Source organism: Acinetobacter kookii (assembly GCF_900096895.1).
Taxonomy (GTDB): Bacteria; Pseudomonadota; Gammaproteobacteria; order Pseudomonadales; family Moraxellaceae; genus Acinetobacter; species Acinetobacter kookii.
The window spans coordinates 634,384-692,054 of the sequence record NZ_FMYO01000001.1; the positions used below are offsets into that span (position 1 = coordinate 634,384).

The window sequence follows — 57,671 nt, forward strand, 5'->3', positions numbered from 1 at the left end:
TCTCTAAAATTCCCGCAATCATTGATTCGCCTGTCATTTTCCTTTCCAATATTTAACCGACCAGCAGTGCAAACATAAATCATTCCTATCACTATATATGATTCATGCAATTCACTGTATGGTTAGAGGTGATTCTTATACCTTATAAATTGACTTTTTATTATCCGACAATAGTTCAAAATGTCATCTTTATGGACTGATATTTTTGCATATGCTCATTTAACTTTAATGAACTCCTTGGACTGCCACTAAAGAATTATGCAAAGTCTAAGCCAGCTTGGTTCAAATTTTAACATTGTTACGACTTTTTAAGTTACGACTTTTTAACCTGCGCTCGCGGATGCGCCTGATCATACACCTGAGCCAAATGATCAAAATCGACATGGGTATAAATTTGCGTGGTGGTCAAATTGCTATGTCCCAGCATTTCCTGTACTGCACGCAAATCCCGACTGTTGGACAGCATATGACTGGCAAAGCAATGCCGCAACAAATGTGGGTGCAAATCGACATTTACCCCGGCACGCAGGGCTTGCAGTTTCACCCGGTTTTCAATTTGCCGTGCACCCAGCGGACTGCCCTTCTGGGTAATAAATACATTCGCATCCGGGACAAAATCACCGTGCCATAAGGGATAGACTTGCAGCCACTTCATCACCGCATCTCGAGCCTTGCTACCAAAAGGCACCACCCGGGTTTTATTGCCCTTACCGGTAATACGTAACAGCTGACGGTTAAAATCGATATCTTTAATCCGCAAACCTTGCACTTCAGCCAAACGCAAGCCACTGGAATACAACAATTCTAAAATAGCTTTATCCCGTAGCCACATTTGCTGTTCAATGGGTTTTTCAGGGGCGGGCTGATCCAGAATCTGGTTCACGGTTTCAATGTCAACCATCCCCGGAAGTGGTCTGGGAATACGTTTTAACTGAAAATCGTCCGCAGGGTTAAACGCCAGATACTGCCCCTGCTCGGCCCATTTCATAAATTGGCGTATGGACGAAAGCATGCGCTGCAAACTGCTGGAGCTGAGCTGCTGCTGTTCCACTTTATAGGCCAAATATTCACGCAGATCTGTAGTTTCGATATTGGCCAGATCCAGTTTTTTGGTTTCACAAAAGTTTAAAAAATCCGAAACATCACGCTCATAGGCGTGCAAGGTATGTCTGGACTGATTTTGAATTTCCCGTTCTTTTAGCCAGATGGATAATAATTGCGTTGCATCCATTAATATAAACCTTCCTACACCAATCCACCTTTCTCAATATTACATCTATCTATATTTTATATCTAAAAAATCAATCATTTAAAATTCATTTTATAAGATAAATTCTGATCAGCTTTTGCTAATATCAAATCACTTACCAAAAAAACATGACATAAAAACGATTTCATAGCGAGTATAAAATGCATTCATTTGAAAAAATTGCAGCATCTTTTAATTTGAACAGCCTACAGGCCGAAGAACTCACCAATGAATTAAAGGAGTTACAAAAGCGCTTTAATCCAGATAATATCCAAGCCTTTTATCCTGAATTTGAAAAAATTGCCTCAAGCTTTGGCATTCATGATGATCAAATGGAAGCATTTGTAGAACTACTATACGCTGATCCAAAATTTAGTAATCTTGTGACTTTTATTATCCCAAGTTTTTATAGCATTGGTGGTGACCGTATGCAATTTGAAGCAACCTATGAACAAATGATGTGTGATTTACATGAAGAATTAGATCAGTAGAAAAAATGAAAGCCTATCTCTTGGATAGGCTTTCATTCCTCTTTAAAACTTTAATATTTATCCTTGGTAATAACTCAAATCAATACGCCCCTGATAGACGTTTGCAGTTGGACCCGTCATCCACACCACATCGCCTTCGCGCCATTCAATTTGCAGTTTGCCACCAGCCAACTCGATTTCAACATTATTAGCCAATAAACCACGGCGCATACCTGAAACCGCAGCGGCACAGGCACCCGTACCACAGGCTAAAGTTTCACCGACACCACGTTCAAACACACGCAAACGTGCATGTTTTTCATCAATAATTTGCATAAAGCCGGCATTGACACGTTGCGGGAAACGCTCATGCGATTCCACTTGCGGTCCTAGACGTGCCACATCTGCGGTAATCACATCGGGAACGATGGTCACTGCATGCGGATTACCCATGTTCACCACATCAATCGTCAACTTTTCATTGTCAGCCAGTTCAATGTCATACAGGCTTTCCGGCTCATCTGCCAAAAACGGAATTTCATTGGGCAGGAATTTAGGATAACCCATGTTCACCCGCACCCAGCCATTTGCACCGAGTTCAGGCTCGACAATACCGGCTTTGGTCTGCACCTTGATTTTAGTTTTGGTGGTGAGCTGACGTTCATGCACAAAGCGGGCAAAACAGCGCACACCATTACCGCATTGTTCCACTTCCGAACCGTCGGCATTGAAAATGCGGTATTTAAAATCGACATTGGGTAAGTCTGGTGGCTCAACAATCAGCAACTGGTCGAAACCGATGCCAAAGTGGCGGTCTGCCAAACGCTGAATGGTGACAGTATCCAGGTAGGCACGCTGGCTGATCAGGTCAACCACCATGAAGTCATTGCCCAGACCATGCATTTTGGTAAATTCTAAAAACATCTCAGATATCTCCATTATGGCAATAAGCGTTCACGTTCCCACAAAGACTCAATGCTTTCACGCTCACGAATCAAATGTGCCTGATCACCATCCACCATCACTTCAGCAGCACGACCACGGCTGTTGTAGTTCGAGCTCATCACGAAACCGTAAGCACCCGCACCCAATACGGCCAGTACATCATTTTCCTTGAGTGCCAGCTTGCGCTCTTTACCCAGAAAATCGCCGGTTTCGCAAATTGCACCCACCACATCCCACTCTTTCGCTTCCACGTCAGTACGCGGAGTCACTTCCTGAATATCCATCCAGGCTTCGTATAAAGCAGGGCGAATCAGATCATTCATCGCCGCATCAATAATCGCAAAGTTACGGTGATTGGTCGGTTTGAGCAAATCGACTTTGGTCAGCAACACGCCGGCATTGGCAGAGATACTGCGGCCCGGTTCCATATACACTTTTAGACCGAGTTTTTCTAAACCTGGACGCAAGGCATTGGCATATTCTTCTACAGATGGAGGCGTTTCATCTTTATAGGTCACGCCCAAACCGCCACCAATGTCGATGTGTTTCAGATTGATGCCCATCTCTTTTAGCTTGTCGATCATCACAATGACACGATCCAAGGCATCCACAAAAGGCTGGGTTTCAGTCAGCTGCGAACCGATGTGGCAGTCAATCCCTACAACGTCCAGGTTTGGTAATGACGCCGCATATTGATAGGTTTCAAATACGGCATCGGAAGGAATACCGAATTTGTTTTCTTTTAAACCGGTGGAAATGTAGGGATGAGTTTTGGCATCGACATCCGGGTTTACACGCAAGGAAATCGGGGCTTTTTTACCTAAGCTTGCCGCCACTTTCTGAATGCGGTCCAGCTCGGCATAAGACTCGACATTAAAACAGGCAATACCGACTTCTAACGCTTTTTGGATATCCGCTTCAGATTTGCCCAAGCCCGAGAACACAATTTTAGAAGCATCACCACCGGCTTTCAGCACACGGGCAAGCTCACCACCGGTGACAATATCAAAGCCCGCGCCACGCTTGGCCAGTACATTCAACACCGCAAGGTTAGAGTTAGACTTTACCGCAAAACAAATTTGATGGTCGATAAAGCTAAAAGCACGATCCATATCTAAATAATGCTTTTCAAAAGTTGCTTTTGAATAAACATAAAGTGGCGTGCCAAATTGCTGCGCAAGCTGTTGTAGAGAACATTGCTCGGCATGCAAAACCCCATTGATGCGGGTAAAACTCATGAATGTATCCTTTCGATGACGCGTTTAGATATTGAAAATTAATTCGTTACAGCAGATGAAGCGGGAAGCTCTGGTGCTACTGGAGCGGCTTCTTGCTTGTTTGAGGATTGCTGGTTTGAATCTACATTGGGATATAACAAATATTTTGCACGTTTGTCGTAATTCGGATCACTCGGCAGCTGCAAAGCTCCGGACTGACCACAACCGACTAAAGCAAAACCTGTCGCCAATACACTGATGCAGCAAATGACAAGACGCATCTGACCACCTATTTCATATTTTCGAAGAAGTATAACCTGATCATGGGACATGACCAAAGCACTAAACGCTAGAGATTATAGTGAGATAAAAAAAAACGCCAGTTTCAAACTGGCGTTTTCATTTTTTAGCCTGATTATTTATGTTTCGGTTTGTAGAAACCCAAATAGCCAATAATCAGGATAATGAACCAGATCGGGCTAACCATCAGCGCTTTCATGGTGTCCGCTTCCAAAGACAACACATAAATCATGCCAATAAAGAAGATGATCACCACCCAGCAGGTAAACAATCCACCAGGAAGTTTAAATGTTGATTTGGCATGCAATTCTGGACGTGTTTTGTAGTACACGATGTAGCTCCAGATAATCATTAACCAGACACAGATAAACAGGATGGTTGAAAGCGTGGTTGCTAAAGTGAACGCTTCAACCGTATTCGGTACAAAGTACTGAAGTGCAGCGCCGAGGAGCAAACACACCGCAGAGAAATACAGCGCATTGGCAGGCACAGCACGTTTATTCAAATGACCGAAGGCTTTAGGGCCCTGCTCTTCACGTGACAGACCAAACAGCATACGGCTGGTCGAGAACACCCCGCTGTTCATAGAGGACATGACTGAAGACAACACCACCAGGTTCATGATAATCGCTGCAGCAGCAATACCGGCCTGGCTAAACAGGTTGACGAATGGACTGATGTTCGGATCGATCTTGTTCCATGGCGTAACGGACATGACAATGACCAGTGCCAGCACATAGAAAATGATGATACGAATCGGAATCGAGTTGACCGCTTTAGGCAGGTTGCGTTCAGGATCTTTGGTTTCTGCCGCAGTTGTACCGACCAGTTCCACACCAACGAAGGCAAAGATGGCAATCTGGAAACCAGCCAGGAAGCCGGTCACGCCTGTCGGGAATAAACCGCCATGTGACCAGAGATGAGTAAAGGAAGCAACTTGACCTGTGGTAGAAGTGAATCCGGTAAAGATCATCCACAAACCAACAGCAATCAGCACCACAATGGCAATAATCTTGATTAGAGCAAACCAGAACTCTAATTCACCAAACAATTTAACGGTAACCAGATTCAGCCCCATAATAAAGACAATGGCGGCAATACTGATCATGACCCCTTCGCCAGGCGTAAACGGCAGCCCTCCGTTAAAGAATTGCAGGTAATAAATAATGGCCGACAAGTCAGCAATACCAATGGTGATCCAGCACAGCCAATAGGTCCAGCCGACAAAATAGCCCGCCCAAGGACCGATCAGGTCCGTGGAAAAATCAATAAAAGACTTGTATTTCAGGTTAGACAGTAGCAATTCGCCAAGCGCACGCATGACCAGAAAAACCATAAAACCGATAATCATATAAATGATCAGAATGGATGGTCCGGCCAGGCTGATGGTTTTACCCGAACCCATGAACAAACCTGTACCAATTGCCCCGCCAATCGCAATAAGCTGCAAATGCCGATTCGACAAACTCCGCTGCAGTTCACCACCTTCATTTGGTGAACTATGATTCTCGTTTGACATTGTTATTTTCGTCTCTTAATTTCGTGTGATAAAAGTAGCTCAAATTAAAAAAAATAAATAAAGTTTTTTGAGCGTTTGTTAAATATTTTTCAAGCTTGACTGTGTTTTTGTCGCTTTTTCACGCAATTTCGGTCCATTTTGTATTCCTTTTCTGTATTTTCCTTCAAGTTAGCAGTTTACGTGCCAAGATAAAGTTTGGCGAGAATTTATGCAAAAAATTGTATTTCCATACGGCTATTGCTACATTCTTCACCCATCCTCTGATTTATATAGATACCACTCAAATGAGCAAAGTCAAAACTGTTTACCGTTGCGAACAATGTGGAACTGACCATCCGAAATGGGCGGGACAATGTTCAGAATGTGGTGAATGGAACAGCCTGCTCGAAGTCACTCTTGCACCCGCAACAACACACCGGGCACAGCCGAAAATGGGCGGCGGCTATGCAGGCCAGGCAGCAACAATTACCACCCTGAATAAAGTTTCTGTTTCACATGAAACACGCTTGGCGACAGGAATAGGTGAGTTTGACCGTGTTTTAGGCGGTGGTCTAGTCACCGGTTCAGTGGTTCTGATTGGGGGTGATCCCGGAATTGGAAAATCCACCATCCTCTTACAAACAGCGACGCATATGGCAGCTGCCCAGAGTTCTGCACTCTATGTGACCGGTGAGGAATCACTGTCGCAAGTCGCTTTGCGCGCCCATCGCCTGGAGCTGCCAACTGAACATCTTAAAGTCATGGCAGAAACCTGTGTGGAACGCATCTGTGAAGTGCTTGCACAAGAACGCCCTGCCGTGGCCATTCTGGATTCGATTCAAACCTTATATACCGAAACCTTGCAGTCTGCACCGGGTGGCGTTTCGCAAATTCGTGAATCGGCTGCCTTACTGACCCGTTTTGCCAAAAATAGTGGCACGGCGCTGTTCATTGTGGGTCATGTGACCAAAGAAGGCGCATTGGCAGGGCCGCGTGTACTGGAACACATGGTCGATTGCGTATTGTATTTTGAAGGACAATCCGACTCACGTTACCGGATGATCCGTGCCGTGAAAAACCGTTTCGGGGCAGTCAATGAACTGGGGGTGTTTGGCATGACCGATAAAGGCCTGCGTGAAGTGGCTAACCCGTCCGCCATCTTCTTGAGCCGTTATGATGAAGCCATTCCCGGTTCGATTGTGATGATCAGCCGCGAAGGCACCCGTCCACTGTTGGTCGAAGTACAGGCACTGGTGGATGATGCGCATGGACAACCGCGTCGTGTGGCGCTTGGTCTGGAACAGAACCGCCTGAACATGCTGCTGGCTGTCATGCACCGTCACGGCGGGGTGCAAACCTCGGGGCAGGATGTCTATGTCAACGTTGTTGGCGGTTTAAAGATTACCGAAACCGGTTCGGATTTGGCCGTTTTACTGGCCTGTGCATCCAGCTTACGAGGTAAAGCTCTGCCACAACAACTGGCGGTATTTGGCGAAGTAGGCTTATCGGGCGAAATCCGTCCGGTGCCAAATGGTCAGGAACGCTTAAAAGAAGCCATTAAGCATGGTTTTAAATACATTATTTTGCCGCGTGGCAATGCGCCACAAAAACCAGTCCCGAATGTACAGATCATTTCAGTGGCACGTTTGCATGAAGCCTTGACGGAAGCGATGAACTTGAGTGAAGAGCTGGCTTAAGCGTAAACACATGAAAGGTTATGTAAAAAAATCACCAATTTGATATTGAAATTCGGTACAAATGCCTGCATAACTATAAGGCTCTAATTTACTTTTTTTTATTTAGGAAAAAATCGATGGAAGTTCGACAGCGTGGTTTGATGGCCGGTATTTTAATGGCAGCTATGGTGGTTGCACCAATGGCCGAAGCAAAACGTGCAGGTGGCGGTAAAAGCCATGGCATGAGCCGTTCTGCTGCCCCAACCCAGTCTTACCAACAACCGCGTCAAGCTACTCCTGTTCAACAACCTGTTGCCCCTACCCAGCAAAAATCGGGTTCAGGTGTAGGTAAAATGGTTGCTGCTGGTGTTGCTGGTGCTGCAGTTGGTGCGGTAGCGGCAAATGCTTTAGCAGATGACAAAGCTGCAAGTGAAGCACAAACGCAGCAAGAGGAAGAAAAAGGCGGCATTCCGGGCTGGATCTGGATTCTTCTGGCAGCAGCAGTCGCTTTCTTCTTGTTCCGTAAATTCGGAGCAAAAAAAAAATTAGCCAATAACCCTTATGCACCAAACAATGCGGGTAACACAGCACCGTTTGGTCAGCAAACTGCAGCACCACGTACTTCAAATGACAGCACCAACATTTTTGGTCAGTCTGTAGGTGGTTCTGCAGGTGCAGCAACTCAAGCGCCTTTTGGTGCTGCTTCAACACAAAGCGGCAACCAGCTGCCAGACGGCACTGAACCTGCTGCTTTCCTGCGCGTAGCCCGTCAGCGCTTCAACCATATTCAGTCTATGAATACAGCAAGCAATATTGCTGAAATTCAGCGTTATTTAACGCCGGACCTGTATCAGTCCATGTATAACGACATTATGGCCAATCAAGACCAGGACGTTGCCGAGTTCTCTAACCTGAATGCTATGGTGGTCGATTCTGCAACTGAAAATGGTCAGTACATTGTCAGCGTACGTTTCACGGGTACAGTAAGCGAAGACTTAAACAGCTTGCCACAACCATTTACTGAAATCTGGCACTTTGTAAAACCTGCCGGTTCTAATCAGGACTGGTTAGTTGCTGGTATTCAGCAAGAAAGCTAAGTGCTGGTGAACACCCTCTGTGCTAAATGCACTGACATGAGTGGATGTTTTTAGTCACGATACTGTAAAAGCCAATCTTCGGATTGGCTTTTTTATTTCATTCCTTTTAGGCTATAACAAAAGTTTTTGGATATAGGTATGTCTAACCGAATTTCTCCTCCTGCCTCGCTGATGAATTTAGCCATTACAGGAAATGCAAAAGCGCAATTTGAACTGGCTGAGCTGTATATGCAAAGCGAGCATGATGATGACATTATTCTTGCCGAAGAATGGGCGCTAAAAGCTGCAGAAAATGGCAATGTTGAAGCCATGTACTGGCTGGGTGAAGGTTATACGGTTTATGCCAAAGATCTGGCTGAAGAAGACCCGGAAGAATCTAAAGCCCATTTTGAACTTGGCTATTACTGGCTGAGCAAAGCCAATATGCAAAAGCACCCTGCTGCGACCTTAGAATTGGCGAGTTATTTCCGCCGTGGTGATGTGATTGAAAAAGATGTGGCCAAGTCCGTATCTTTGGTCAAACAGGCTGCTGAATGGGGTGAAGTTCAAGCCATGCGTGATTTGGCCTTTATCTATGAAAATGGTCTAGGCATAGAAATAGATGAAGAAAAAGCGGATTTCTGGACTGAAAAAGCACAAGCAGCTGAAAAATAAATTGAAAAAGCCCATTATTTTATGGGCTTTTGTTTTATACATTTTTTAAATATTAACGCTCGATATCATCATTGATATCGGCCACAATCACTTGTTGGCAAATCCCTTCTGCTTTTCGTTGTTGTTCAAATATAGCCGCAGGCATCGCATCAAAACTGTCAAAGAAACAGATTTCATCTTCATTGACATCATAAACAAGGGAATGATTACCCACACCTTCCAAAGTATCGTAATAGACAATCACAAATTTATTTTGCTCAAAGGCTTGCTGGATTTGCTGATAATTTAACGCAGGAAGAATGGGTAAATTCAGCTGTTCAGCTTCCTGGTAACTGAGTTTTTCACTCTGCTGAAGATCAGGGTCAGGATCGCTATAAAACTGGACATGAAAACCAAACTTTTTTAGCCCAACAGCCAAGCCAATGGTGGTCGTACCATTTTGTGCATCATATCCACAGACCTCTACCAGCTGTTGAATATCCGCATCTATTCCTAAATGTTGCAGCAGCATCCATACCGCAAAAATTCCGCCATTTGCTTCCAGACTGGCTAATTCTTCAGGCATTTCCAAAGACATAATAAAAACTCAAAAATATGATTGTGCTGATAATAATCAATTTCAGATTGGAACAAAATCAATTTCCAAGTACAATACTTCGCTAGTCGAGGGATGCTGCGACGTTTTACAGGTACCAAATGTAAAAGCGCCAGGCTCGACGATCGGTCTATCTTTTTCTAGACAGACCAACAACGGCATCCGCGAACTGAATGATCAATTTTTGTTTTTATAAGGAGATCGTGATGAACGCGGTTAATGCTTCATTTACAGATTATAAAGTTGCCGATATTTCCCTAGCTGACTACGGCCGTAAAGAAATCAAGCTTGCTGAAGCAGAAATGCCAGCGCTGATCGGCTTACGTAAACGCTACTCAGCAGCAAAACCACTTGCAGGCGCGAAAATTCTCGGCTGTATCCACATGACCATTCAAACTGCAGTTTTAATTGAAACTTTAGTTGAATTGGGCGCTGAAGTCCGTTGGACGTCTTGCAACATCTTCTCTACTCAAGACCACGCTGCTGCTGCAATTGCTGCACGCGGTATTCCTGTTTTTGCCTGGAAAGGTGAAACTGAAGAAGAATACATGTGGTGTCTTGAACAGCAAATTAATGTCAATGGCAAACCTTGGGATGCCAACATGATTCTGGATGATGGCGGTGACTTGACTGCTCTTGTTCACGAAAAATATCCTGAACTGATTGCTAAAATCCACGGTGTAACTGAAGAAACCACCACAGGTGTGCAACGTCTTTATGAAATGTTACGTGACGGCACTTTAAAAGTTCCTGCAATCAACGTAAATGACTCAGTGACTAAGTCTAAAAACGACAACAAATACGGTTGCCGCCACTCTCTAAACGATGCGATCAAACGCGGTACTGACATGTTGATGTCTGGCCGTCGTGCACTGGTGATTGGTTATGGTGACGTAGGTAAAGGTTCTGCTCAGTCTCTTCGTCAGGAAGGCATGATTGTTCGCGTAACTGAAATCGATCCAATCTGTGCGATGCAAGCATGTATGGACGGTTACGAAGTTGTATCTCCATATAAAAATGGCGTGCAAACTGGCAAAAAAGAAGACATCAACCTGGACCTTCTTCAAAATACTGACCTGATCGTAACAACTACAGGTAATTATCACGTATGTGATTCTGCAATGTTAGATACATTAAAAGCAGGTGCTGTGGTATGTAACATCGGTCACTTCGATACTGAAATTGATACCAACTACTTACGTGGCTACAAATGGGTTGAAGTTAAACCTCAAGTTCACCAGGTGTATCGTACAGAAAATGAAAACGATTACCTGATCCTTCTTTCTGAAGGCCGTTTGGTGAACTTGGGTAATGCAACAGGTCATCCATCACGTGTAATGGACGGTTCATTTGCCAACCAGGTATTGGCTCAAATGCATTTGTTCGCCGAAAAATTTGCTGATCTTCCTGAAGACCAGAAACAGGCTGCGATTCGTGTAGAACTGCTTCCTAAAAAATTGGACGAAGAAGTTGCTGCGGCAATGGTTGCCGGTTTCGGCGGTGTCTTGACTCAATTGACTCAAGAACAGGCAGATTACCTTGGCGTACAAGTTGAAGGTCCGTTCAAATCTGAGACTTATAAATACTAAGTTTTAATCTTTTTCCCTCACCCCATCCCTCTCCCATAGGGAGAGGGTGAAACTCTCACCATTTACATCACAATTTTTATTTTTGCGTGTAAATAATTTGAGTTAAAACCCTGTGTTATTCAGTAATGAATATTCCTCTCCCTTTGGGAGAGGTCAGGGAGAGGGTGAATAAAAAGTATTTATAAAAAAGGATTTAAACATGTCTAAACAGATTCCGATTTCCTTTGAGTTCTTCCCGACCAAAACTGATGCTGGTGCGGAAAAACTTAAAGTGGTTCATCAAGAACTTCAACTGCTTAATCCAGAGTTTTTCTCTGTGACTTATGGTGCAGGCGGTTCTACACGCGAACGTACATTATCCACTCTGGCTGATTTCAATGGTAAAGGTACGCCTGTCGCCCCTCACCTTTCATGTATTGGTGATAGCAAAGAGCGTATTGCAGAATTGCTGGATTTGTACAAATCGCAAGGTATTAATCGTATTGTGGCACTGCGTGGTGACTTGCCTTCAGGTCAGGTGGGTTTGGGTGAATTGCCTTATGCACAGGACCTGGTTCGTTTTATCCGTGAACATTCAGGCGATCATTTCCATATCGAAGTGGCGGCTTATCCTGAAATGCATCCACAGGCAGAAAACTTTGATAAAGACATTCAACACTTTGTTGAAAAAGCCAATGCTGGTGCCAATGCCGCTTTAACCCAGTTCTTCTTTAACCCGGATGCCTACTTCTACTTTGTAGATCGCCTTCAAAAACAAGGCGTGAATATGCCGGTAGCGCCGGGCATTATGCCAATTACCAATGCCAGCAACCTGATTCGCTTCGCAGATGGTACCGGTGCGGAAATTCCACGCTGGATTCGCAAGCAATTGGCCACTTATGGCGATGACACGGCAAGTATCAAGGCCTTTGGTCATGAAGTCGTAGTGAAGTTGTGTGAACGCCTGCTTGCAGGTGGTGCACCGAGCTTGCACTTCTACACCATGAATACCACAGATCCGACACGTCAACTCGTGACCGATCTTGGCCTAGCTTAACTTTATAACTGATTTGTGAGTAATACTTAAATGCCGCGTTTTTATATTGAAGCTGATTTGGCAGTGGATATGCATGTTGAATTAACCGAAACGGTTTTTCATCATTGGGTCAAAGTATTACGTGCACAAGCCGGTGAGAAAGCCACCTTGTTCAATGGACAGGGTGGTGAATATGAAGTTACGCTTATTGAAGTCGCAAAAAAATCAGCCCGTGTTTCTGTCGATTCCTTCAATCCGGATGACCGTACTCCAGCTTTTAGTACCCTGCTTGGACAGGTGATGAGCAAAGGCGACCGGATGGATTATGCCATTCAAAAAGCCACTGAGCTTGGAGTATCCAAAATCCAGCTACTGACTTCTGAACGCTGCGAAATGCGCCTTAAATATGATCGCGACCAAAAGAAAATCGATCACTGGCAAGGCATCGCCATCGCTGCTTGTGAACAATGCGGCATGAACAAGGTTCCTGAAGTGTTAGCGCCTGTATCTTTACAGGACTGGTTAGCCAGTGAACTTCCGACCACAAAACTGGTCCTTGCTCCCAATAAAGATCAAGTGAATGTGCTAGAAAATGTGACACAAGACATTGTGCTATTAATTGGACCTGAAGGTGGTCTAAGCGAAGCCGAAATACAATTATCCAACAATGCAGGATTTATAAACTGGTGTATCGGCAATCGCGTATTACGTACAGAAACGGCGCCGATCGTTGCTTTATCTATTTTAAATTATAATTTAACTGTATAGTTCATCAGAATTTGGATGAATAGCCCCAGATTTGATTGATTTTTTTTAATAACATTATTAATCTTGATTTGAAGTTACAAATGTATATTTAAAATACAATTTAGGTTTTTAAACCCAGCCAATATTTATAAAGTAATTTATCGCAAAACAATAATAAGGTTTTTGCTTATATGTCAGATATTCAAGACGAGTATATTAAACAGCATGTGAGTGCTTCACAAATTAACAATACGGTTCGACTTAGCCGCTTCTTTATTGTCAGTATTTTGATTGTATCGGCATATGTTTATGGTATTTACCAATTTTATTTTGCAAAACCTTCTTTCTATTTCAATCTTTGGTTTATAGGCACTGAACTTTTGTGTTGCCTGTGTTTGCTGATTAACAGTGTTTATTTTAAACCCGACCAATTTGCCTTAGCTCATGCACATCGCTGGCTACAGGTTCAAAACTTAGTGATTGGGAGTTGTATTGCTTCTGGTATGGGCCTGGTTTATTACTATCTACCTCTATACAACCCTGCTTTTAGTCATGTTCATGCTTTAATTTTGTCAGCGCTATTACTGATTGTAAGTCAGGCATTTGCACTGACCTTTTTAACCCAGCGCTTAACCTATTTTTGTCTGGCCTTTATACCTGCTATTTTTCCTTATCTAACCTCACAATTTATCAACACAGAAACATCGGATCCTTTATTCCATCTAACCATTAATTTTGCACTGATTGTCATTTTATTATGCGCCAATATCACCTCGCGTATTCATCAGCGTATTTCTTCACTTTATTCGAAAAACAACCGTTTAGTTGAAAATGCCAAACAACAAGTGTTATGGACGGATGAATTATGCAAACAATTGCAAGCTGAAATTAATAAATCAAAAGATATAGAGCTGCAATTACAATTAAACAATCAGCTGTTGGAACAAAAAGTTAAAGAACGAACCGCTGATATTGCCAAAATGAATGCCGATCTGGAAAATCAGCAACAGAATCTGGTCTTGGCGCATGAAATTGCCGGACTTCGCCCATGGGACTGGAATATCAAAGATCGTGAAATTCTGGTGACGGACTCGAAACAGCAAAAGATCCTGAAGCCCTCTAAACTGCATCATTATCAGCTGCAAAATATTATTCACCTGGATGATATTGAACAGTTCAAGCATGCAATGAAACAGCATTTACGGGGTCAGTCCCCCCTTTATGAAGCAAGCTATCGAATTCAGAACAGCAACGGCAAGTGGAAATGGGTACATGATATTGGCCGGGTCATTGCGCGTGATCCGGTCAATAAAAAGCCGTTACGGATGGTGGGTATCCGTCGTGACATTCATCAGGAACGTACCGATCAGGAACGCTTAAAATTAGCTGCCAGCGTACTGCAGCAAGCGGCTGAAGGCATTTTTATTCTTGATGATCAGCTATGCTACATCGATGTCAATCCTTTCTATGAACAGCTTACCGGCTTTACTCACCAGCATATTATTGGCAAGAATTTATTTGATATTACGGCGAATCATAAATCGCAACAAAGAAGCAGCCACTACTCGATTCTTCAGCAGCTGGAAAAAATTGGTGAGTTTGATGGTGAACTGCATGAAGAATTCCTTTCAGGTAAAGAACAGACCATCTGGATGCACATCAATGCCATTACCGATGAGCAGAACCGTGTTACCCACTATATCGGGATCGTTTCCGATTTAACTGAACGCAAACTGCAAGAACAACGTTTGTCTTACTTAGAGAATTACGATCCTTTAACAGATTTACCGAACCGTTTTTATTACAACTACCAATTACACCAATATTTAGTCAGTCAACAGGATTCAATTAAGCAGCTGGCCGTGATTCGTTTGAATATCGACCGTTTCAGACCTTTAAATGAATTTTTAACCAATAGCGGCGGCGACGAGCTGTTACGCCAAGTTGCACAGAGACTGCGACTGACCAATGCCGAAGCCTTATTTGTGGCACATCTGAATGGCGATGATTTTGCAATTGTGTATGAAATTTCACCTATTCACCCGTCGATTCAACAACACTGTGAGCACATCAGCAAGGCTTTCTCTTTACCGTTTAACATTTTCGGTCAGGACCACATTATTACCCTGTCCATGGGCGTTGCATTCTATCCGGAAAATGGACGCCAGCTGGATTATCTGAATAATTGCGCTGAGCAGGCCTTGGCTGAAGCAAAAAACCTGGGCGGCAATACCTGTCGTTTTTATTCCAATAACAATACCGCTTTACTTGAGCAAGGCATTTATCTGGAACGAGATTTGCGCCATGCCATCAATAATAATGAGCTGATTGTTTACTATCAGCCGAAAATTAATTTCAGTGATCGAAATATTTACGGTTTTGAAGCACTGGTTCGCTGGAATCATCCCAGCAAGGGAATTATTCCACCGAACCTGTTCATTCCCCTGGCAGAACAGACCAGTTTAATTTCGGATATTGGCCGGATTGTGATTCAACAAACTGCCAAACAAATCCGCTACTGGAACAATATCGGTTTTGACAATATTTGCGTATCCGTCAATGTGGTTGCACAGCAACTACAACGCGGACAGTTGCTGGAAGACCTGGATCATGCCATCCACACCTATAACATTTGCGGTTCCAGCCTCGAACTTGAAATTACCGAATCATCGTTACTGGAAAATTCGGTTACGGTGAAAAACCTGTTGAATGAAATTAAAAAACGTAAAATTCACATTTCGCTCGATGATTTTGGCACAGGCTACTCTTCCCTGGCTTATCTTGCCGATTTTCCAATTGATATACTTAAAATAGATCGCAGTTTTGTTTCCAAAATCGGACAAAACAAACAGGAAGCCATTGTCAGTGCCATGATTGCCATGGGCAAGGCCATGGGTATGATGGTCGTTGCAGAAGGCATTGAAACCAAGCAACAGCTAGAGTATCTGCAAGACCTGGAATGTGATATTGCTCAAGGTTTCCTCTTTTCCAAGCCGCTTCCTGAAAAAGAAGCAACCACATACCTGGAACAGCACCGACTTATACCTTCTTGATATAAGTCAACCTCTCGCCCCCCTAACTTTGCTTGAAAAAGACACATCCGCGACTGTGATAAGGTCGCAACAAATGTTATATTCGATGCAACCAAGCAGAAACCAGCATCTTTGCTGAATTACTCCAGTAACATACGAGATACAGATGGAAGATCAATCTTTAAAACAACAGGCATTGTATTATCACGAATTCCCAACACCAGGAAAAATCAGCGTCACGCCTAGCAAGCAACTGGTCAACCAACGTGACTTAGCGCTTGCCTACTCTCCAGGTGTTGCCGCACCATGTTTAGAGATTGAACGTGATCCTTCAACTGCTGCCCTTTATACGGCTCGTGGTAACCTTGTGGCCGTTGTCAGTAATGGTACAGCTGTTCTAGGATTAGGCAACATTGGCCCTCTAGCCTCTAAACCTGTGATGGAAGGTAAAGGCGTACTGTTCAAAAAATTCGCCGGTGTCGATGTATTCGATATTGAAATTGCTGAAAACGACCCGGACAAAATTGTCGACATCGTGGCTGCGCTAGAACCTACTTTTGGTGGTATCAACCTTGAAGATATCAAGGCACCAGAATGTTTCTATATCGAGCAAAAACTTCGTGAACGCATGAACATTCCGGTGTTCCATGACGACCAGCACGGTACGTCTATTATCGTGGGTTCTGCACTTCTAAACGCATTACAGTTAAACGGCAAAAAAATTGAAGAGATTAAAATTGTCGCTTCAGGTGCAGGCGCAGCAGCACTGTCTTGCTTAAATCTTCTTTGTGCCCTGGGTGCTAAAAAAGAGAATATCATCGTTGCCGATTCACGTGGCCTGCTAACCACTCAGCGTGAAGGTCTGGATGAATCTAAAAAAGCCTACGTGCAAGACATCACCGCGACTCAGCTTGGTGAAGTACTTGAAGGTGCGGATATGTTCCTGGGTCTGTCAGCTGCCGGTATTCTCACCAAAGAAATGGTGAAAACCATGGCTGCCGATCCAATTATTTTTGCCTTGGCAAACCCGGATCCAGAAATTCTGCCTGAACATGCGCATGAAGTTCGTGATGACGTGATCATGGCAACCGGCCGTTCAGATTATCCAAACCAGGTGAACAACGCACTTTGCTTCCCTTATATCTTCCGTGGTGCACTTGACGTTGGCGCAACCACCATCAATGAAGAAATGAAGATTGCCTGTGTACATGCCATTGCGCGCATGGCACATGTTGAAGCAGATGCCGCATCGTATGGTGAAAAATCAGCATCATTTGGCCGTGATTATTTAATTCCGCGTCCATTGGATCAACGCTTGATTCTTGAAATTGCTCCTGCAATTGCACAGGCAGCGATGGATTCTGGCGTAGCAACCCGTCCAATCAAGGATTTCTCTGCATACCGTCAACGTCTGTCTGAGTTTGTGTACAACTCTGCATTCATGATGAAACCAATTTTTGCTCAGGCGAAAACTGATCCTAAGCGTATTGCCTATGCTGAAGGTGAAGACCTGCGTGTACTTCGTGCCGTACAAATTGCGGTGGATGAAGGCTTGGCTAAACCGATTCTGGTTGGTCGCCCTGCAGTGATTGAAGCAAACATTAAAAAATTGGGTCTACGTCTTGAAGATGGTGTAAACATCACCATCATCGACCAAGAAAAGAACCCACATTACGAAATGTTTGCTGATGACTACTACAGCATCATGCAACGTAAAGGTGTAACACCGGAATATGCACAACGTGAAGCGCGTCGCCGCTCTACCTTAATCGCATCTATGCTGGTCAAACACGGTCTTGCAGACGGTATGTTATGTGGTACGTATTCAAGCTACGACATCCACCTGGACTTTGTAAGCAACGTCATTGGTAAGAAAGAAGGTCATAACACATTCTTCACGCTGAATGCCTTAATGCTTGAAGACCGTAACCTGTTCATTGCAGATACCTATATCAACCGTAACCCGACAGCTGAACAGCTTGCTGAAATGACCATTCTGGCTGCTGAAGAAGTACGTCGTTTTGGTGTAACACCACGTATCGCGCTTCTCTCTCACTCAAGCTTCGGTAGCGACCAAGATGACTTAAGCGCGCAAAAAATGCGTAAAGTATATGACATCTTGTCTGAAATCGCGCCTGAACTGGAAGTTGAAGGTGAAATGCACGGTGATGCGGCGCTTGACGAAAATATCCGTCAATTCGCATTCCCGAATTCGCGTTTCAAAGGTTCTGCAAACTTGTTGATTATGCCAAATCTGGATGCAGCCAATATTTCGTTTAACCTGTTGAAATCAACTTCAGGCAATAACGTCACCATTGGCCCTATCCTGTTAGGTGCATCTAAACCTGTCCACATCCTGACACCAACTACGACTACACGTCGTCTGGTGAACATGACAGCATTAACCGTTGCTGAAATTCAGGAAAACGAAAAGTCAGCACTTTGATTTAGTCCGCTAGATCACATTTTGTGACTTGAGAAAACCTCTATTCTGTAGCATGATTGCTTGAAGAATAGAGGTTTTTTCATGCAAGTTTATTTAGTAGGCGGTGCGGTTCGAGATCACTTGCTCGGGCATCCCTATCACGAAAAAGATTATGTTGTGGTCGGTGCAACACCGGAACAGCTTCTTGCTCAGGGCTATCAGCCGGTGGGCAAGGATTTTCCTGTATTTATACATCCCGAAACAAAAGAAGAATACGCGCTGGCACGTACTGAACGTAAATCCGGTCATGGTTATCACGGTTTTGAATTTTATACAGACTCAAGCGTCAGCCTTGAAGAAGATCTGATCCGTCGTGACCTGACCATCAATGCCATGGCCATGGATCAAGATGGCAATATTTACGACCCCTATCATGGCCGGCAGGACCTGGAACAACGCATTTTACGTCATGTCTCCAATGCCTTTGTCGAAGATCCGCTGCGTGTGCTGCGTATTGCCCGCTTTGCTGCACGCTATAAAAGTTTAGGCTTTAGCATAGCGGAAGAAACCCTCACTTTAATGAAACAATTGGTGGAATCAGGCGAGCTCAATGCACTGATTCCGGAACGCGTCTGGAAAGAAACTTCCCGTGCACTGATGGAAGAGCATGCCGATGAATACTTTGCTGTTTTACGTGCCTGTGGTGCGTTAAAAGTCCTGTTCCCGGAGCTGGATGCTTTATACGGTATTCCTCAGCGTCCTGAATATCATCCGGAAATTGACAGTGGCATTCATACCATGATGTCATTACAACAGGCCTGTAAAGCCAACTATTCTTTAGATGTGCGCTTTGCTGTGCTGGTTCACGACCTGGGCAAGGCCCTGACACCAGCTGATGAATTACCGCGCCATATCATGCACGAAGAACGCGGGGTAAAACCGGTGACTGAGCTCTGTGACCGTCTGAAAGTTCCAACCAATACCAAACAGCTGGCGATTGCGGTCTGTAAAGAACATTTAAAATGCCATCAGGCTTTAAGCCTGAAACCGGGTACTTTATGGCGTTTATTGCAACGTCTGGATGTGCTGCGCCGCCCTGAACGTGTTGAAGCATTTATACAGGCTTGTGAATGTGACTCCCGTGGCCGTTTAGGTCTGGAAGATCGTGAATATCCTCAGGCAGCTTATGTACTTGAGGCAATGGACGTGGTACGTAATATCAAGGCACAGGATTTACCGCCTGATATTCAGGGACCCGATATTGGCGAAATGCTGATTGAGCGTCGCATTAAAGCTTTGGCTGAATTGAAAGCGCATCATACGGCTCTTGCTGAATAAGCATGTTCCTAAATAAAAAGGCTCCGATTGGAGCTTTTTTATCTTTAGCCATCTCCCTAAATCCCTCTTTTCCAAAAAGGGACTTCTCCTCTTTCATAAAGGGGTTTAGGAGGAATTTTGGCTGATCAATAAATATGAGCCATGGCTTAAATCAAGAAACATCCGCCGGGAAAGTAATGACTTTTTCAAGCTTCATTTGCTCTGTAGCGACCATCAATAAACGGTCAATGCCTAAAGCAATACCGGAACACTCTGTCATGTGGGGTAATGCCGCCAGTAAATATTCATCAATCGGCATGACATGTAAGCCCAGTTTTGCACGTTCGGCATTATCCGCTTCAAAACGGGAACGCAGTACATTGGCATCAATCAGCTCATCATAAGCATTGGCCAATTCCAGACCTTCAATATACAGCTCGAAGCGGGCAGCCACCAGTTCCCCATCCTCATCAACTTTGGTTTTGGCCAATGACGCCAGTTCAGGCGGAAAATCGGTTAAAAATACTGGCGTGTCAAAACCCAGGCTCGGTTCAACAAAGTGTGAAAATAACAGGTCAATATAACCCAGGCGATCATCACCCAAGTCCAGATTGAGACCAACCCGGTTACAGCAATCTTTCAGTTCTTTTAAGCCGGCTTGTAATGGATTGATATTCAAACGTTCCATAAAGGCATGCTTATAACTTAAAATGGTTGGACGGACTTCTCCAAACCGGGTTTTAAGGGTGACATTTAACAGGTCCGTGACTTCAAACATCAAATCTTTCAGGCTGAAGCCGGGACGATACCATTCCAGCATGGTGAACTCGCTATTGTGTTTACGCCCATGTTCGTCGTCACGGAAAACTTTGCAGATTTGATAGATCGGACCGCTGCCACTGGCCAACAGCCGTTTCATGGCAAACTCGGGTGAGGTTTGCAGATAATGGATCTGCTTTTTACCGTGTACATGTCGCTGTGCCTGTACAGAAGCCAGATGCACATCCGTCACTCCCGCCTGAGACAGGATTGGCGTTTCAACTTCCAGTACATCCCGTTCGGCAAAAAACTGCCGGATCTGAGCATACATTTTGGCACGTGCCTGCATGGCCTTTAAATCACATGTCGGCTGATACGTTAGCGTTTGGCTCATGCCTTCGGCCCTCCATGTGCGGCCCATTCACGGCGTAAGGAATAAGTTTTACGCAAATAATCAAAGGCTTTTTGATCAATCTTGCCATCTTTCAGGCAGGCCCTCAAGTTCGCATCATCCTGAGCAATATCATAGATTTGGGTTAAATACTGCTTTAACACCGCCTTTAACTCACGGTCTTTAAAATATGGCTCACAGACAGGCAATTGCGTTTCAAATTGCTTTTCAGCCGGATAATGAAAGGTTTGGCAGAATGCATCGTAGATCATTTGCGTACCGCGTGCCTTGCCTTCCAGGCTATAACCCGCGATATGCGGCGTGACCAGACGTACCAGATTTAGCAGTTGTTCTGATATTTCAGGTTCATGTTCAAAGACATCGAGAACGACTGCACGCTGGGTCTGTTGAATATCAGCAATTAAAGCCGATTCTTCGACCACCGGGCCGCGTGCCGAATTAATTAAAATCGCTGCAGGTTTCATTTTTGCCAAAGCTGCAGCATTGATGAGATGGTAAGTCGGATGATTGCCTGTTTTTGTCAATGGCACATGGATCGAAATGGCATCGGCTGTTTTTAACAATTCTTCAAATTCAACTTGCTGCACATGTTTACGCTGTACAAAAGGATCATGACCACTCACGTTCCAGCCCAGAAGCTTTGCCATAACAGCCAGGCGCGAACCGACATTGCCCAGACCGACAATACCTAAAGTAAAGCTGTCATTGGCATCCAGCAGTTCAGGTTTTAAATGCAGTAAAGCGCTAATTACATATTCCGCAACGGCCTGCGCATTACAGCCGGCGGCATTCGACCAGGCAATGTTATGTTGTTCTAAAGCAGTGATATCCAGATGATCGGTGCCTATGGTCGCGCTGCCGACAAATTTTAATTTTGTGTCCTGAACCAGCTCGGCATTGACTTTGGTCACAGAACGCACCAGTAACGCTTCTGCATCTTTCACATCCGCATGGGTTAAGGTTCGCCCTGCAGCCTGCTGAATTTCTCCAAAATCCGCAAAGAAATATTCAGTAAATGCCAGATTTTCATCTGCGACAATTTTCATAGCGCGTTCCAATGACTTGAAGACCGCTATAATAACGCTTGAAGCGAAATCTGACCATGCAAGCAGGTATTATTGGCCAATAAATCAACTTGATAAAAAGGACCGAATTTATTCAAATTCGGTCAAAACAGGAAGCAATTAAATGTCCAGCAGATGAATTAAGCCAGCTCACCATCAATTCTCCATTAATAATACCCTGGACGTTAAGCACTTTAATTTATCACCGGTTTGCGGCCGTTCAACCTTGATGACTCCAGCACCCCAGCCTGCCAGAATTAGTTCGCATTACGGGCTTATTCAGCCCTATTCTTCCAAAATGTGTAGACCGAACTTATCTCTCCTGTTCTTTCCAGTAAGCCAGATACAACAAGGCCCTTTCTATGCGGAAAGGGCACTTTGCTCACTCTTGATTTTTATCAGTCTTCAGATGAATTTACACTCTGGATGAGCCATAGCGTAAATTCAGTCATGTCTGATCAGAAATATTTACGGATACTGAGCCAATACTGGTGATCATCCCGGTCATCCAGCTGACTTGGCGTATGTCCAATTGGAAAGGCCACTTCGGCATTGGCCTGGATATTCCATGCACTGCTCCAGCTCAAGCCCAGCCCGGCACTGCTGAGCCGCGCTGTGTTCTCTCCAGTTACCCCTGTCCATTTTTCTGCATTCAGGGTCACTTCTGCCGTATCCACAAAGACTTTTCCACCCACCTGATGTTGGGCATCGGCAAATAAGCGCTGTCTGAGTTCCGCCGTCGCATAATAGCCCGTTGATCCGGCAAACTGGCTCGATTCATAACCGCGAACGTTGAATGGACCGCCTCCCAGATATTGTTCTGCACTGTCCAGGTTATACGGACTATATTGGCCATACAGGCCCAGATAGCCCTGCGTGCCTTTGCTGCCCAGATTCTGCAAGCGCGAAAGGTTCAGGCTGGCCGTATAATAGTCACCCGCGGTATGGGCCGTTTGTGCATCCAAAGCAGCCGCATCGGCATTTTTGAATTTTACCCGGCCAAAGCTGGTGGATACGCCATATTGAGTCAGCCCACCACCCATCAAGGTGTCAAATTGCGAACCATCCAGCCGTGCTGTCAGTACATCAATATCACGGTGTTTAAAATATTGATTCAGGTGGATCTCATCTTCCAGCTGTTTATGGTCATATTGCAGGGTGAACAGCACTTCAGCATTATTGGTCAACAATGCAGGCTGACTGACAAATACGCTGCTCTGTGCGGCATTTCCCTCTGCACCCAGGGTTTTCAGTTCTTTACCCAGTTCATAATCCAGATAGGAATAACTCGCCCCGGCCCGTGTGCCCATGCCGGTAAAGGTAAAGGCATAACCCACCCGGCCATAGTTCATGCGCTCTCCGGCAGTCATGATATCAAGACTGAGTTCATCCCCCAGACCGGCAAGGTTATAGGCAGCAATTCCTGCAGTACCTCGGGCACGACCGGTGTACTCATTACCGAAGTTATCCGCTCCGACATAACCGCCCAGCAGGGCGCTATTTTCAGCTTGCACATTCAGCTGGCTGCTGCCGACGGTTGCTCCGGGCGTGAGGACATTGCGGGTAGTTACCCCTTTTAGGCGATTGAGCAGTTTAAGCTGTTGCTGCATTTGATCGCTGTTGATGCGTTCGCCCTGTTTCAACGGGGCAACGGTATGTTGCACCAGCCAGTTTTGGGTACAGCTCTGGTTATTGATGACGGTTTGGTCATAATAGGCTTCCAGCACTTGAATGCGGACAATGCCCTGGCTCAGGTTTTGCTGCGGCAAATAGGCACGGCTATAGGCATAGCCGTGCTGCTGATAATACTGGGTGATGCTTTGTGCCACCTGCCACAGCTGATTCAGGTTCAACTGCTGGCCTTCTGCATCGGCAACCAGCTGATGCAACTGGGCTGTACTGAAGCGGCTGTTGCCGGATATTTCAATTTTCTGTACCGAAACTTGTATGTCCGTAGCAGTCGGTGCCGTTCCCACAGCGGGGCTGTCGACCTCCACCGCAGCTTGCGGTTCAGGTATTTGCCCCTGTTGCTGCTGTTGCAATAATTGTCCGGCATTGGGTGCTGGTGCAGCCTGACTGCTGGTCGCGCATAAAGCTAAACATGCACCAATGGATAAAGCCAATAGGTTGAGTTGTGGTTTCATCAATTAGTGCTCCGCTGCAAGTGTCTGGATGCCTGAGGTATTTACCCCACCCTGGCGTAATTCAATGTTGACTGTGTTTAGTGCGTTATGGGTTTCTGGTAAGTAGCGTGGACGTCTAAGTTGGATCGCCTGTAAATAAGATGCGGATATCATCGGCTGAATGTCTGCCGTAGTCAGCGCTGTGGTATTAACTAGGGTGTAGTTTTGCGCATCTGCTCCCCCTAAGCGTAATCCTGTGATATTAACAGTTTTGCCGACACCTACATTTTTATCGCTAAAGTTAGCTGTAGAGTTGGCTACAGTTAAGTCATCGCCAGCAACCATACCCGTAAAGCCTGCTGAACCGGTATTTAAACTTGCAACTGTTGTACCATCATAAATTTTATTGTTAGCTGTAATACCAGTCACCTGATCAATTTCAGCTTTGGCAATATCCAAGGATCCATCTACAAAAATCAGCTCGTAGTTGTCATCTGTACCCGTTGCCTTGTTAATATATGTACCAGCATTTCGAGCACCTACAGAAGCACTGACATCTTCAAGCACAGATTCATCTTCACCATTGACCAAGCCAGAAGCGGTAAAACCTGAAACCGTTTGGTTTTGTCCGTTATAGGTAGTGGCTAAACTATTTGCTGTCACCGTAATGTCTTTTTTAGCAACAATCAATTTTCCGTTGCTATAGCTAATCGTGTAGTTGTTCGCATCAAAGGTACCCCCTGTAGCATTGCTGGCAGTGATTGCATATGCCGCTCCACCATTAACACCCGCTGTCGCAGCCGAACCTGTACTGTTTAGGCTAACCTGACCAACCATTTCTCCATTTTGCAGCCCAGATGCGCTGAATTCTGTTCCATTGAATGTCTTGGTTTCACCATAGGTTTTGCCTGCATCATTGGCCGTAATCGTCAGTGCACGTGGGCTAACAATTAAATTGCCGTTGCTATAGCTAATCGTGTAGTTGTTCGCATCAAAGGTACCCCCTGTAGCATTGCTGGCAGTGATTGCATATGCCGCTCCACCATTAACACCCGCTGTCGCAGCCGAACCTGTACTGTTTAGGCTAACCTGACCAACCATTTCTCCATTTTGCAGCCCAGATGCGCTGAATTCTGTTCCATTGAATGTCTTGGTTTCACCATAGGTTTTGCCTGCATCATTGGCCGTAATCGTCAGTGCACGTGGGCTAACAATTAAATTGCCGTTGCTATAGCTAATCGTGTAGTTGTTCGCATCAAAGGTACCCCCTGTAGCATTGCTGGCAATGATCGCGTATGCCGCTCCACCATTAACACCCGCTGTCGCAGCCGAACCTGTACTGCTTAGGCTAACCTGACCAACCGTTTCTCCATTTTGCAGCCCAGATGCGCTGAATTCCGTTCCATTGAATGTCTTGGTTTCACCATAGGTTTTGCCTGCATCATTGGCCGTAATCAGTAAAGTAGCAGGATCAATTTTCAATGTCCCGGTTCCGCTACTGGCCTGTACAATCAGATCATAACCTTGCTGAATTGAATACAAATCTTTGTTTAAATCGATAGTTACAGCTGAAGGCGTTACATTCTTTTGTTGAGATAAGATCAATGCTGGATCATAAATAGTACCCGCTGGAACAACCTGATAACCCCCACCTTGATTTTTACCATTATAAGTTGTTGTTGTGTCATCATTTGTAATTGTTAAAGAAGTTAAAAAACTTCTTAATAAGGGTGCAGTTTGTCCATCATAAATACGCCAGATTTTGCCAGTACCACCTACTCCGTCTATATCCCAACCTGCATTTTTAAATATATTTAGGTCTTGCATTTGAGCTGTGGTTAAACCTGTAACATTAGCCAGAGTTCCAGAATTATTACCAATTGCTAGAGTTTGTCCTGTAGTTTCATTATTCCAAAAACTATTATTAATATTGGTTAAAGTATTTCCATCACCAACCAAACTACCTATATTTACTAAACCTTTTATATTTCCTGTGACATAACTATTATTTATTTCTAGTGACACTCCATTATTATTAATACCACCAATTACTCCTCCAATATTGTTAGCTTGACTATCAATTGAGCCTGAATAATAGCTATTATTAATAACTGCTGTTTGAGCGTAGGTCATACCCCCCATTAGCCCACCAATGTAACCATAAGTTGATGAACCGATATTTAAGTTAGCATTAGAGAAACTATTTAATATTGATATTGTCCCAGAGTTTGTTAAAGCACCAACTAAACTTCCACAAAAACCTGTAGAACAACCATTAAAAGATCCCGTCGTATACACATTTTTTATAAGATTATTACCCTCTAAAAAACCTGCTAAAACTCCAGAAGACCAAGCTCCGGAAACATTTGCATTTACTATACCCAAATTCTGAATAGTTATATTACTTCCTGATCCTATTAATCCCACTCCCCATTCAGAAGGTCGATTAATTGTAAGATTATTAATTGTATGCCCTAAACCATCTAAAGTACCAGTAAAGCTTACGATTTGTTTAAACCCCGCCCCACTATTCCAATTAACGGTATCCGAAGCATCAATATTATTTCCAAGCAGATATTTTCCACTTAGATTTTTATTCATGTCTTGTAATTGGTTTACATTTAAAATAGCAGTATATAAAGCAGGTCTATTGGTTGTATTTATAGTGCCACTTGGTAAATCATTTTTATTAAAGACTTGGTTGTTGGCAAGATTAAGTAAATAAGGTGTGGTCTGATTATTAGCATTTCCCCAAACCGAACTAAAATCAAAGCCTGTAAAATTACTTTTATCAAACATTTGTGCTGTGGTTAAACCTATACCGCCTGCACTGGTACTTTGTCCTGTTGTTTCTTTATTCCAATAGGCATTATTAATAATTCCACCAGGAGTATACCCTACCAACCCACCTGCAAAAGAAGAAGAATTAGGAGAAGTAGCCCTTACCCCCCCTATCGCATAGGCATTACTAATTGTTCCATTAGCATTATACCCTACTAACCCTCCTGGATTAGCAACACGATAAGAAAGAGAACTGGCAGAAGTATCTGCTGTTATAACACCTGTCGCATATACATCACTGATCCTGCCACTATTCCACCCAACCAATCCTCCAGATATAGCATAATAATCAGACAGTAAAGATATATTTGCCGTTACATCTCCTGTCGCAAAGGCACTTCTGATAGTGCCAGAATTATTTCCGACTACCCCCCCTGCAATAGAAGGCTTGAATGAAATAGTCTCCGATTTTACACTTCCTGTTGTATAAACATTACTAATAACACCACCATTACTCCCAACTAAGCCTCCTGTATACCAGCCACCTGTTACTGTACCCCCTAACAAGCCAATATTCTGAATAGTTGATCCTAAGCTATAACCAAATAATCCCACATAATCATTACTTGGGCGGTTAATAAATAAATTTGAAACTGTATGCCCTAATCCATCCAATACACCAGTAAAAGCCGTCGTAGAACTATTCCCAATCGGATTAAACCCCGCCCCACTATTCCAATTTACAGTCCCACTAGCATCAATATCATTAGCTAAAGCAAAGTTACCATTTAGCTTGGTTCCCATCCCTTGCACGCCGTAAATATCGGTTAATTGCCAAGGGTTTGCAGTAGAACCATCTCCACCCAATGCACGGATAAAGCTACCGCCATTTAAACGGAAATCTTTGGCATAAAAACCTGGCAAAGTTGCTGTATTTTGTAGCCAGTTCCCTTTGCTTAAAGTAAAAGTTCCCACATTGATTGCATCAGTTGCAGAAATATTATTGGCTGCATTTAAAGTTAAGCCACCATTTTGTGCAGTAATTTTTTTATTTAACTGAATATCTTTATCAGCTTGTAAAGTCAGGGTTGAGTTACTTGTCCAACTTAAATCTGCATCTACTGTAATATTACCGTCTTGTGTTCCAACACCAGTTCCGCCTGTAGAAACCGTAACGCCTGTGGTCGCCAATGCAGTCATTAGTGTCGTTGCATTGATGACTGTATCATCTTGAGTTGCCGTAAAACCTGTACCGCTATCCGCCGTATTTGAAATAACAACATTGTAGGGGTCAATCAACCAATTACCTGTTTTTCCACCATCCGAAAGTGTAGAAATTTTAATTTCTTTATCTATATTAACTTTGGCTGCCGAAGTTTCAATAAACCCGCCATCTGCACCGTTTTTCCCTTCAGCTTTGAGTGTCCCGCTAACATGAGTTTCGCCAGACTGCATATCTCCTAAAAGGATGATTTCACCCTTGGCATTTTGGCTTAAACGGTTGGCTTCAATAATGCCGCTGTGATTCACCACCGCCTTGCTTAAGCTGTCTTTGGCTTTGGCAGTTAAATACACGGCACCATTGTCGGCAATAATTGCCCCGCCATTATCCACCAAGCCTTGCAGCACACCTTGATCGACCTGATACTGGGTCAGTGAACCATCCTGTAAGGCCAAAGTCACCTGGCTGGCAGATGTAAGATGCGTTGTGCCATTGGGTGTGCTAATCGTTCCTGTGTTTTTCACATTTGGTGCAATTAAAGCAACTGTTCCGCCTTGTAAGGTCTGGATAGAACCCTGATTTTCAATACTTGCTGTGCTGTTGGCATCACCTTTTAGGGTGTATTTACCATTTTGAATATCGGCATCACTTAAGTTTAAGGTTGACGCGACCAAGCCGCCGACATTGACCTGTGCCGTTTTGGAAAATACGACCCCATTCGGATTGAGTAAAAACACCTGACCATTGGCATTTAAACGCCCCATGATTTGCGAGGCATTACTATCCAGTACATGGTTAATAGCGGTAGAAGACTGGTTTGGCTGATTAAAGTTAACCGTTGCATCCTGGCCAATATTAAAGGTGTTCCAGTGGGTACTCAGGTTTTGGCTATTTTGATTGATATTTAAGGTATTACCGGTTTGATTAAAACTCGCTGAACCTGAATTGATTTGTGCGCCTGTCGGAAGTTCGGTACTGGAAATTGCGGCATGAATGGAAAATGGCAGCATCGCTACACTAAAGAATAAAATTGAACGCATCCATGTGCTGACAGAACTGAGGCTATGACATACAGAACTTTCCGTTTCGCTTGCAGCTGCTTTTTGTGTAGTGCTGCTGTGGCTTTTTGCCAGTTCAGAGACCGCTTGCCAACATGCCAACTGTTTATTCCAAATTACCCTATAAATTTTATTCATGAAAACCCCAAGAAAATCACAGAAAAAATGATGAAATATTAAGCATTAATATCATATTATTTTCGTGATTCATATCACCAAAAATAGGGATTTAAAAACTTTTATCATGAAATATTCTTAGTTGTTTATATAAAAATATCCTGAACATAATCAAATTTTACTAAAGGAAATAAATATCATTTTTATAGTTATTTAACATCATGGTTATTATTTTACTTATTTTAAATTTCAATGTAAAAAAGCCCCTGTTTTCACAGGGGCTTTTGAATTTGGCGGAAGCGGTGAGATTCGAACTCACGGAGGACTCACACCCTCGTCGGTTTTCAAGACCGGTGCATTAAACCGCTCTGCCACGCTTCCAATGGCGGCTATAATATAAATAAAATTCTCACTTGGCAAATACTTTTCTATATTTTTCTTACCAACCGCTTAAAATAAAAACAAAACTTGTTAATCTGCTGAATTTTCAGGCTTTTCATAGCGAATTTCATTCACATACCACAGTTTTTCACCCAATGGAGTGGATACTTTTACTTCATCATCTACCTGCTTGCCCAATAACGCGCGCGCCATAGGCGAATCAATGGAAATATGCTGTGGATGATGATCATAAATTTCATCCACACCGACGATACGCAAGGTTTTTTGCTCCCCTTCATCATTTTCAATATTCACCCAGGCACCAAAATAAACCTTGCCTTCTTGCTCAGGGGAAAAATCAATAATGCGCAGCTCTTCCAGGCGTTTACCCAGATAACGGACCCGACGGTCAATCTTGCGTAATAGCTGTTTATTGTACTGATAATCAGCATTTTCCGAACGATCGCCAAGACTGGCTGCCCAGTTCACTTTTTTGGTAATTTCTGGTCGTTCTTCGTGCCATAAATGTTGTAATTCTGCGACTAGTTTGTCATGTCCAGCACGTGTAATTAAGTTAGATTTCATGATGATTTTTGAAGTTATGCTTACATTTTGCTTACAAGAATGGTCTATTCTATCCCCTATTTACACACAACTAAAGTTTATAAAATTAATTCTTCAATAAAATTAATTTGTTATGTTACATATTTCCAAAAAGTTTTGTACAAAATTTGACAAGTATATTTTTCACCCTTATTATGCGCGCATGTTTTTAAATCGTTTATTTTTTAATCTATGTAGAAATTCTACATGATTCTCCCTTTAATCCTATGTCATTTTGAATGACGTCATGACTGCCCAACCCTTATTGAATTTATCAAACTAGTAAAAGTCTGAGGCCTGTTTGCCTTTGCTTTTTAGGGCATAAATTACTTGTAGCGGAGACAACATGCACAGTAGTTCAACTTCTGGGGCGAGGCTTTGCCTTAACTCATTAACTTCTTCTCTCTCGTTAAAAATTCTTGCATTTAGCACCGTGTTATTTCCATTTCATAGTATTAATGCAAGCAAGTCGTTTCAGTATGATTCTGTGGTCAATGGCAAACAGCTTACCGTTGTTTCCGTTGAAAATTCGACCACCGTATTTAAAGATGGCGCGCACCAGCATGGTTTTGGCTATGACCTGGCGCGTAACTATGCCAACAGCTTAAATGTCAAGCTGGTATTTAAAACCGTACCGGATAATGCCACGGCACTGAAATGGGTTTCACAAGGTAAAGCCAACTTTGCCATGACCACTGCAAATGTCAGTGAAATTGAACAAAAGCGTTTAACTTCTTTTTCAGCAACCTGTGGTGATATCAGCAGCTTGCAACAAAATGGCTTGAATACCAAACTCAACTGGGTATTTAAACATGAAAATGATCCTCTTGCCCAAACTGCAAGTGGCTTTGTCTGTAAGGGTAAACAGTCTGGTGCAATTCGCCAATTGGCATCGTTCTATACTCAGAATGTGGTGCAAGAACATTCATGGGATAGTATCCAGCGTGATTTAAATCAACGTATGCCGATTTATAAAGCCAGCTTTAAAAATACCGCCGCTAAATATGATTTAGATTGGCATTTACTGGCAGCAATCGGCTATCAGGAATCGTATTTAAAACCGAATTCTGTTTCCCCTACCGGTGTTCGCGGTTTAATGATGCTGACCAACAGCACAGCCAAAGCCATGGGGGTCAGTAACCGAACCGATCCGACCCAAAGTATTGAAGGTGGCGCGAAATATTACGACCAGATGTTAACTCGATTTTCAGATGTTCCTTTCCCAGACCGTAACTGGTATGCGCTGGTGGCTTATAATATGGGACCGGGTGCAGTCGATCAGATTCAAAAGCGTATTCGTGCCCAAGGTAAAAATCCGAACAACTGGGTTAACCTGTATAGTTATCTAGAGCGTAACAAGGCCAGCAATGGCCGTTACCGCCAAGCGGTACAGTATGTCACCCGTATTCGTGCCTATTTAGAGCATATTAAAACTTCAGAGCTAGTGAATATTTAATCTCTCTTAATATTCTCCAGATACGAAAAAGCTTACCCCAGGGTAAGCTTTTTTTTGCTTAAAATGACTTAAGCGATTGTTCTTAAGAAAAAAACCTTAAGCTGTTTGCTCAAGTACTTTTTTGAATAAATCTTTTTGCTCTTGGCTTGGCTTGGCTGTCTGTAAAGCCATCAATTGTGACATATCGCCTTGAACCTTGATTTTACCGGTCATGAATGCCTGCATTGCAGCAGCCATATCGAATTCCAGGAACACTTTACGTAAAGTTTCACCATCCATGTTCAATGTGGTTTTCGCATTTGAGGATAGACCTTTTTTGATTACCCCACCATCCAGAGATAATTCTGTATTGCCCTGAGCATCAGACACCACCAGGTTGATTGCTAAATTTGCAAGTGCAGGTGGCAAGTTTAAATCACCCGCTTGCGCAGTTAATGTTTCTACAGTTGAAAACCAATCATCAGTTAAAAAGGCAGGCATGATCTTTCCTCAATTTATTTGTTCATTTGTGTCGCCTATCCAGACAACATCTTTGTGAAGCTATTTTGCTTGAAGCTTGTTATAGCATGTAAAACCGTTTTCTGCTTAACGTTTTTTGTACGATGCGTTCAATTTTTATGTTTTTAATACATTTATTAAATAAATCAGATATATAAAGTTATATAAAATAGACACCAACCCTAAAATTGGTGTCTAGAAACTAATCTTAGTCTGCTGCAAAACCCAGGTTGACCATGTTGATCCGTTTGCTTTGCCCTTCTTCTTCCGTTGAGCAGCTCGCAGTGAAATCAATTTCACGCTGTGCGTCTAAAGCTTCAAAGTCAAACAGTTCACGGTCGGCCAATTGCGAAGGCGATACATTCTGCATAGCACCAAAAATACTGTGTAAGCGTTTTGGATACTGTTTATCCCATTCACGCAGCATGTCATTAATCATGGCGCGTTGTAGGTTCTCCTGTGAACCGCACAGGTTACACGGAATAATCGGGAACTGGCGCATTTCTGCATATTTGATGATGTCTTTTTCTTCCACATAAGCCAGTGGACGAATCAGGATATTTTTCTTGTCGGATGACAGCAGTTTCGGTGGCATGGCCTTCAGGCTACCGCCATGAAACAGGTTCAGGAAGAACGTGGCCATAATGTCATCACGGTGATGACCTAAAGCGACTTTGGTCGCGCCAATTTCCTGCGCAAAGCCATACAATGAACCACGACGTAAACGTGAACACACTGCACAGTAGGTTTTACCTTCAGGCGTCAGCTTTTTGGTAATGCTGTACGTGTCTTTTTCCAGAATATAATAAGGAATTTTATTTTCCTCTAAATAATGGGGCAAGACATCTTCCGGGAAACCGGGCTGCTTTTGGTCCAGGTTCACAGCCACCACATCAAAATTGATCGGTGCAATCCGTTTAAACTGCAACAAAATATCCAGCAAGGTATAACTGTCTTTACCCCCAGAAATACAGACCATTACCTTATCGCCATCTTCGATCATTTTAAAATCACGAATGGCATGACCGACTTGACGGCGAAGCTTTTTCAATAAACGGTAATATGCCGAACTAGTTGGCAGTTCTGGTTTGAAATTAAATCCTTGTTCGGACTCAACTGGCGAGTACATAGACGAGATTTACCCATAAATAAAAATACCGCGCAATTTTATCCGATTCAGCCTGAACAAGCACCAAAAGAATGTAATTTCTGCAAATTGTTTATTACTACCCTTTTCATTTAAAACTCCCAAGTTTATTTTGACCTTATGAGTTCAAATTTTAGCCACAATGCTTACCATTTGTACTTTTCCACAGTTGTCCACAAAACCTGTGGATAACTTTGTGGATTTTAAAACACTTGACAAGGTGTCAGACCTATTATTTAAGGCTTCTATTTAAATTGATCATTTTTTGATCAATTTTATTATTGTTTAAAATCAATAACTTAAGCGTGTCAAGTTATCCTGATTAAAAAAAAATTAAAAATTTTTTTGATTACTATCTCAACAAACAGCTCTTGCTTTTTACAAACTTTTGGTGAAATTAATAGAGTAATACTTTCCATCTTGTTTTTTTTTGTTAAACTCCACTTGTACTATGTTTGGAACAAATGTTGTCTATTTATAAAAATGAAAAATAACTTTGTAAAAATTGGACTTTATTTTTTGGGGTGTGTGGCAGTTCAATCTGTTGCAACGACCAGTTATGCCGGACAGACCATCTATCAGTTAAAAGACTCGAATGGTACGACCTTGCTCACCAATAAGAAAAATCGTTACAACCATCTCAAAGTTGAGAAAAAGACCTACTATCCAGACAGCAATATCCATAGCTATAGTAACTGGGGTTCATCCGAAGCTTCGGTACTCCCGAGTTACAGCCGCAATAAAAATGCTTTTGATTCCATTATCAAACAGGCCGCTTCCCAACATGGCATATCGGAAGGCCTGATTAAAGCGGTCATGCATACTGAATCAGGCTTTAATGTCAATGCCCGCTCCCCTGTTGGCGCACAGGGACTGATGCAGCTCATGCCTGCAACTGCAAAACGTTTTAATGTTTCAAATGCTTTTGATCCCTATCAAAATATTATGGGTGGGGCAAAATATTTATCCTGGCTAATGAAACGTTTTAATGGCAATACCTCACTGGTTCTGGCCGGTTATAATGCCGGTGAAGGCAATGTCGCCAAATACGGCGGCATTCCCCCGTTTAGAGAAACCCAGGACTATGTCAGACGTGTGAGCAGCCGCTTCAGCAACTTATATTCCAATGGCTTGGGTCATAGCTCAAGTTCAGCAAAGTCGAGTTCTGATGCCGGCAAAATTGTTGCTCAATCCGACAATTATGAATCCGCTTCAGCACATCCCCCCCCTCGTTATAGTTCACAGCGTCAAATCATTATGGCATCCGATGGCAGCTTCACCGATGCTCCCGGCTCATATGCCACAGCCCATGCGACAGCTTCAGCAAAAATTTCAATTGCTGACAATTAAATTGTTTTAGAAACTGCATCATTATAGAGTTTTGTTAATTTTTCCTTGAATTTTTAAGACTTACACCTCATATTTAGTGAGATGATTTTTGATTTATAAATCAGATTATTTTTTTATTATAAGAGGATTTTCTCAATGATGCGGATTGGTTTGTTCTTGCTAACCAACCTCGCGGTACTGGTAGTAGCTGGCATTATCTTGTCACTCTTCGGTGTCGGTAGTTACCATGGCGCGGGTGGCTTAAATCTAGGCAACCTACTAGTGATCTGTTTTGTCTTTGGTATGGTTGGCTCTCTCATTTCGTTGTTTATGTCGAAATGGATGGCAAAAAAGTCTACCGGGACAGAGTTAATTGACCCGAATGCGCCTCGTAACCAGGCTGAAGCATGGTTATTACAAGAAATTGCGCAATTATCGCAACGTGCCGGCATTAACATGCCAGAAGTGGGTATTTTCCCATCTTATCAGTCGAATGCTTTCGCTACAGGCTGGAATAAAAACGATGCATTGGTTGCCGTTTCAACCGGCTTGCTCGAACGCATGAATAAAGACGAACTTCGTGCGGTGCTTGCGCATGAGATCGGTCACGTCGCCAATGGTGACATGGTTACGCTTGCCTTGATTCAAGGTGTAGTCAACGCCTTTGTCATGTTCTTTGCCCGTGTGGTCGGTGACTTTATTGACCGTAATGTCTTTGGCCGTGAAGATGGCGAAGCACCGGGACTGGCTTATTTTGCCATTACCATCGTACTGGATATCGTGTTTGGTATTCTGGCTTCTGCCATTGTGATGTGGTTCTCGCGTCATCGCGAATACCGTGCCGATGAAGCCGGTGCACGTTTAGCCGGTAAACAGGCCATGATTTCTGCATTATTGCGTTTACAGGCAGAATCTGAACTGCCAGATCAAATGCCAAAAGAAATGAAAGCATTCTCTATTGCAGAAGGTAAAGAACAAGGTTTCAGCCTGGCTGCTTTGTTCCAGACCCATCCTACCATTGAACAACGTGTAGCTGCATTACAACAGTTAAATTGCCCATAATCTGTTAAGATAAAACAGAATAAAAAAAGCCTCCAGCATGGAGGCTTTTTTATGACTAGCTTCAATACAACAGGCTGTCATTGAAAGACAATTACACACGCCACTCAATATGCATGATTGACAGCAAAATCATCGATTGTTTGATCTTGCAGGGGCTAAATATTTAGTGTTTGCCACCATTGCCATAACCAGCTTAATCCCCACCACATGGCAAGGGCCAATATAATGATAAAAATAACGCCCAACAGGTCAGGAAGATGCAGCCAGATCCAGGCCACCACAGGGTTACGCCAAAATGCAGAAGACTGCTGCTTCTGTTCCAGACGTTCATGCAAAAAGGGATGGGTGACATGGGACTCACTGCGAATCTGATACTCCTCACGAATATGATCATGCACAATCGCTAAAGCTTTGCGGCTTGGACGAATAAAAACGTCAAAAACCGTTCCAGCAACAGGAATAAAACCGACTACGGCATCCATCATGGCCAATTTCATCACCGGAGTCAGCTTGTTTTGCGGTACGCCAATTTGCTTGGCTTTATAGATGGCATAGCAGGTCAAGACAAAGCCCGCGACATCTCCAGCTACAGGAATGGTACTTAAGGCAGCATCCGCCCCCACCCCTTGTTTGGTAAAGGGAATACGCACCACCGAATCCATCATATTGGCAAACTTGGCTAAATCGCGCTCCAAACGTATGACTTCTTGCCGGCTGAGTTTTTGTTGTTCAGACATCGCTGGTTCCAAAGAAAAGATCGCTCTAACTGCTTGAGATTACATCATATCTGTGCGGTTTGAAGTGTATGTATATAATTAACAAGTGAACGTGAATCACACTGCCCATCCCATTCCATGCTGAACTGATGAAGAGATTGATCTTGCCTCAACTGCTTCATTAACCTGTTCCATTCTCAGAACCATTCAATAAGCCCCTGTTGCTGCAAGGCTATTGAATGGTTGAATTGAATTCAGGTTATACCCGGGTTTTGGTTTTCAACAGCGTGCGAATCAGCACATACATAAAGGGAATAAAAATCAGCACCAAGATGGTCGCGAAAATCACCCCACCCAATACGCTCACGCCAATTTCCTGACGGCTGGCAGCACCCGCACCAAAAGCAAAGACCAGTGGAATCACCCCTGCACCAAAAGCCAGGGAAGTCATCAGAATCGGGCGTAAACGCAGGCTGGCCCCTTCCAGTGCAGCCTCAATCACACTGCGGCCTTGCTGCTCTGCAAGGGAGGCAAACTCAACAATTAAAATGGCATTTTTACAGGACAGGCCAATGGTGGTGAGCAAGGCAATCTGGAAATAAATGTCGTTCGGAAAACCGGCAAAATAACTGAACAGGATATTACCGCCAATCCCCAAAGGAATGGCAGTTAATACTGCTGTAGGAATAGACCAGCTTTCATAGAGTGCCGCCAGACACAGGAAAATAAAGCCGATTGACAGCACATACAGCAATAGCGCCTGATTACTCGAGCGTTTTTCTTCAAAGGACAAACCGCTCCATGCCACATCTATACCCGGGTGCTGTGCCACCAGCTGTTCAACATCACCCATTGCCACGCCCGAGCTGACATCTTTGGCGGTATCTGCTTCCATTTGCAAGGCGGTATAACCCATATAACGATTGACCACATCCGGCCCGCCACTCCAGCTGACCGTGGCAAAATTGCTAAAGGACACCATCTGGTTCAAGTCATTGCGCACATACCAGTATTGCAGGTCTTCAGGTTTGGAACGAAATTCCGCATCGCCCTGCATCATCACCCGTTTAATCCGGCCACGATCAATAAAATCATTGATATAGCTGCCGCCCCAGGCGCTTGCCAGGGTACTGTTAATGGCTGCTTGCGACAGACCATTGGCCATCGCCAGTTTCTGGTCAATATTCACCTTTAAGCCTGCTTTATCTGGATTTGAACGCTTGTCCAGATTTTCAAAACTGCTGTATTGTTTTGCCTGCTGCTGCAATTGCTTAAACTGGCTATCCAGATAGGCACGACCTTGGCCATTGATGTCACGAATCCAGAAATCCAGCCCGTCAGTTTGGCCTAAACCACTGACTGAAGCGGGCATCGTCACATTAATTTGTGCATTCGGATTGTTTTTAAAATGCTTTAAGGCGCGCTCACGAATGGCTTGAGCCGAATTTTCTTTGCCGGAGCGTTCATCCCAAGGCTTTAAGGCAATAAAACCCTGACCTAAGTTTTGTCCCGTTCCGGCCATATTACGGCCATAACGAACCATCACCAGATTGACATTATCTTTTTCATTTTTCAGGAAATACTGTCTGATTTGCTCTCCAATTTCGGAACTTTTCGACATCGGTGCACCATCTGCCAGCTTAAACTGCACGTTTAAAATGCCCTGATCTTCACTGGGAATAAAACTGGTCGGTAAAGCTCGATAGAACAGCTCAAAAACACTGATCAGTACCGCAAAAATGACCAGGCAAATCGCCTTATGTTGCAGACTAAGATTGGATAATTTTAAATAACCATGTTTTAAGCCATCCAGTTTTTGGTTAAACCAGACCGCCCATCGGGCAGGTTGTGGATTCGGCTTTAAAATCAGGGCACATAAAGCTGGAGTTAAAATCAGGGCAACAGCCAGCGATAAAGCCATGGCAGCAACCAGGGTAATGGAAAACTGGCGATAAATCACACCCGTAGAACCGCCAAAAAAAGCCATGGGAATAAACACGGCTGTGAGTACCAATGTAATTCCGACCAATGCCCCACTAATTTCCTGCATGGATTCAAGTGATGCTTCTTGAGCCGTCAAGTTTTTCTCATGCATCAGCCGCTCAATATTTTCCACCACCACAATCGCATCATCCACCAGCAGCCCGATCGCCAGAACTAGGGCAAACAGGGTGAGCGTATTGATACTTAAGCCCAAGACATACAATACTGCCATGGTCCCCAGCAGAACCACCGGTACGGTAATGGCAGGAATCAGGGTCGCGCGCCAGTTTTGCAGGAACAGGAACATCACTACAATCACCAGCAACACGGCTTCAACCAGGGTTTTCACCACTTCCTTGATGGATTCTTTTACAAATGGCGTGTTGTCACGCGGATAAACCAGCTTATAGCCTTCAGGAAGCTGCTTCGAAATCTTATCCACTTCAGCCTGAATCAGGGCTGAAGTCGCCACGGCATTGGCACCGGAAGCCAGCGAAATGCCCATCCCGGCAGAAGGAAAACCGTTAATGGTATTAAAAGATTGATAATTTTCTGCCCCCAGTTCAACCCGGGCGACATCTTTTAAATAGATAAAACTGCCATTACGCGCAGATTTGACAATGATATTTTCAAATTCAGGCACCGTTTTCAAACGTGAACCAGAAGTGACTTTGGCATTTAAATACTGGTCTTCTACAGTCGGCAAATCCCCCACCGCCCCTGCTGCCACCTGGGTATTTTGTGCTTCAACCGCTGCGCGGATATCACTCGGCATTAAATTGTATTGTTTTAATTTTAAGGGGTTTAACCAGATGCGCATGGCATATTGCGAACCGAACACATCCACTTCGCCAATACCGTCTATACGCGCCAGCTCTTCTTCCAGATGGGTCTGCATATAGTCCGACAGGGCAATGCTGTCACTTTTACCCGAGGCATCATACAGGCCAATGACCATGTGCGTGTCACCCAGTGACTTGAATACATTGACACCCTGACGTTGCACTTCATCCGGTAAACGGTTCAGCACACCATTAATCGCATTTTGTACCTGGACTTGCGCCGTATCCGGATCGGTCCCATTTTCAAAACTGATGTTAATGCGGCTACGACCAGATGAATCGCTGCTGGAACTAAAATACAGCAAATGATCAATACCTTTAATTTGCTGTTCCAGCACCTGGGTGACACTTTCTTCCACCGTTTCTGCTGAGGCACCATTATAGCTGGCACTGACACTAATACGTGGCGGTGCGATATCCGGAAAACGCTCGACCGGTAAACTCAGCGTTGCAAACACACCAAAAGCCATCAAGATGATGGCTAAAACACCGGCAAAAATCGGTCGATGAATGAAAAATCTAGACAGCATATGTCCTGGTCACTTAAATGGTGAGGAATAAAAATTCAACGCAATCATTGAACCCTTAAAATGATGGATTTGATATTGATAATCAATAACAGAAATATACAAGCCAATCATATTTAACAGAAAAAATCAGACTTTGCCTTAAATAAGGAGAAAATATGGAGATAATTTTTTTATCAAAAGCTTATTTCTTGTAAATTTTACTCCTGCCCCAAATTTTTTACTGTTTTTATTTCATTATTTTAATTGAATTTAGTGAATTAATTTTTAATTAAGCAATGCCGAATATGATTGCCCAAATTATTGTCTGTTTGAGCACCATGAATTCTTATTCCCCCTTTAAAGGCAAGACCGGTGTTAAGCGTGTCTTGAATGCAACCCAGTATTCTCTTGCCGGTTTTAAGTCTGCCTTTAGCCATGAAGCCGCTTTTCGCCAGATCGTCCTGATCAATATAGTCCTTATTCCAGGCAGTTTTTTTCTAAATGTGACCGCGGTTGAACAGGCCCTGATGGTTGCCGTCTGTTTACTGGCTTTGATTGTGGAATTATTGAATTCAGCAATTGAGGCGGTGGTCGACCGTATTTCCCTGGAAAAGCATCCTCTTTCAAAAAATGCCAAAGACATGGGCAGTGCCGCACAGTTTGTCGCGCTTGGCATCATCTTTTTTGTGTGGCTGATTATTTTAATGAAATAAGCATTTTATTGCTTTCATTTTTGCAGCTTTTAAAGCAGCAGCTTTTATCGCATGTTTTTATATCGCATTCTAGACTTTGAAGCATAAAAAAACCCGGCTTGCGCCGGGTTTTTCGGATCAGTTCAGTGCTTAGTGAGCAGCGAATTGGTTCATTGTGTTTTTAGCATCATCGTGCGCTTTAAGAGCGTTGTCACCAGAGAAGATTTCTTTGTGATCATCACCGATGTCAGAACCCGCCATTGCTTGGTGTTTAACACAAGCGATACCGCCACGGATTTCTTTACGCTGTACGCCAGCAACATAAGCCAACATACCTTCAGAACCGAAGTAACCTTGAGCAAGCTCGTGAGTAGAAAGAGCAGCTGTGTGGTAAGTCGGAAGTGTGATCAAGTGGTGGAACACACCTGCTTCACGAGAAGCATCTGCTTGGAATGTACGTACTTTTTCGTCAGCGTCTGCAGCCAATTCAGTGTTGTCGTACTCAGCGCTCATTAATTTAGCGCGGTCGTATGCAGAAACGTCTTTACCTTCAGCAACCCAACGGTCGTAAGCTTGTTGACGGAAGTTTAAAGTCCAGTTGAACGATGGAGAGTTGTTATAAACAAGTTTCGCATTTGGAACAACTTCTTTCACACGGTTAACCATGTGTGCAATTTCTTCTACGTTTGGAGTCGCAGTTTCGATCCAAAGCAGGTCAGCACCGTTTTGAAGGCTGGTTACACAGTCAAGTACAACGCGGTCAATTTGAGTGCCTTCACGGAACTGGTACAAACCAGAAGCTAAACGTTTAGGACGGTGAAGTTTACCATCACGCTTGATCAGGATTTCGTCTTCTTTCGCTTCAGAGATGTCAATTTCTTGAGTGTCTAAGTAGCTGATGTATTGAGAAGCGATGTCGCCTGGCTCTTTAACCACTGGGATTTTTTGAGTCAAGTCAGCGCCTTCAGAGTCAGTACGTGCAACGATGATACCGTCGTCAAGACCCATTTCCAGGAACGCGTAACGTAAAGCGTGGATTTTAGCGATGAAGTCTTCGTGTGGAACAGTTACTTTACCAGCTTGGTGACCACATTGTTTCGCATCAGAAACCTGGTTTTCGATTTGTAGTGCACATGCACCCGCTTCGATCATTTTCTTAGCAAGCAAGTAAGTCGCTTCTTCGTTACCGAAACCAGCGTCGATGTCCGCAATGATTGGCACAACGTGAGTTTCAAAATTGTCGATTTGCGCAGTGATTTCAGCAGCTTTAGCAGTGTCACCAGCGTCTTGTGCTTTTTTAAGTGCACGGAACAAATCGTTTAATTCTTTTGCGTCAGCTTGACGTAAGAAAGTGTAGATTTCTTCGATCAATGCAGGAACAGAAGTTTTTTCGTGCATAGATTGGTCAGGAAGAGGACCGAATTCTGAACGAAGTGCAGCAACCATCCAACCAGAAAGGTAGATATAACGCTTGCTTGTAGTACCGAAGTATTTTTTGTTCGCAATCATTTTTTGTTGCGCAACAAAACCGTGCCAGCAACCTAAAGATTGAGTGTATTTGCTAGAATCGGCATCGTATTCAGCCATATCACGACGCATAATCGCAGCTGTATATTTAGCAATGTCTAAACCAGTTTTGAAACGGTTTTGCATTTGCATACGTGCAGCATCTTCAGGACTGATGTCTGCCCAAGTGTTGCCGAATTTTGCTTTTAATTCGCGGATTGCATCAATCGCTGTTTGGTATGTAGTCATGATATTTTCCTGTAATAATATTAGGATTTCATCAAGCGAAGGCTAAAATCACACTCATATTATTTGTTCAGATTTAGAGCGCTTCGTTAAGATGAACACAGATTAGATTGAGTTAAAAAATTAATCCAATATTCTCGATTAATTCTCAGTATTTATTTAAAAAATATGTAGATCAAAGTCGTATTATGTTTATGTTTCAAAATTTTAAACCATTGTTTTAATTTAATTTATTTATAATATGCAAAATCATTTCTTGCTTACAAATTGTTCATTATGCTGCATTTTTCTTCATTAGACTTAAGTCTTGACTGCTACTGAAAAAGCTTGACCCGACATTTTCTCTCTCATTTTCGTACTTTTTTCCTATATTTTCAAAATGCAGCTGTATTTTATTTATGCTCATTTTGACTTTTATAGATTAAGGATTCCCCTTACCTTTACAGCGTTTTGAACCCCCCGCTCAATTCCCGGGACTTATTTAAAACTTGACGCAATCATCATCGCCTCTCCTGGATTCTGGCTATATTCGATCTGTATAAATCTCTCATTTATCTCGTTTCTTTTTTCATCAATATTCCTACACAAGCCTTGTCGCTTATGGCATAATCGAAATAATTTCATGAGTTTATTTTCGGTATTTCTTTTATGAATCTGGAGCGGGTCGATCTCAATCTATTAATATATCTTGATGTACTCCTTCGTGAAAAAAATGTAACGCGTGCTGCAGAACAATTGGGTGTGACCCAGCCTGCCATGAGTAACATTTTGCGTCGTTTACGTAACTTATTTAATGATCCGCTGTTAATTCGTTCTTCGGAAGGAATGACCCCTACAGAACGTGCTCTGGAATTACAACCTCGTATTCGCGATGCCCTTTCTGACCTGTCCATGATTTTAGAACCGCGTACCGAATTCCGTCCTTATACTTCAAACCGTGTTTTCCGTATCATGACCTCGGATTATGCGGAAGCGACTTTAGTCCCGCGTTTGGTCAAAGCATTACGCTCCGAAGCACCCAATGTCGTACTGGACTTTTTAACCCCAAGTGACGTGTCTTATCGTGACATGGAACAAGGCAAAGTCGATCTGGCGATTAACCGTTTCAATGAAATTCCGCAAAGTTTCCATCAGGTGCTGGTTTGGCGAGACAGTTTTTCCTGTTTGCTCAATAGCAAACACCCTGCCGCGGGGAATCTAAACCTTAAAAGTTATTTAGATGCACAACATATCTGGGTTTCTAAAACAGGGATGGGTGTTGGTTTTGGTGTGAACCCGGAAAAACAGGCCGGTTTAGGCTGGATTGATCAGGCTTTAGAGCGTATTGGTCAAAAGCGTAAAATTTCGGTCTTTACCCGTCACTATCAAATGCCGGGGTTATTGGCTGCCAATGTTGACCTCGTTGCGACTTTGCCGACACGCATCGCGCGTTTACAAGCCAAGAATCAAAATTTATTGATGAAAGATCCGCCCTTCTACATTCCCGAGTTTGAATTGAAGATGGCGTGGTGTCCGTTATTGCATCATCACCCGGCACATCGCTGGTTGCGTCAGCTCATTCTGTATGTGGCCCGTCAGATGATTGAAGAAGAAAATCGTGAATTTTTAATGAATAATTCCCAATTTTCACATTATTAAGCGCAATTTTTCTTAAATTCTTCTTTTTTAAGCTTATACTGTATTTAGTCAGGTAGTCATTCCATTACTACCTGACGTGCTTTTATGTTAAAAATATTCATAATAATGATGATCCACAGGTGGATTTGTGAGCCTCTTTCAAAATATCGTCATCATCATCATCCTCATTGCAGGTGCGGGATTCTTATCACTCACCGAAATTGCCCTGGCGGGTGCACGTAAAGTTAAACTGAAAATACTGGCTGAATCTGGGGATGAGCGTGCTCAGCAGGTCTTGGATTTACAGGAAAATTCGGCAGACTTTTTTGCAGCTTCACAAATCGGTCTAAATGCTGTTGCCATTCTTGGCGGTATTTTAGGTGAAGGAGCTTTCCGTCCTTATTTCCTCGAACTGGTTTCACGTTTCTATACGGGTGCGTGGGCCGAAACGATCGGTTTTGCCTTGTCTTTTACTTTGGTCACGTCATTATTCATTCTGTTTGCAGACTTGATGCCAAAACGTCTGGCCATGATTGCTCCCGAAAAAATTGCCGTGTCTGTAATCAACCCGATTCAAATTTTTATTCGGGTATGTAAACCACTGGCGTGGATGATCAATGCCATTGCCAATCTGTTGTTCCGCCTGTTCAAGGTCAATACCACCCGTGAAGATAATATTACTTTTGATGATATCTCTGCCGTCATGGATGCCGGTGCACAGGCAGGCGTATTGCAGAAACAGGAACATCATTTCATTGAAAACGTATTTGAGCTTGAAGAACGTAATGTGCCTTCAAGTATGACCACACGTGAAAATGTGGTGTTCTTCACCCTTAAAGAATCAGAAGCCAGTATCCGGCAGAAACTTGCTGAATATCCCTACTCCAAGTTTCTGGTGTGTAGTGAAAATATTGATGATGTGATTGGTTACGTCGATGCCAAGGATATTCTTGTACGCATTCTGAACAACCAGTCCTTACTGCAACTCAATGAAAGTACCATCCGTAATGTATTGACCATCCCGGATACTTTGACTTTATCTGAACTACTGGACCGTTTCCGTTCCACCAAAGAAAAGTTCGCGGTGGTGATTAACGAATATGCCTTGGTGGTTGGCGTAATTACCTTGTCGGACATTATGATTACCGTGATGGGTGACTGGGTAACTCCGATAGAAGCAGAACAGCAGATTATTAAACGTGACAACAATTCCTGGCTGATTGATGGCAGCACGCCAATTGAGGACCTGAAACATGCCCTTGAAATTGATGAAATGCCAGATGAAGAAAATTATGAAACGCTTGCCGGTTTCATGATGTACCGTCTACGCAAGATTCCGCGTCCTGCCGATACCGTGATTTATGGTAACTATAAATTTGAAGTGGTCGATGTAGACCATTTTAAAATTGACCAGCTTCTGGTTACACGACTTTTAAAGGAAATGGAAAATAATCATAATGAAGAATCAGAATAGTCTGATTCTTCTCACTTTTTTAGAAAATAACAATAATCATGGAATAAAAATAATGAATTTTTCGCTGAGTGCCCTGCTTGCCTGTCTGAGTTTCTATTCCGGCCTTTATCTAATTTATTATTTTTTCGCCAGGCAACCACAGCCGCTTCTCCTGATACTTGCAATTGTATTATTGATCTTTGCTTGCTGGATTACACCCTATGGTTATGAACGCCAACGTAAAAGTTATGATCAGACCATGCGTTTAGGCGAATATCTTTGTTATCCTTTGATCACCTGGTGGCGACTTTTTATTTGGCCGATCCGTGCCTTGTTAGCATGGTTCTATCCATAAAAAATCAAGCAATAAAAAAAGCACCCCACGGTGCTTTTGTATGTCCAGTTTTAATATTGCGCAATTAAAGCATCTAAAACTGCTTGATAGTGAATGGCAATGTCATCTTCCAGAATCTTGTAAGCATTGTCGAACTGTACCATTGGCCAGCCTTCTTTCCAGAACGGGAAAATATTATGCAAGTCGTGAGTCACAGTCGCATCTTCACGGGTAATGGCTTGGGCAATCTGCGATAAAACCTGGGCTGTTTCGGCACCATCAATAGCCAAATAATCAATGCCATGGGCTTTTAAAATACGGATACGGTCTTTTTTATAACGAATTTTTTTGCTTTGTGCTTCATTTAAATGAAGTGCCAAAGTCACGGCTTCAACAAACTTGCTTTCAAAACTGGCATTCAACGCAACCAAGGCATTTTTATGTGCTTCTTGGCGACCAGCTTTACCACCATTACGGATCATCTCTTTCGCTTCAGTATTCAGCACATCGTTTTTCATGGACTGTAAAATGTCTAAAATTTCGATATCGCTTAAAGATTCAGGAGATTGATCAGTCATGAACTGTCCTTGGACAAAAATAAGAAAGAACTATTTTCGCATAATTCCTCACTGAATACAGGAATAAAATTAAGCTCCCGATTCGATTCATCATTTAGCGGGTTGAAATGTGATCCTCAGACCAAGCAGATAAACGCAATAGATCTTAGCTGCTATAAATACGCTAAAAATAAACAGAGGCAAAATTCAATATTGCGAAACGCGCTAAAAATTTAATTCATGCTCAATAAGCCAATAAAAATGTGCTTTGAAATAAAGAAATTCATGAATTTCAGATTTTTCCCTATTAAATACTCTTAAATCCTTTATATTGGCTCTACTTTTTATGTTTCTTTAATTCTTATGATCAGCAATAAGCAAACTGCACTTTTTTTAAAACAACTTCGGGAACAGTACCCGGCAGCTTTTAAAAGAAATTATTTGTTTTACAGCATGATCAAAACCAAGGGAATTTTAGACGAACTGAAAGAGCTGATTCCCTGGGTTCTGGCTGCGATGATTTTTATTTCGCTTTCGATGAGTCTGGGTCATTTCATTGCTAGCCAATTTCCGCAATTTAATGCTTTTCGTGCTCAAGGCATTGCTGTTTTAGCCATTATGTTATTGTTTATGCTTTATACGCCCGTGGTCATCAAACAGATCAAACACAGCTCCACGTCTTTGTATCAGCAACTTCGCCATACTCCGGTAAAACTGGCGGTACTGATTGTGCTGCAAACCATCAATATTGCTTATATTGAAAGTACATTTCTACAGATTATTCTGTTTTTCTTTGCCTTGAGTTTTGGTTTTGTTCATTTTTATAAAGAAAATATGTTCCGTGAAAGTACACAAAACGAGCAATATTTTTATCTGCAAGAAACCCGCCGCATTTGTTTTTGGGCCTATAAGCAGGTGTTAAAAATTCAGTTAAAAAGCCTATTCATGAACAAAAACTCAGCCGCCCTTCACTCGCTACAACAACAAGAAAAACAGTTTATCGATTTGCATATACAGCTGATTCGTTATGAAAATGAACTGTGTAAAACACACAAGCATATAGATGTCGAAACCTATCTGGATAGCTTGATGTAAATGACATACCTTTTAAGGACAAAAGCCCATTCAAAGTCGTGTTTTATAGTGATAAGCACATGAATTGATTGAAAAGAAAGCAAATACATGCAAAGGCACTTGCCAAGTTTTATTTCCTCCACTATTATGGCGCACATGCCCGAGTGGTGAAATCGGTAGACACAGGGGATTTAAAATCCCCCGCCCACAAAGCGTGCCAGTTCGAGTCTGGCCTCGGGCACCATTTTAATACTATTTAAAATGGTGCAATAAAAGACCCAGCGATAAGCTGGTTTTTTTATGCCTGAATCATTCAATCATAGTAAACCAATAAAAAAGACAGAATAAAAATGAAACGATTTAAAATGCATTGCCGGCTGTATATCAGCCTGTTGATATTAATGAGCACAACCTTGACTCACGCAATAGAAGCTGTTGAAAATTCCCAAGCCCAAGAGGTCTATGATTTATTTTCTGGTACCGTTCGCGAAAATCAGGGACAACTTGTTTTAAATCATTGTACTTTAGCGAAGTATTCCTATCCCCTTCATTTTAATCATCCGGAAGATGAAAAGCGGATTAGAAGTTTACTGCGACAAGATCCGTTCTTTTGGCTCAATCTCAGAGCAAGAGCGTATAGTGAAAACGAGAAATTTCATTTGATGGTAGATGGGATAGCAGAAATTCATATCCAGGCAAGTTGCCATTTAAGCGATCTATTGTCTAATTCAGCTAAACTTTAGACATAAACTAACAAATAGAGAGTGACTTACCACTCTCTATTCGATACCAGTTCTTCCATTTCAATATCCATATAACCGTGATCTTGCACCACCATCATCATGGCTTCAGCAATATAATCGGCTGCGGTGTCATCCAGTGACGAGTCAAGATCTTCAAACTGCGGTTTCATCTTATTAATCAAAACCACTGTTTCGGCAGCATAATGATAAATTTCACCTTCAGATAAATCAGGTTTTTCTACCTTCTTTGCAAACTGTTTTATGGCCTGCTTGACTTCAGCCACAAGAATATCGGGATAATATTCATCATCAAACATCGGGAGAAGTAAATCTTCAAACATACAACACTCAAAAAAGACATGCATTAAAGCGAGCTTGTATAACACAAAGCAACAAAATTACCAAACGCCACTATAGAAAGGCGATTTAACCCAGTTCTTTTTTATGCAAATTTCTTAAGGGCAATTAAATCAGATTGATGAGCTGCCCTATTGACAATGCTGAGTGGAAAACAAAATACACCGCAGCAAATGAGAAAAAAAATCATATCAAGCATTTTTAAAATATGAGCTAATTCTCTCTACGCCTTAATTGCTTGTTTTCATTACAGTGCTGAATTTTTAGGTCTATAGCATTTTAAATAACACTTAAACCCATCCTACCCAAATAAATAAAGCCATGATTTATTTTTTAATTTTATGTAAAGGTTTGGTTGAGTTTTCGATTTATTCGATAGCATGACTAGGACTTAAATAAATTTCACTTTATAAAATAAAAACCTAGGGTCTGTCATCAATTAGCTTGAGAAAATCTAATCTGTCCTCATTATTTTTTCATGACTAAACACTATGCATTAAGAGATGATCAGTGGGAACAGATTAAGGATCTGTTGCCCAGACGAACGAGTACTGTTGGAGTAACTGCCAAAGACAACAGGCTATTTGTTGAAGCAGTATTGTATCGGTATCGTTCAGGTATTCCATGGCGAGACTTACCAGAACGCTTTGGGGATTTTAGAGTCATGCACACTCGCTTTAGCCGTTGGGCTAAAGCAGGCGTATGGCAGAAAGTTTTTGAAGTTCTATCACATGAAAGTGATAATGAATATGCCATGCTGGACTCAACCATTGTGCGCGCTCATCAACACAGTGCCGGAAAAAAAAGAACAGGCGATCGGACACAGTAAAGGTGGCTTAAGTACCAAAATTCATGCCCGTACTGATGCTTTAGGCAACCCAACAGGATTTTATCTCACTGCCGGGCAGGCTCGACTTAAATGGCGCTGATGTGCTGCTGGACTTATCGTTAAGTCAGACTTGGCTCATGGATAAAGCCTACAATTCCAAGGATCGGGTGATTGATCCAATCCATAACATCAATGGTCAGATTGTGATGCCGTCCAAAAGTAACGCGATTGATCAGCGTGATTATGACCAACATCTTTATAAGGCAAGACATCTGATCGAGAATTTCTTCGCCAAGCTCAAGCAGTATCGAGGTATTGCTACGCGCTATGATAAATTGGCTCAAAACTTCCTGTCAGCGATCTACCTTGCCTCAATCATGATATGGCTTAATTGATGACACGCCCTAATTTCTACAGGGAAATGTTATGAAAGCTATTTTAGTTACATTTCTTGGAATCACATTCGCAGCCTGCTCTACCACCTCGACAAAAGATACTCAAAAAAATATGATTTCCGAACCTGAAGTCATAGCCGCACAGCAAGCCTGGTGTAAAGCTTTACTCGATATCAGTGCAAGCTATGATCAATACGGAAAACAGGCAGCAAATGACCTGGCCAGCAAGGTAATTGATGATGCATATTTTTATCAGAATGGCCCTGTTTTATTCAAACCCACATTAACCACAAATCCACACACCTTCAGAACCACAAAAGATGGAGCTTTGTCCTATTTCGTAGGCGGAAATCCCAATTTTCCCAATGACAAAGGTTTCGCACTCGGTGGCTGGCAAAAATGCGAAGTCGATAACGCAGCGATAAATATATCGACTGACAGTGCAAGTACTTTATCTAAAGTTCACTTTACCAATAAGAATGGTGAAGTGACGACTGTAGACAAAAGCTGGAAATTTGTAAAAGATAATGCAGGTAAATTACGAATAGTGGTTCACCATTCCTCACTTGAGCATCAAGGAAAGTAATGACCACTGCAAGCAAAAAAGCCCGATGCCGGATCGAGCTTTTTTAGTTAGATATCCAGATGAGTCATGGCCTGCCATACTTTAATGGCATCACTCATGGCTTTGACATCATGCGCTCGCACCATGCATGCACCCTGTTGAATACTGAATAAATGAGCAGCAACAGAACCCATAGCCCGATTTTGAGCATCTGCCCCACCCAGTGCTTCACCGATAAAGCGCTTCCGGGAAAGTGCAGATAAAATGGGATATCCCATATCATTTAATTTATAAAACTCATTTAATAATTTTAGGTTTTGCTGAGCATTTTTGGCAAAACCAAAGCCTGGGTCAATCATGATGTTTTCCGGCTTCACCCCTGCCTGTAATGCATCATTAACCCGTTGTTGCAGCTCTGCAATCACCTCAGCCGTTACATCATTATATTGATCTAGATTATTCATCGTGGTCGGCTCACCACGCATATGCATAATAATCACGGGAATATTCAATTCTGCTGCCGTTTCCAAAGCCTGGGGGCGAGTCAGCGCACGCACATCATTCCAGATATGTGCCCCTGCTTTTACTGCAGCTTTAATCACTTCGGGCGCCGAGGTATCAATTGAAATAATGACCTCATGTTTAGTCAGCTCCTCTACCACTGGTACCACGCGACGGATTTCTTCCTCGATGTCCACTACTGCTGCACCCGGACGTGTAGACTCCCCTCCAATATCAATCACGGTGGCGCCATCCGCAATCATTTCCAGAGCTTTGGCTACCGCCTGATCTTTCGTATTATGCTTTCCACCATCACTAAAAGAATCCGGAGTAACGTTTAGAATTCCCATGACATGCGGCTGAGATAAGTCCAGCTTTAAATGACCAAAAGTCCAGATCTGTGGTCGTAAAGGCTTTAGCTGCATGATTTAAATCCTAATTCACAATAACCTTCATATTGTCTTATGGATAGCTAAATAAAGCAAAGCTCAATCCGGACAAGATCTAGATTTCGAAGTCGTTCTTGCCTGAATATTGCATCAGTTTGGATTGTAGTAGGGCTTTTACATCGACCCATTCACTTTTTAGAATGCTGTACATATAACTATCTCTTAGTGTTACGCCATCCTTGCGCAGCATATGACATCTGATGATTCCATCCCGTTTGGCACCAATACCTTCAATGGCTTTCTGGCTGGCAACATTTAGGTGATCCGTACGCAAACCAATCACCTGAGCATTTAAATGTTCAAAAGCATGTTGTAATAAAAGATATTTACAGACCCGGTTGACGTAAGTGCGTTGATAGCGTTTAGCATACCAGGTATAGCCAATTTCGAAACGCGGAATTTCAGGTTTGATATCATGATAGCTGGTGGTTCCAATAGCACGGCCACAGTTTATATCGATGACCGCAAAAGCCATCCGTTCATCTTTAGCTTGCTGTTCAAATGCTTGTGTAAAATAGTTTCTTAAATTGTGCAAATAAGGTACCGAATTATATAAAACTTCTCCTAAATCACCTTCAGCACATGCTACTTCTAAATCTGCAAAATGTGCCCAAGTTAATGGCTCCAGAACAAGCTGATAAATCCGGGACTCTAAAACAGGTATATTCATTTTTGTTTTTTACTCATTGGTTTTATCCAAACACCATAGCATCCAAGCCCAGGTCATAAAAATAATAAATATAAAAAAACCACCCGAAGGTGGTTTTTTTAAAGATCTTAACTTGCTGGCAATGGTGGAGGTGTTGCAGGACCATCTGTTGGTGTTACATCAATCACCGGATTTTCAGCAACATAAACTTTAGGTGGTTGTGGTTCACGACCTTCCATGATGTCACGGATTTGGTCACGATCAATGGTTTCCCATTCCATCAACGCTTTTACCATTGCATGCGCAATCTCTTTGTTATTTTCCAAAATATTGCGAGCAACTTTATACTGCTCGTCCAGAATCCGGCGAACTTCAGCATCCACCTGTTGCTGGGTTGCTTCAGAAATGGTACGGCTTCCTACATTTCCAAAGAAGCCGTTTTGGTTTTCATCTTCATAAACCATCACGCCCATTTTGTCAGACATACCGTACTTGGTGACCATTGCACGTGCCATTTTGGTTGCACGCTCAAAGTCGTTGGAAGCACCAGTCGACATCTGGTTAATGAACACTTCTTCTGCAATACGACCACCGAATAAAATTGAAATTTCATTCAGCATTTTGTCTTTGTAATGACTAATTGCATCTTGTTCCGGCAACTGCCAGGTTACACCCAATGCCCAACCGCGCGGCATAATGGTCACCTTATGTACAGGGTCCGTACCCGGCAAGATTTCCGCCACAATGGCATGACCTGCTTCATGATAAGCGGTAGCACGACGTTCTTCTTCACGAAGCACCATCGATTTACGTTCAGGACCCATATAGATCTTGTCTTTTGCATCCTCAAAGTCATGCATGTCGACGGTGTTCTTATTACGACGTGCAGCAAATAACGCTGCTTCGTTTACCAGGTTTGCCAATTGTGCACCAGAGAAACCAGGTGTACCACGAGCCAACACTTTCACATCTACACCGGTGTGCGAAGGCAATTTTTTCAAATGTACATTCAGAATCTGTTCACGACCTTTAATGTCCGGCAAACCTACCATGACCTGACGGTCAAAACGGCCTGGACGAAGCAAGGCTTTATCCAGTACATCGGCACGGTTGGTTGCAGCAATGACGATAATGCCTTCATTGCCTTCGAAACCATCCATTTCTACCAGCATCTGGTTGAGTGTCTGTTCACGTTCATCATGACCGCCACCGGTACCTGAACCACGGTGACGACCGACCGCATCAATCTCATCAATAAAGATGATACATGGTGCATGTCGTTTCGCCTGCTCAAACATGTCACGGACACGTGATGCACCGACACCCACAAACATTTCAACAAAGTCAGAACCGGAAATACTAAAAAACGGAACTTTGGCTTCACCCGCAATCGCTTTAGCCAGCAAGGTTTTACCCGTACCTGGAGGACCGACCATCAACACGCCTTTAGGAATACTTGCACCCAGACGTTTAAATTTAGATGGATCTTTCAAGAAATCTACAATTTCAACAACTTCTTGTTTAGCTTCGTCACAGCCGGCAACATCGGTAAATGTCACTTTAATCTGGTCTTCTGACAGCATTTTGGCTTTTGATTTACCAAAGCTCATTGGACCACTTTTACCACCTGCACCACCACCCATGTTGCGCATAAAGAACATGAATAACAAAATGATCAAAAGTACAGGGAAGCTAGCGATAAGAAGTTGCATCAACAAACCTTGACGTTGGGGTGCAGTCCCTTCTACAACAACATTATGTTTAATGAGGTTTGGCATCAATTCCGGGTCTTGAACCGCAGGACGAATGCTTTCAAACTCTGAACCGTTTGTTTTTTCACCCCGAATTCTTTCGCCATCAATGGTGACTTGCTTAATTTGACCAGCATTCACCGCTGAAACAAACTCTGAATAATTCATTGCTGTCGGTTGATTGCGGTCACTGATGTTACTGAAAATCAGAATCAGTACACCCAGTATAACCAGCCACAATACGGCATTCTTGAAGAGATCGCTCAAAGCTTTATTCCCATATCAATCTAATTTGATCATGCCCACAAATGGGTGACCTTAATTTAAGCTGAAGATCAGCTTTGCAATATTTTAAAAATGTACAAAATGCACAATTTTTAACGTCTTGGCAAGTAAACTTTATCTAGAAGCTTTCTTACGACCTTGCCCGATTAAAAATACTTCTTTAGAACGGGCACGTGAAGCAGCAGGTTTTGCTGTCTTCAATACATCGAAGTTATCTACAACTTGTTTACGGAATTCGTCAAATCCGGTGCCTTGGAAAACCTTGACTACAAATTGGCCTTTAGGTCCTAAAACCTTGTTGGCAAAATCTAGAGCCAGTTCACACAAGTAAATTTGGCGAGGTTGATCTACAGCCTTATTACCTGATGTATTGGGGGCCATATCCGAAATTACAACGTCTACAGTCCGTCCGTTTAAAATATTTAACAATTTTTCAAAAACTTCTTCCTCACGGAAGTCGCCTTGCAGGAAGGTTACATCTGGCAATGCATCCATAGGTAAAATATCGGAGGCAATCAATAGGCCTTTATCGCCGACCAGTTTACCTGCAATCTGCGACCAGCTGCCGGGTGCTGCGCCCAGGTCAACGACGGTCATGCCCGGTTTAATAATTTTGTATTTTTCTTGAATTTCAAGAAGCTTATAAGCCGCACGCGCACGATAACCTTCCTTTTGGGCTTTCTTTACAAAAGGATCATCCAAATGCTCGCGCATCCACTCTCGACTACTTTTTGACAACTTCTGGTTGGTAATGCGTGTCGCCATAACTCTCTAAATAATAAAAAACTTCTAATATGTGATTGTACGTGAAAAACATATCCCTTGCAGTATACATCTGTATCTAAATCCGATCTTTGAAAGGTTTTTTTCAATAATTGAAATCGATTATTTCAACAGAATATAAAGCGTTTAAACTTGGCATTTGTTATACTAAGCCGTTTTTAAAATTAGGTTATCTTTATGGCGGCTTTATCTATTCAGGAACGTAAACGTTTACGTCAAATCGGACATGCATTAAACCCGGTGGTTATGCTGGGCGATAAAGGTTTGACTGAAGCTGTAGTTGAAGAACTAAACCGCGCTTTAAACGATCACGAATTGATTAAAGTGAAAATCGTGGCTGAAGATCGTGAAGAACGCGCCTCTTTAATCGAAGAGCTTTCAGCTCAAACTGGCGCTGAAGTTGTTCAAAAAATTGGTAAAATTGCGCTGATTTATAAAAAAGCGGCAAAACAGAATGCCAAATTATCCAACCTGGTTCGTCACGCTCATTTATCGAACTAAGCAGATTTCATGGCAAGTTACGAACTTAGCGCCTTTGATCGTCGCTTTCAATCGATCTCCCTGGTTGCTGCGATTGAACAACAAAGCCCTTATACCTTGAATATTGGCTACTGGTTGCGCGACCCCAATCAGCTTATGCAATGGCCTGAACTGGTTCCAGATTATCCGCGTCAGGATTTTTTATGGGAACACACCTGTTTTGAAATTTTTATAGGCGTGCAGGGAGAGGATTTCTATCGTGAAATCAACCTCTCTCCTTCCCAGGCTTGGCAGGCCTATCAGTTTGAAGAATATCGCTATCCGGAAGATATGCCACCTCAAGCCGCCGATGACATTGAACTCAACCAGCTCAAACGCACCCATTATGGTTTAAATGTAAGCCTGGACTTAACCGAGTTCATGTTAAAGCACAAATTACAATGGTCAGATTTGTTCTTGGGCTTAACTGCTGTACTTAAAACTTCGCAAGGCGAGCAATATTATGCAATGCAACACAGCAGTCCCAATGCAGACTTTCACAACAAGCGGGATTGGCTGCATCAGTTCTAAGGCATAGCAAGCAATATTGAAGCAATAAAAAAGTGAGGCAACGTACCTCACTTTTTTATTTTTTCAAGGTGTCATTTAGGAAAACTGGCATAGCGCCCTTCCTCGCCCCTAGATCAGCAGATTTATCTAGCTCTCTATCAGCTTTTTAAAGTAGGTTCATCTTCAGACTTCACTGAGACCTTTTTCCACACATCTAAAGTATGTTCTTTAGAACGTTTTAAGGTTTCAGTCAGATGATCTTTATGTTTGACTGAAATTTGGCTGACATCTTCTTTTAACTCTTTACCCATTTTCGATAAGTCTTCAATGACTGCCGTCAATTCAGCTTTTACGAATTCTTTCAGCTCTGCCAAATCTTTCGGTGAAAAACTCAATTGCTTTTTAATGGCTTCAATACGCTGAAAAAGGTCCTGTTTTAAACTTTGAATCTGCTCCTGAACATTTGCCTGTACCTCCTTCGCTTCAGTTTTTACGTTTTCAGTCGACTCAGTCACTGCTTCTTTCACTTTCTGCTGTGCCTCTTTAGACGCGAGTTCCAATTTGTCCGCACCTTCTGCAACTACCTCTTTTAATGTAGTTTTTGCTTTTACCGGCTTTTGTTCTACTGTCATGATCTTTTTCCTAATAGTTATTACATGAGAAACCTAGCGTATTCGGTTTTGATAAAATTTAAGTTTTGATTTGTCAGACAATTCTAATTTGCTTACATTTTATATACACAGATGCTCATACAGAGTTCTCAGCAAAAGACAAGGCATTTATCTTACATATTCCTAGTAAATTAAATGGACTTTAAAAGGCTTTCTGCGTATAATGCCGTGTTAAGTTCAAGCGAGCAGACAGAGGGAGGGTAGGTTTTATAATAACCTTCCTTTTTTTTCGTCTACTCGCTTTTTTACAGCCTAAATTTCAGGAGCTTTGGTTTGAGCACCCCAGCAATTTTAGCCCTTGCCGATGGTACTATTTTTAAAGGTACTTCAATTGGCGCATCGGGTAGTACGACTGGTGAAGTCGTTTTCAACACTGCCATGACTGGCTATCAAGAAATTTTGACTGACCCGAGTTATGCACAGCAACTTGTCACCCTCACTTACCCACATATTGGCAATACAGGTTGTAACGAAGAAGACGCTGAGTCAGGTCGAATTCATAAAGTATGGGCCAACGGATTGATCATTCGTGACCTGCCTTTATTGCATAGCAACTTCCGTGCTGAACAATCACTTGATGATTACCTTAAACAACACAATGTTGTCGCTATCGCAGACATTGATACCCGTAAGTTAACGCGTATTCTGCGATCTAAAGGTGCACAAAATGGTTGTATCCTTGCTGGCGAAAACGTTACAGAAGAAGAAGCTTTAGCGAAAGCTCGTGCTTTTGGTGGTCTTAATGGTTTAGACCTTGCAAAAGAATGCTGTGACCCTGAAGGTTTCGAATGGACGACCGGTTCTTGGGCACTTGGTAAAGGCTTCTCCCAACCAGAACTTAAATTCCATGTTGTTGCATACGATTACGGTGTCAAAACCAACATCTTACGTATGCTTGCAGACCGCGGTTGTAAATTGACTGTTGTGCCTGCGCAAACTCCTGCTGCTGACGTACTTGCACTGAATCCGGATGGCGTGTTCTTATCGAACGGTCCTGGCGATCCAGCTGCATGTGATTACGCAATTGAAGCTGTAAAAACAATTGTAGAAACAACAGAAATTCCAGTATTTGGTATCTGTTTAGGTCACCAGATTCTTGCACTTGCAAGCGGTGCCAAGACAGTGAAAATGCCTCACGGTCACCATGGTGCCAACCATCCCGTACAAAATCTTGAAGATGGTACAGTGATGATTACTTCCCAAAACCACGGCTTCGCAGTAGATACAGATACGCTACCGGCTAACTTGAAAGCAACGCACAAATCATTGTTCGACCAAACCTTACAAGGTATGCATC

47 protein-coding genes, 2 tRNA genes and 1 pseudogene (2 of these 50 only partly in view) are annotated in these 57,671 nt (G+C 42.8%); 25 read left to right on the forward strand and 25 right to left on the reverse strand.

The features are described 5' to 3' along the window. Both BLP85_RS03090 and xerA read right to left on the reverse strand, forming a co-directional pair. Positions 1 to 37: the start of a hypothetical protein gene (locus tag BLP85_RS03090; RefSeq protein ID WP_228143239.1), read on the reverse strand. It extends 350 nt beyond the left edge of the window; only the first 37 of its 387 coding nucleotides appear in the window; it begins with the start codon at positions 35 to 37; the stop codon falls past the left edge of the window. A gap of 276 nt (positions 38 to 313) precedes the next feature. Further along, complete coding sequence (gene xerA, locus BLP85_RS03095) at positions 314 to 1,207, reverse strand: site-specific tyrosine recombinase/integron integrase (protein ID WP_171259640.1); 894 nt, start codon at positions 1,205 to 1,207, stop codon at positions 314 to 316. Between the two features lie 203 nt (positions 1,208 to 1,410). Here xerA and BLP85_RS03100 point away from each other — a divergent pair, with 203 nt between their 5' ends. Continuing rightward, positions 1,411 to 1,740 (forward strand): hypothetical protein, encoded by a 330-nt coding sequence (locus BLP85_RS03100; RefSeq protein ID WP_092818669.1) that lies wholly within the window; start codon positions 1,411 to 1,413, stop codon positions 1,738 to 1,740. A gap of 57 nt (positions 1,741 to 1,797) precedes the next feature. On the opposite strand, the gene dapF is transcribed toward BLP85_RS03100, so the two are convergent. The 4 genes from dapF to BLP85_RS03120 all read right to left on the reverse strand — a co-directional run bounded on the left by dapF (position 1,798) and on the right by BLP85_RS03120 (position 5,700). Then, entirely contained in the window at positions 1,798 to 2,643 is an 846-nt protein-coding gene (gene dapF, locus BLP85_RS03105; RefSeq protein ID WP_092818670.1) for a diaminopimelate epimerase, read from the reverse strand. Positions 2,644 to 2,657: 14 nt separating this feature from the next. Next, positions 2,658 to 3,902 (reverse strand): diaminopimelate decarboxylase, encoded by a 1,245-nt coding sequence (gene lysA, locus BLP85_RS03110; RefSeq protein ID WP_092818671.1) that lies wholly within the window; start codon positions 3,900 to 3,902, stop codon positions 2,658 to 2,660. Positions 3,903 to 3,940: 38 nt separating this feature from the next. Further along, positions 3,941 to 4,162, reverse strand: a complete 222-nt coding sequence (lptM, locus tag BLP85_RS03115; protein ID WP_092818672.1) for an LPS translocon maturation chaperone LptM — start codon at positions 4,160 to 4,162, stop codon at positions 3,941 to 3,943. Between the two features lie 134 nt (positions 4,163 to 4,296). After that, positions 4,297 to 5,700, reverse strand: a complete 1,404-nt coding sequence (locus BLP85_RS03120; RefSeq protein ID WP_092818673.1) for an amino acid permease — start codon at positions 5,698 to 5,700, stop codon at positions 4,297 to 4,299. Between the two features lie 284 nt (positions 5,701 to 5,984). Between BLP85_RS03120 and radA the strand changes: the two genes are divergently transcribed. From radA to BLP85_RS03135, 3 genes are all read left to right on the forward strand, one after another. Next, positions 5,985 to 7,376: a DNA repair protein RadA gene (radA, locus tag BLP85_RS03125; protein ID WP_092818674.1), complete on the forward strand. Its 1,392-nt coding sequence runs from the start codon at positions 5,985 to 5,987 to the stop codon at positions 7,374 to 7,376. A gap of 116 nt (positions 7,377 to 7,492) precedes the next feature. Continuing rightward, positions 7,493 to 8,452: a Tim44 domain-containing protein gene (locus BLP85_RS03130; protein WP_092818675.1), complete on the forward strand. Its 960-nt coding sequence runs from the start codon at positions 7,493 to 7,495 to the stop codon at positions 8,450 to 8,452. A 138-nt stretch (positions 8,453 to 8,590) separates the two neighbouring features. Further along, positions 8,591 to 9,106 carry a tetratricopeptide repeat protein gene (locus BLP85_RS03135; RefSeq protein ID WP_092818676.1) on the forward strand — a complete coding sequence of 172 codons (516 nt, stop codon included), beginning with the start codon at positions 8,591 to 8,593 and terminating at the stop codon, positions 9,104 to 9,106. A gap of 52 nt (positions 9,107 to 9,158) precedes the next feature. Here BLP85_RS03135 and BLP85_RS03140 read toward each other — a convergent pair whose 3' ends face one another. After that, complete coding sequence (locus BLP85_RS03140) at positions 9,159 to 9,683, reverse strand: cysteine peptidase family C39 domain-containing protein (protein WP_092818677.1); 525 nt, start codon at positions 9,681 to 9,683, stop codon at positions 9,159 to 9,161. A gap of 224 nt (positions 9,684 to 9,907) precedes the next feature. On the opposite strand from BLP85_RS03140, the gene ahcY reads away from it, so the two are divergent. From ahcY to BLP85_RS03170, 6 genes are all read left to right on the forward strand, one after another. Next, positions 9,908 to 11,290 (forward strand): adenosylhomocysteinase, encoded by a 1,383-nt coding sequence (ahcY, locus tag BLP85_RS03145; RefSeq protein WP_092818678.1) that lies wholly within the window; start codon positions 9,908 to 9,910, stop codon positions 11,288 to 11,290. Positions 11,291 to 11,489: 199 nt separating this feature from the next. Beyond that, on the forward strand, positions 11,490 to 12,326 hold the full coding sequence (gene metF, locus BLP85_RS03150) for a methylenetetrahydrofolate reductase [NAD(P)H] (RefSeq protein ID WP_092818679.1): 837 nt from the start codon (positions 11,490 to 11,492) through the stop codon (positions 12,324 to 12,326). 30 nt (positions 12,327 to 12,356) lie between these two features. Further along, positions 12,357 to 13,073 carry a 16S rRNA (uracil(1498)-N(3))-methyltransferase gene (locus BLP85_RS03155; protein ID WP_092818680.1) on the forward strand — a complete coding sequence of 239 codons (717 nt, stop codon included), beginning with the start codon at positions 12,357 to 12,359 and terminating at the stop codon, positions 13,071 to 13,073. A 170-nt stretch (positions 13,074 to 13,243) separates the two neighbouring features. Continuing rightward, positions 13,244 to 16,105, forward strand: coding sequence for a bifunctional diguanylate cyclase/phosphodiesterase (locus BLP85_RS03160; RefSeq protein ID WP_092818681.1), 2,862 nt, complete (start codon positions 13,244 to 13,246; stop codon positions 16,103 to 16,105). Between the two features lie 145 nt (positions 16,106 to 16,250). After that, positions 16,251 to 18,530 (forward strand): NADP-dependent malic enzyme, encoded by a 2,280-nt coding sequence (locus BLP85_RS03165; RefSeq protein ID WP_092818682.1) that lies wholly within the window; start codon positions 16,251 to 16,253, stop codon positions 18,528 to 18,530. Positions 18,531 to 18,611: 81 nt separating this feature from the next. Next, positions 18,612 to 19,847 (forward strand): multifunctional CCA addition/repair protein, encoded by a 1,236-nt coding sequence (locus BLP85_RS03170; RefSeq protein ID WP_092818683.1) that lies wholly within the window; start codon positions 18,612 to 18,614, stop codon positions 19,845 to 19,847. A gap of 151 nt (positions 19,848 to 19,998) precedes the next feature. Here BLP85_RS03170 and epmA read toward each other — a convergent pair whose 3' ends face one another. The 6 genes from epmA to greB form a co-directional block, all read right to left on the reverse strand. Further along, positions 19,999 to 20,979: an EF-P lysine aminoacylase EpmA gene (epmA, locus tag BLP85_RS03175; protein WP_092818684.1), complete on the reverse strand. Its 981-nt coding sequence runs from the start codon at positions 20,977 to 20,979 to the stop codon at positions 19,999 to 20,001. Further along, complete coding sequence (locus BLP85_RS03180) at positions 20,976 to 22,043, reverse strand: 4-phosphoerythronate dehydrogenase (RefSeq protein WP_092818685.1); 1,068 nt, start codon at positions 22,041 to 22,043, stop codon at positions 20,976 to 20,978. Before BLP85_RS03180 ends, epmA begins: the two co-directional genes overlap by 4 nt. 476 nt (positions 22,044 to 22,519) lie before the next feature. Continuing rightward, complete coding sequence (locus tag BLP85_RS03185) at positions 22,520 to 24,205, reverse strand: ShlB/FhaC/HecB family hemolysin secretion/activation protein (RefSeq protein ID WP_092818686.1); 1,686 nt, start codon at positions 24,203 to 24,205, stop codon at positions 22,520 to 22,522. Between the two features lie 3 nt (positions 24,206 to 24,208). Further along, on the reverse strand, positions 24,209 to 29,383 hold the full coding sequence (locus tag BLP85_RS03190) for an MBG domain-containing protein (RefSeq protein ID WP_092818687.1): 5,175 nt from the start codon (positions 29,381 to 29,383) through the stop codon (positions 24,209 to 24,211). Between the two features lie 270 nt (positions 29,384 to 29,653). Continuing rightward, positions 29,654 to 29,743: transfer RNA gene (locus BLP85_RS03195), tRNA-Ser, on the reverse strand. Between the two features lie 90 nt (positions 29,744 to 29,833). Then, positions 29,834 to 30,328: a transcription elongation factor GreB gene (gene greB / locus BLP85_RS03200; protein ID WP_092818688.1), complete on the reverse strand. Its 495-nt coding sequence runs from the start codon at positions 30,326 to 30,328 to the stop codon at positions 29,834 to 29,836. 364 nt (positions 30,329 to 30,692) lie between these two features. Here greB and BLP85_RS03205 point away from each other — a divergent pair, with 364 nt between their 5' ends. Next, positions 30,693 to 31,802 carry an MltF family protein gene (locus BLP85_RS03205; protein WP_092818689.1) on the forward strand — a complete coding sequence of 370 codons (1,110 nt, stop codon included), beginning with the start codon at positions 30,693 to 30,695 and terminating at the stop codon, positions 31,800 to 31,802. Positions 31,803 to 31,898: 96 nt separating this feature from the next. On the opposite strand, the gene BLP85_RS03210 is transcribed toward BLP85_RS03205, so the two are convergent. Beyond that, complete coding sequence (locus BLP85_RS03210; protein WP_092818690.1) at positions 31,899 to 32,282, reverse strand: SCP2 sterol-binding domain-containing protein; 384 nt, start codon at positions 32,280 to 32,282, stop codon at positions 31,899 to 31,901. 226 nt (positions 32,283 to 32,508) lie between these two features. Next, entirely contained in the window at positions 32,509 to 33,429 is a 921-nt protein-coding gene (gene ttcA, locus BLP85_RS03215) for a tRNA 2-thiocytidine(32) synthetase TtcA (protein WP_092818691.1), read from the reverse strand. 501 nt (positions 33,430 to 33,930) lie between these two features. Here ttcA and BLP85_RS03220 point away from each other — a divergent pair. Then, complete coding sequence (locus BLP85_RS03220) at positions 33,931 to 34,797, forward strand: lytic transglycosylase domain-containing protein (RefSeq protein WP_092818692.1); 867 nt, start codon at positions 33,931 to 33,933, stop codon at positions 34,795 to 34,797. Positions 34,798 to 34,932: 135 nt separating this feature from the next. Continuing rightward, on the forward strand, positions 34,933 to 35,838 hold the full coding sequence (gene htpX / locus BLP85_RS03225) for a protease HtpX (RefSeq protein ID WP_092818693.1): 906 nt from the start codon (positions 34,933 to 34,935) through the stop codon (positions 35,836 to 35,838). A 155-nt stretch (positions 35,839 to 35,993) separates the two neighbouring features. Here htpX and BLP85_RS03230 read toward each other — a convergent pair whose 3' ends face one another. Further along, positions 35,994 to 36,575 (reverse strand): DUF4112 domain-containing protein, encoded by a 582-nt coding sequence (locus BLP85_RS03230; RefSeq protein ID WP_092818694.1) that lies wholly within the window; start codon positions 36,573 to 36,575, stop codon positions 35,994 to 35,996. Positions 36,576 to 36,813: 238 nt separating this feature from the next. Further along, a complete protein-coding gene (locus BLP85_RS03235) occupies positions 36,814 to 39,909 on the reverse strand; it encodes a multidrug efflux RND transporter permease subunit (RefSeq protein ID WP_092818695.1) in 3,096 nt (1,031 codons plus the stop codon). Between the two features lie 317 nt (positions 39,910 to 40,226). On the opposite strand from BLP85_RS03235, the gene BLP85_RS03240 reads away from it, so the two are divergent. Further along, positions 40,227 to 40,601 (forward strand): diacylglycerol kinase, encoded by a 375-nt coding sequence (locus BLP85_RS03240; protein WP_092818964.1) that lies wholly within the window; start codon positions 40,227 to 40,229, stop codon positions 40,599 to 40,601. Positions 40,602 to 40,730: 129 nt separating this feature from the next. Here the strand turns inward: BLP85_RS03240 and BLP85_RS03245 are convergent, their stop codons facing one another. Then, positions 40,731 to 42,335 (reverse strand): isocitrate lyase, encoded by a 1,605-nt coding sequence (locus BLP85_RS03245; protein WP_092818696.1) that lies wholly within the window; start codon positions 42,333 to 42,335, stop codon positions 40,731 to 40,733. A gap of 645 nt (positions 42,336 to 42,980) precedes the next feature. On the opposite strand from BLP85_RS03245, the gene BLP85_RS03250 reads away from it, so the two are divergent. The 3 genes from BLP85_RS03250 to BLP85_RS03260 all read left to right on the forward strand — a co-directional run bounded on the left by BLP85_RS03250 (position 42,981) and on the right by BLP85_RS03260 (position 45,757). Then, positions 42,981 to 43,970, forward strand: coding sequence for a LysR family transcriptional regulator (locus tag BLP85_RS03250; protein WP_086196263.1), 990 nt, complete (start codon positions 42,981 to 42,983; stop codon positions 43,968 to 43,970). Positions 43,971 to 44,097: 127 nt separating this feature from the next. Beyond that, the gene (locus tag BLP85_RS03255; RefSeq protein ID WP_092818697.1) at positions 44,098 to 45,423 is read left to right on the forward strand and encodes a polyamine export protein PaeA; all 1,326 of its coding nucleotides are present in this window, start codon (positions 44,098 to 44,100) and stop codon (positions 45,421 to 45,423) included. Between the two features lie 52 nt (positions 45,424 to 45,475). After that, entirely contained in the window at positions 45,476 to 45,757 is a 282-nt protein-coding gene (locus BLP85_RS03260; RefSeq protein WP_092818698.1) for a hypothetical protein, read from the forward strand. A gap of 50 nt (positions 45,758 to 45,807) precedes the next feature. Here BLP85_RS03260 and BLP85_RS03265 read toward each other — a convergent pair whose 3' ends face one another. Beyond that, positions 45,808 to 46,314, reverse strand: coding sequence for a hypothetical protein (locus BLP85_RS03265; RefSeq protein WP_092818699.1), 507 nt, complete (start codon positions 46,312 to 46,314; stop codon positions 45,808 to 45,810). A 342-nt stretch (positions 46,315 to 46,656) separates the two neighbouring features. On the opposite strand from BLP85_RS03265, the gene BLP85_RS03270 reads away from it, so the two are divergent. The 3 genes from BLP85_RS03270 to BLP85_RS03280 all read left to right on the forward strand — a co-directional run bounded on the left by BLP85_RS03270 (position 46,657) and on the right by BLP85_RS03280 (position 48,110). After that, a complete protein-coding gene (locus tag BLP85_RS03270; protein WP_092818700.1) occupies positions 46,657 to 47,388 on the forward strand; it encodes a hypothetical protein in 732 nt (243 codons plus the stop codon). Between the two features lie 137 nt (positions 47,389 to 47,525). Next, positions 47,526 to 47,611: transfer RNA gene (locus BLP85_RS03275), tRNA-Leu, on the forward strand. A gap of 157 nt (positions 47,612 to 47,768) precedes the next feature. Then, entirely contained in the window at positions 47,769 to 48,110 is a 342-nt protein-coding gene (locus BLP85_RS03280) for a hypothetical protein (protein WP_092818701.1), read from the forward strand. 26 nt (positions 48,111 to 48,136) lie between these two features. Here BLP85_RS03280 and BLP85_RS03285 read toward each other — a convergent pair whose 3' ends face one another. Then, on the reverse strand, positions 48,137 to 48,451 hold the full coding sequence (locus BLP85_RS03285; RefSeq protein ID WP_092818702.1) for a DUF5713 family protein: 315 nt from the start codon (positions 48,449 to 48,451) through the stop codon (positions 48,137 to 48,139). 494 nt (positions 48,452 to 48,945) lie between these two features. Here BLP85_RS03285 and BLP85_RS03290 point away from each other — a divergent pair. Further along, positions 48,946 to 49,691 (forward strand): annotated as a pseudogene (locus BLP85_RS03290) (IS5 family transposase). Positions 49,692 to 49,722: 31 nt separating this feature from the next. Then, positions 49,723 to 50,277 (forward strand): hypothetical protein, encoded by a 555-nt coding sequence (locus BLP85_RS03295; protein ID WP_092818703.1) that lies wholly within the window; start codon positions 49,723 to 49,725, stop codon positions 50,275 to 50,277. Positions 50,278 to 50,324: 47 nt separating this feature from the next. Here the strand turns inward: BLP85_RS03295 and folP are convergent, their stop codons facing one another. The 4 genes from folP to rlmE form a co-directional block, all read right to left on the reverse strand. After that, complete coding sequence (folP, locus tag BLP85_RS03300) at positions 50,325 to 51,182, reverse strand: dihydropteroate synthase (RefSeq protein WP_092818704.1); 858 nt, start codon at positions 51,180 to 51,182, stop codon at positions 50,325 to 50,327. Positions 51,183 to 51,261: 79 nt separating this feature from the next. Next, positions 51,262 to 51,876, reverse strand: a complete 615-nt coding sequence (locus BLP85_RS03305) for a GNAT family N-acetyltransferase (RefSeq protein ID WP_092818705.1) — start codon at positions 51,874 to 51,876, stop codon at positions 51,262 to 51,264. 107 nt (positions 51,877 to 51,983) lie between these two features. Further along, complete coding sequence (ftsH, locus tag BLP85_RS03310) at positions 51,984 to 53,873, reverse strand: ATP-dependent zinc metalloprotease FtsH (protein ID WP_092818706.1); 1,890 nt, start codon at positions 53,871 to 53,873, stop codon at positions 51,984 to 51,986. A 132-nt stretch (positions 53,874 to 54,005) separates the two neighbouring features. Continuing rightward, positions 54,006 to 54,656 (reverse strand): 23S rRNA (uridine(2552)-2'-O)-methyltransferase RlmE, encoded by a 651-nt coding sequence (gene rlmE, locus BLP85_RS03315; protein ID WP_092818707.1) that lies wholly within the window; start codon positions 54,654 to 54,656, stop codon positions 54,006 to 54,008. Between the two features lie 195 nt (positions 54,657 to 54,851). Here rlmE and yhbY point away from each other — a divergent pair, with 195 nt between their 5' ends. Continuing rightward, complete coding sequence (yhbY, locus tag BLP85_RS03320; RefSeq protein ID WP_092818708.1) at positions 54,852 to 55,175, forward strand: ribosome assembly RNA-binding protein YhbY; 324 nt, start codon at positions 54,852 to 54,854, stop codon at positions 55,173 to 55,175. Between the two features lie 9 nt (positions 55,176 to 55,184). Continuing rightward, complete coding sequence (locus tag BLP85_RS03325; RefSeq protein WP_092818709.1) at positions 55,185 to 55,724, forward strand: DOMON-like domain-containing protein; 540 nt, start codon at positions 55,185 to 55,187, stop codon at positions 55,722 to 55,724. A gap of 137 nt (positions 55,725 to 55,861) precedes the next feature. On the opposite strand, the gene BLP85_RS03330 is transcribed toward BLP85_RS03325, so the two are convergent. Continuing rightward, positions 55,862 to 56,335: a hypothetical protein gene (locus BLP85_RS03330; protein WP_092818710.1), complete on the reverse strand. Its 474-nt coding sequence runs from the start codon at positions 56,333 to 56,335 to the stop codon at positions 55,862 to 55,864. 312 nt (positions 56,336 to 56,647) lie between these two features. Here BLP85_RS03330 and carA point away from each other — a divergent pair, with 312 nt between their 5' ends. Next, positions 56,648 to 57,671, forward strand: the 5' portion of a protein-coding gene (gene carA, locus BLP85_RS03335) for a glutamine-hydrolyzing carbamoyl-phosphate synthase small subunit (RefSeq protein WP_092818711.1). 116 nt of this gene lie beyond the right edge of the window; only the first 1,024 of its 1,140 coding nucleotides appear in the window; its start codon is at positions 56,648 to 56,650; its stop codon lies beyond the right edge, outside the window.

Excerpts from the sequence above, each read along its gene's own strand:
- BLP85_RS03100 (WP_092818669.1), top strand. The coding sequence starts at position 1,411 with ATGCATTCATTTGAAAAAATTGCAGCATCTTTTAATTTGAACAGCCTA.
- dapF (WP_092818670.1), bottom strand. The coding sequence starts at position 2,643 with ATGTTTTTAGAATTTACCAAAATGCATGGTCTGGGCAATGACTTCATG.
- lysA (WP_092818671.1), bottom strand. The coding sequence starts at position 3,902 with ATGAGTTTTACCCGCATCAATGGGGTTTTGCATGCCGAGCAATGTTCT.
- lptM (WP_092818672.1), bottom strand. The coding sequence starts at position 4,162 with ATGCGTCTTGTCATTTGCTGCATCAGTGTATTGGCGACAGGTTTTGCT.
- BLP85_RS03120 (WP_092818673.1), bottom strand. The coding sequence starts at position 5,700 with ATGTCAAACGAGAATCATAGTTCACCAAATGAAGGTGGTGAACTGCAG.
- radA (WP_092818674.1), top strand. The coding sequence starts at position 5,985 with ATGAGCAAAGTCAAAACTGTTTACCGTTGCGAACAATGTGGAACTGAC.
- BLP85_RS03130 (WP_092818675.1), top strand. The coding sequence starts at position 7,493 with ATGGAAGTTCGACAGCGTGGTTTGATGGCCGGTATTTTAATGGCAGCT.
- BLP85_RS03135 (WP_092818676.1), top strand. The coding sequence starts at position 8,591 with ATGTCTAACCGAATTTCTCCTCCTGCCTCGCTGATGAATTTAGCCATT.
- BLP85_RS03140 (WP_092818677.1), bottom strand. The coding sequence starts at position 9,683 with ATGTCTTTGGAAATGCCTGAAGAATTAGCCAGTCTGGAAGCAAATGGC.
- ahcY (WP_092818678.1), top strand. The coding sequence starts at position 9,908 with ATGAACGCGGTTAATGCTTCATTTACAGATTATAAAGTTGCCGATATT.
- metF (WP_092818679.1), top strand. The coding sequence starts at position 11,490 with ATGTCTAAACAGATTCCGATTTCCTTTGAGTTCTTCCCGACCAAAACT.
- BLP85_RS03155 (WP_092818680.1), top strand. The coding sequence starts at position 12,357 with ATGCCGCGTTTTTATATTGAAGCTGATTTGGCAGTGGATATGCATGTT.
- BLP85_RS03160 (WP_092818681.1), top strand. The coding sequence starts at position 13,244 with ATGTCAGATATTCAAGACGAGTATATTAAACAGCATGTGAGTGCTTCA.
- BLP85_RS03165 (WP_092818682.1), top strand. The coding sequence starts at position 16,251 with ATGGAAGATCAATCTTTAAAACAACAGGCATTGTATTATCACGAATTC.
- BLP85_RS03170 (WP_092818683.1), top strand. The coding sequence starts at position 18,612 with ATGCAAGTTTATTTAGTAGGCGGTGCGGTTCGAGATCACTTGCTCGGG.
- epmA (WP_092818684.1), bottom strand. The coding sequence starts at position 20,979 with ATGAGCCAAACGCTAACGTATCAGCCGACATGTGATTTAAAGGCCATG.
- BLP85_RS03180 (WP_092818685.1), bottom strand. The coding sequence starts at position 22,043 with ATGAAAATTGTCGCAGATGAAAATCTGGCATTTACTGAATATTTCTTT.
- BLP85_RS03185 (WP_092818686.1), bottom strand. The coding sequence starts at position 24,205 with ATGAAACCACAACTCAACCTATTGGCTTTATCCATTGGTGCATGTTTA.
- BLP85_RS03190 (WP_092818687.1), bottom strand. The coding sequence starts at position 29,383 with ATGAATAAAATTTATAGGGTAATTTGGAATAAACAGTTGGCATGTTGG.
- greB (WP_092818688.1), bottom strand. The coding sequence starts at position 30,328 with ATGAAATCTAACTTAATTACACGTGCTGGACATGACAAACTAGTCGCA.
- BLP85_RS03205 (WP_092818689.1), top strand. The coding sequence starts at position 30,693 with ATGCACAGTAGTTCAACTTCTGGGGCGAGGCTTTGCCTTAACTCATTA.
- BLP85_RS03210 (WP_092818690.1), bottom strand. The coding sequence starts at position 32,282 with ATGCCTGCCTTTTTAACTGATGATTGGTTTTCAACTGTAGAAACATTA.
- ttcA (WP_092818691.1), bottom strand. The coding sequence starts at position 33,429 with ATGTACTCGCCAGTTGAGTCCGAACAAGGATTTAATTTCAAACCAGAA.
- BLP85_RS03220 (WP_092818692.1), top strand. The coding sequence starts at position 33,931 with ATGAAAAATAACTTTGTAAAAATTGGACTTTATTTTTTGGGGTGTGTG.
- htpX (WP_092818693.1), top strand. The coding sequence starts at position 34,933 with ATGATGCGGATTGGTTTGTTCTTGCTAACCAACCTCGCGGTACTGGTA.
- BLP85_RS03230 (WP_092818694.1), bottom strand. The coding sequence starts at position 36,575 with ATGTCTGAACAACAAAAACTCAGCCGGCAAGAAGTCATACGTTTGGAG.
- BLP85_RS03235 (WP_092818695.1), bottom strand. The coding sequence starts at position 39,909 with ATGCTGTCTAGATTTTTCATTCATCGACCGATTTTTGCCGGTGTTTTA.
- BLP85_RS03240 (WP_092818964.1), top strand. The coding sequence starts at position 40,227 with ATGAATTCTTATTCCCCCTTTAAAGGCAAGACCGGTGTTAAGCGTGTC.
- BLP85_RS03245 (WP_092818696.1), bottom strand. The coding sequence starts at position 42,335 with ATGACTACATACCAAACAGCGATTGATGCAATCCGCGAATTAAAAGCA.
- BLP85_RS03250 (WP_086196263.1), top strand. The coding sequence starts at position 42,981 with ATGAATCTGGAGCGGGTCGATCTCAATCTATTAATATATCTTGATGTA.
- BLP85_RS03260 (WP_092818698.1), top strand. The coding sequence starts at position 45,476 with ATGAATTTTTCGCTGAGTGCCCTGCTTGCCTGTCTGAGTTTCTATTCC.
- BLP85_RS03265 (WP_092818699.1), bottom strand. The coding sequence starts at position 46,314 with ATGACTGATCAATCTCCTGAATCTTTAAGCGATATCGAAATTTTAGAC.
- BLP85_RS03270 (WP_092818700.1), top strand. The coding sequence starts at position 46,657 with ATGATCAGCAATAAGCAAACTGCACTTTTTTTAAAACAACTTCGGGAA.
- BLP85_RS03280 (WP_092818701.1), top strand. The coding sequence starts at position 47,769 with ATGAGCACAACCTTGACTCACGCAATAGAAGCTGTTGAAAATTCCCAA.
- BLP85_RS03285 (WP_092818702.1), bottom strand. The coding sequence starts at position 48,451 with ATGTTTGAAGATTTACTTCTCCCGATGTTTGATGATGAATATTATCCC.
- BLP85_RS03295 (WP_092818703.1), top strand. The coding sequence starts at position 49,723 with ATGAAAGCTATTTTAGTTACATTTCTTGGAATCACATTCGCAGCCTGC.
- folP (WP_092818704.1), bottom strand. The coding sequence starts at position 51,182 with ATGCAGCTAAAGCCTTTACGACCACAGATCTGGACTTTTGGTCATTTA.
- BLP85_RS03305 (WP_092818705.1), bottom strand. The coding sequence starts at position 51,876 with ATGAATATACCTGTTTTAGAGTCCCGGATTTATCAGCTTGTTCTGGAG.
- rlmE (WP_092818707.1), bottom strand. The coding sequence starts at position 54,656 with ATGGCGACACGCATTACCAACCAGAAGTTGTCAAAAAGTAGTCGAGAG.
- yhbY (WP_092818708.1), top strand. The coding sequence starts at position 54,852 with ATGGCGGCTTTATCTATTCAGGAACGTAAACGTTTACGTCAAATCGGA.
- BLP85_RS03325 (WP_092818709.1), top strand. The coding sequence starts at position 55,185 with ATGGCAAGTTACGAACTTAGCGCCTTTGATCGTCGCTTTCAATCGATC.
- BLP85_RS03330 (WP_092818710.1), bottom strand. The coding sequence starts at position 56,335 with ATGACAGTAGAACAAAAGCCGGTAAAAGCAAAAACTACATTAAAAGAG.